At 74.9% G+C, this 57261-nt stretch carries 51 protein-coding genes and 1 tRNA gene (1 of these 52 only partly in view); 21 read left to right on the top strand and 31 right to left on the bottom strand.

All coding sequences use genetic code 11. The features are described from left to right. Positions 1-96 precede the first annotated feature (96 nt). From ACI79I_RS21015 to ACI79I_RS21050, 8 genes are all read right to left on the bottom strand, one after another. On the bottom strand, positions 97-885 hold the full coding sequence (locus ACI79I_RS21015; RefSeq protein ID WP_456994261.1) for a GolD/DthD family dehydrogenase: 789 nt from the start codon (positions 883-885) through the stop codon (positions 97-99). A 187-nt stretch (positions 886-1072) separates the two neighbouring features. Further along, entirely contained in the window at positions 1073-2146 is a 1074-nt protein-coding gene (locus ACI79I_RS21020) for a substrate-binding domain-containing protein (protein ID WP_456994262.1), read from the bottom strand. 51 nt (positions 2147-2197) lie between these two features. Next, positions 2198-3223 (bottom strand): ABC transporter permease, encoded by a 1026-nt coding sequence (locus ACI79I_RS21025; RefSeq protein ID WP_456994263.1) that lies wholly within the window; start codon positions 3221-3223, stop codon positions 2198-2200. After that, complete coding sequence (locus tag ACI79I_RS21030; protein ID WP_456994265.1) at positions 3220-4869, bottom strand: sugar ABC transporter ATP-binding protein; 1650 nt, start codon at positions 4867-4869, stop codon at positions 3220-3222. The genes ACI79I_RS21025 and ACI79I_RS21030 overlap by 4 nt, the downstream gene beginning before the upstream one ends. Beyond that, complete coding sequence (locus ACI79I_RS21035; RefSeq protein WP_456994266.1) at positions 4866-5915, bottom strand: NAD(P)-dependent alcohol dehydrogenase; 1050 nt, start codon at positions 5913-5915, stop codon at positions 4866-4868. Before ACI79I_RS21035 ends, ACI79I_RS21030 begins: the two co-directional genes overlap by 4 nt. Then, complete coding sequence (locus ACI79I_RS21040; protein WP_456994267.1) at positions 5912-6622, bottom strand: hypothetical protein; 711 nt, start codon at positions 6620-6622, stop codon at positions 5912-5914. The genes ACI79I_RS21035 and ACI79I_RS21040 overlap by 4 nt, the downstream gene beginning before the upstream one ends. Next, complete coding sequence (xylB, locus tag ACI79I_RS21045) at positions 6619-8118, bottom strand: xylulokinase (RefSeq protein ID WP_456994268.1); 1500 nt, start codon at positions 8116-8118, stop codon at positions 6619-6621. Before xylB ends, ACI79I_RS21040 begins: the two co-directional genes overlap by 4 nt. Then, positions 8115-8729: an SIS domain-containing protein gene (locus tag ACI79I_RS21050; RefSeq protein WP_456994269.1), complete on the bottom strand. Its 615-nt coding sequence runs from the start codon at positions 8727-8729 to the stop codon at positions 8115-8117. Before ACI79I_RS21050 ends, xylB begins: the two co-directional genes overlap by 4 nt. A 110-nt stretch (positions 8730-8839) precedes the next feature. Between ACI79I_RS21050 and ACI79I_RS21055 the strand changes: the two genes are divergently transcribed. The 4 genes from ACI79I_RS21055 (at position 8840) to ACI79I_RS21070 (ending at position 12885) form a co-directional block, all read left to right on the top strand. Then, a complete protein-coding gene (locus tag ACI79I_RS21055; protein ID WP_456994270.1) occupies positions 8840-9865 on the top strand; it encodes a sugar-binding transcriptional regulator in 1026 nt (341 codons plus the stop codon). Beyond that, positions 9862-11586, top strand: coding sequence for a dihydroxyacetone kinase family protein (locus tag ACI79I_RS21060; protein ID WP_456994271.1), 1725 nt, complete (start codon positions 9862-9864; stop codon positions 11584-11586). The genes ACI79I_RS21055 and ACI79I_RS21060 overlap by 4 nt, the downstream gene beginning before the upstream one ends. Before the next feature lie 77 nt (positions 11587-11663). Continuing rightward, entirely contained in the window at positions 11664-12176 is a 513-nt protein-coding gene (locus ACI79I_RS21065; protein WP_456994272.1) for a ribose-5-phosphate isomerase, read from the top strand. A gap of 175 nt (positions 12177-12351) precedes the next feature. After that, positions 12352-12885, top strand: coding sequence for a hypothetical protein (locus tag ACI79I_RS21070; RefSeq protein WP_456994273.1), 534 nt, complete (start codon positions 12352-12354; stop codon positions 12883-12885). Here the strand turns inward: ACI79I_RS21070 and ACI79I_RS21075 are convergent. Continuing rightward, positions 12816-13559 (bottom strand): response regulator, encoded by a 744-nt coding sequence (locus tag ACI79I_RS21075; RefSeq protein ID WP_456994274.1) that lies wholly within the window; start codon positions 13557-13559, stop codon positions 12816-12818. The two genes, ACI79I_RS21070 and ACI79I_RS21075, sit on opposite strands and share 70 nt — an antisense overlap. A gap of 152 nt (positions 13560-13711) precedes the next feature. On the opposite strand from ACI79I_RS21075, the gene ACI79I_RS21080 reads away from it, so the two are divergent. The 3 genes from ACI79I_RS21080 (at position 13712) to ACI79I_RS21090 (ending at position 17109) form a co-directional block, all read left to right on the top strand. Continuing rightward, positions 13712-15064, top strand: a complete 1353-nt coding sequence (locus tag ACI79I_RS21080) for a sensor histidine kinase (protein WP_456994275.1) — start codon at positions 13712-13714, stop codon at positions 15062-15064. Between the two features lie 111 nt (positions 15065-15175). Next, the gene (locus tag ACI79I_RS21085) at positions 15176-16333 is read left to right on the top strand and encodes an MFS transporter (protein WP_456994276.1); all 1158 of its coding nucleotides are present in this window, start codon (positions 15176-15178) and stop codon (positions 16331-16333) included. 203 nt (positions 16334-16536) lie between these two features. Beyond that, positions 16537-17109 carry an AMIN-like domain-containing (lipo)protein gene (locus tag ACI79I_RS21090; protein ID WP_456994277.1) on the top strand — a complete coding sequence of 191 codons (573 nt, stop codon included), beginning with the start codon at positions 16537-16539 and terminating at the stop codon, positions 17107-17109. 65 nt (positions 17110-17174) lie between these two features. Here the strand turns inward: ACI79I_RS21090 and ACI79I_RS21095 are convergent, their stop codons facing one another. Both ACI79I_RS21095 and mca read right to left on the bottom strand, forming a co-directional pair. Continuing rightward, positions 17175-17507 carry a hypothetical protein gene (locus tag ACI79I_RS21095; RefSeq protein ID WP_456994278.1) on the bottom strand — a complete coding sequence of 111 codons (333 nt, stop codon included), beginning with the start codon at positions 17505-17507 and terminating at the stop codon, positions 17175-17177. Then, entirely contained in the window at positions 17504-18391 is an 888-nt protein-coding gene (mca, locus tag ACI79I_RS21100; RefSeq protein WP_456994279.1) for a mycothiol conjugate amidase Mca, read from the bottom strand. Before mca ends, ACI79I_RS21095 begins: the two co-directional genes overlap by 4 nt. Before the next feature lie 217 nt (positions 18392-18608). On the opposite strand from mca, the gene greA reads away from it, so the two are divergent. Genes greA through ACI79I_RS21115 form a run of 3 tightly spaced genes read left to right on the top strand, consistent with a single transcriptional unit; the run spans position 18609 to position 19998 of the window. After that, positions 18609-19112, top strand: coding sequence for a transcription elongation factor GreA (greA, locus tag ACI79I_RS21105; RefSeq protein ID WP_456994280.1), 504 nt, complete (start codon positions 18609-18611; stop codon positions 19110-19112). Between the two features lie 14 nt (positions 19113-19126). Then, a complete protein-coding gene (locus ACI79I_RS21110; RefSeq protein ID WP_456994281.1) occupies positions 19127-19456 on the top strand; it encodes an RNHCP domain-containing protein in 330 nt (109 codons plus the stop codon). 59 nt (positions 19457-19515) lie between these two features. Further along, a complete protein-coding gene (locus ACI79I_RS21115) occupies positions 19516-19998 on the top strand; it encodes a nuclear transport factor 2 family protein (RefSeq protein ID WP_456994282.1) in 483 nt (160 codons plus the stop codon). Positions 19999-20019: 21 nt separating this feature from the next. On the opposite strand, the gene ACI79I_RS21120 is transcribed toward ACI79I_RS21115, so the two are convergent. Together ACI79I_RS21120 and ilvA are read right to left on the bottom strand one after the other, a co-directional pair. Further along, positions 20020-22131: a M3 family metallopeptidase gene (locus ACI79I_RS21120; protein ID WP_456994284.1), complete on the bottom strand. Its 2112-nt coding sequence runs from the start codon at positions 22129-22131 to the stop codon at positions 20020-20022. A 218-nt stretch (positions 22132-22349) separates the two neighbouring features. Continuing rightward, on the bottom strand, positions 22350-23573 hold the full coding sequence (gene ilvA / locus ACI79I_RS21125; protein ID WP_456994285.1) for a threonine ammonia-lyase: 1224 nt from the start codon (positions 23571-23573) through the stop codon (positions 22350-22352). A gap of 139 nt (positions 23574-23712) precedes the next feature. Between ilvA and ACI79I_RS21130 the strand changes: the two genes are divergently transcribed. The 3 genes from ACI79I_RS21130 (at position 23713) to ACI79I_RS21140 (ending at position 28112) form a co-directional block, all read left to right on the top strand. Then, entirely contained in the window at positions 23713-25203 is a 1491-nt protein-coding gene (locus tag ACI79I_RS21130; protein WP_456994286.1) for a sigma 54-interacting transcriptional regulator, read from the top strand. 2 nt (positions 25204-25205) lie between these two features. After that, positions 25206-27191, top strand: a complete 1986-nt coding sequence (locus tag ACI79I_RS21135; protein WP_456994287.1) for a VWA domain-containing protein — start codon at positions 25206-25208, stop codon at positions 27189-27191. Between the two features lie 99 nt (positions 27192-27290). Further along, positions 27291-28112, top strand: a complete 822-nt coding sequence (locus tag ACI79I_RS21140) for an alpha/beta fold hydrolase (protein ID WP_456994288.1) — start codon at positions 27291-27293, stop codon at positions 28110-28112. Here ACI79I_RS21140 and ACI79I_RS21145 read toward each other — a convergent pair. Next, positions 28078-29442, bottom strand: coding sequence for a DUF2252 domain-containing protein (locus ACI79I_RS21145; RefSeq protein ID WP_456994289.1), 1365 nt, complete (start codon positions 29440-29442; stop codon positions 28078-28080). The two genes, ACI79I_RS21140 and ACI79I_RS21145, sit on opposite strands and share 35 nt — an antisense overlap. Positions 29443-29510: 68 nt before the next feature. On the opposite strand from ACI79I_RS21145, the gene ACI79I_RS21150 reads away from it, so the two are divergent. Both ACI79I_RS21150 and ACI79I_RS21155 read left to right on the top strand, forming a co-directional pair. Continuing rightward, entirely contained in the window at positions 29511-30530 is a 1020-nt protein-coding gene (locus ACI79I_RS21150; RefSeq protein WP_456994290.1) for an SGNH/GDSL hydrolase family protein, read from the top strand. A 426-nt stretch (positions 30531-30956) separates the two neighbouring features. Further along, the gene (locus tag ACI79I_RS21155) at positions 30957-32177 is read left to right on the top strand and encodes an acetyl-CoA C-acetyltransferase (RefSeq protein ID WP_456994291.1); all 1221 of its coding nucleotides are present in this window, start codon (positions 30957-30959) and stop codon (positions 32175-32177) included. A 197-nt stretch (positions 32178-32374) separates the two neighbouring features. On the opposite strand, the gene ACI79I_RS21160 is transcribed toward ACI79I_RS21155, so the two are convergent. The 4 genes from ACI79I_RS21160 to ACI79I_RS21175 form a co-directional block, all read right to left on the bottom strand. Next, positions 32375-33220 (bottom strand): Bax inhibitor-1/YccA family protein, encoded by an 846-nt coding sequence (locus tag ACI79I_RS21160; protein WP_456994292.1) that lies wholly within the window; start codon positions 33218-33220, stop codon positions 32375-32377. Between the two features lie 130 nt (positions 33221-33350). After that, positions 33351-33424: transfer RNA gene (locus ACI79I_RS21165), tRNA-Leu, on the bottom strand. Positions 33425-33506: 82 nt separating this feature from the next. Next, entirely contained in the window at positions 33507-34889 is a 1383-nt protein-coding gene (locus ACI79I_RS21170; RefSeq protein WP_456994293.1) for an NAD(P)/FAD-dependent oxidoreductase, read from the bottom strand. Positions 34890-34907: 18 nt separating this feature from the next. Then, a complete protein-coding gene (locus ACI79I_RS21175) occupies positions 34908-35684 on the bottom strand; it encodes a uracil-DNA glycosylase (protein ID WP_456994294.1) in 777 nt (258 codons plus the stop codon). A 61-nt stretch (positions 35685-35745) separates the two neighbouring features. On the opposite strand from ACI79I_RS21175, the gene ACI79I_RS21180 reads away from it, so the two are divergent. Together ACI79I_RS21180 and ACI79I_RS21185 are read left to right on the top strand one after the other, a co-directional pair. Next, positions 35746-36048 (top strand): DUF4235 domain-containing protein, encoded by a 303-nt coding sequence (locus ACI79I_RS21180; RefSeq protein WP_456994295.1) that lies wholly within the window; start codon positions 35746-35748, stop codon positions 36046-36048. 137 nt (positions 36049-36185) lie between these two features. Further along, positions 36186-37427, top strand: a complete 1242-nt coding sequence (locus ACI79I_RS21185; RefSeq protein ID WP_456994296.1) for a GNAT family N-acetyltransferase — start codon at positions 36186-36188, stop codon at positions 37425-37427. A 41-nt stretch (positions 37428-37468) separates the two neighbouring features. Here ACI79I_RS21185 and ACI79I_RS21190 read toward each other — a convergent pair whose 3' ends face one another. Genes ACI79I_RS21190 through eno form a run of 4 tightly spaced genes read right to left on the bottom strand, consistent with a single transcriptional unit; the run spans position 37469 to position 40818 of the window. Then, positions 37469-38419, bottom strand: coding sequence for a Ppx/GppA phosphatase family protein (locus ACI79I_RS21190; RefSeq protein ID WP_456994297.1), 951 nt, complete (start codon positions 38417-38419; stop codon positions 37469-37471). After that, complete coding sequence (locus tag ACI79I_RS21195) at positions 38416-38943, bottom strand: DUF501 domain-containing protein (RefSeq protein WP_456994298.1); 528 nt, start codon at positions 38941-38943, stop codon at positions 38416-38418. The genes ACI79I_RS21190 and ACI79I_RS21195 overlap by 4 nt, the downstream gene beginning before the upstream one ends. Further along, a complete protein-coding gene (locus ACI79I_RS21200; protein WP_456994299.1) occupies positions 38940-39524 on the bottom strand; it encodes an FtsB family cell division protein in 585 nt (194 codons plus the stop codon). The genes ACI79I_RS21195 and ACI79I_RS21200 overlap by 4 nt, the downstream gene beginning before the upstream one ends. A gap of 13 nt (positions 39525-39537) precedes the next feature. Continuing rightward, positions 39538-40818, bottom strand: coding sequence for a phosphopyruvate hydratase (gene eno / locus ACI79I_RS21205; protein ID WP_456947433.1), 1281 nt, complete (start codon positions 40816-40818; stop codon positions 39538-39540). A 178-nt stretch (positions 40819-40996) separates the two neighbouring features. On the opposite strand from eno, the gene ACI79I_RS21210 reads away from it, so the two are divergent. Further along, the gene (locus tag ACI79I_RS21210) at positions 40997-41743 is read left to right on the top strand and encodes a hypothetical protein (protein ID WP_456994300.1); all 747 of its coding nucleotides are present in this window, start codon (positions 40997-40999) and stop codon (positions 41741-41743) included. A gap of 21 nt (positions 41744-41764) precedes the next feature. Here the strand turns inward: ACI79I_RS21210 and ACI79I_RS21215 are convergent, their stop codons facing one another. Beyond that, positions 41765-42685, bottom strand: a complete 921-nt coding sequence (locus ACI79I_RS21215; protein WP_456994301.1) for a MazG family protein — start codon at positions 42683-42685, stop codon at positions 41765-41767. Between the two features lie 4 nt (positions 42686-42689). Further along, entirely contained in the window at positions 42690-43694 is a 1005-nt protein-coding gene (locus ACI79I_RS21220) for a SurA N-terminal domain-containing protein (RefSeq protein WP_456994302.1), read from the bottom strand. A gap of 112 nt (positions 43695-43806) precedes the next feature. Between ACI79I_RS21220 and ACI79I_RS21225 the strand changes: the two genes are divergently transcribed. Beyond that, positions 43807-44484, top strand: coding sequence for a 4'-phosphopantetheinyl transferase family protein (locus tag ACI79I_RS21225; RefSeq protein ID WP_456994303.1), 678 nt, complete (start codon positions 43807-43809; stop codon positions 44482-44484). Beyond that, the gene (locus ACI79I_RS21230; protein ID WP_456994304.1) at positions 44481-47432 is read left to right on the top strand and encodes an acetoacetate--CoA ligase; all 2952 of its coding nucleotides are present in this window, start codon (positions 44481-44483) and stop codon (positions 47430-47432) included. The genes ACI79I_RS21225 and ACI79I_RS21230 overlap by 4 nt, the downstream gene beginning before the upstream one ends. Positions 47433-47475: 43 nt before the next feature. Here the strand turns inward: ACI79I_RS21230 and mfd are convergent, their stop codons facing one another. The 7 genes from mfd to ACI79I_RS21265 form a co-directional block, all read right to left on the bottom strand. Beyond that, complete coding sequence (gene mfd, locus ACI79I_RS21235; protein ID WP_456994305.1) at positions 47476-51018, bottom strand: transcription-repair coupling factor; 3543 nt, start codon at positions 51016-51018, stop codon at positions 47476-47478. Positions 51019-51138: 120 nt separating this feature from the next. After that, the gene (locus ACI79I_RS21240; protein ID WP_456994306.1) at positions 51139-51924 is read right to left on the bottom strand and encodes a hypothetical protein; all 786 of its coding nucleotides are present in this window, start codon (positions 51922-51924) and stop codon (positions 51139-51141) included. 92 nt (positions 51925-52016) lie between these two features. After that, positions 52017-52760, bottom strand: coding sequence for a polysaccharide deacetylase family protein (locus ACI79I_RS21245; RefSeq protein WP_456994307.1), 744 nt, complete (start codon positions 52758-52760; stop codon positions 52017-52019). After that, complete coding sequence (locus tag ACI79I_RS21250; protein WP_456994308.1) at positions 52757-53239, bottom strand: adenylyltransferase/cytidyltransferase family protein; 483 nt, start codon at positions 53237-53239, stop codon at positions 52757-52759. The genes ACI79I_RS21245 and ACI79I_RS21250 overlap by 4 nt, the downstream gene beginning before the upstream one ends. A gap of 137 nt (positions 53240-53376) precedes the next feature. Then, on the bottom strand, positions 53377-53970 hold the full coding sequence (locus tag ACI79I_RS21255; protein ID WP_456994309.1) for an arsenate reductase/protein-tyrosine-phosphatase family protein: 594 nt from the start codon (positions 53968-53970) through the stop codon (positions 53377-53379). Positions 53971-53972: 2 nt separating this feature from the next. Continuing rightward, positions 53973-55439 (bottom strand): polysaccharide biosynthesis tyrosine autokinase, encoded by a 1467-nt coding sequence (locus ACI79I_RS21260; protein WP_456994310.1) that lies wholly within the window; start codon positions 55437-55439, stop codon positions 53973-53975. 70 nt (positions 55440-55509) lie between these two features. After that, complete coding sequence (locus ACI79I_RS21265; protein WP_456994311.1) at positions 55510-56841, bottom strand: hypothetical protein; 1332 nt, start codon at positions 56839-56841, stop codon at positions 55510-55512. A 320-nt stretch (positions 56842-57161) separates the two neighbouring features. On the opposite strand from ACI79I_RS21265, the gene ACI79I_RS21270 reads away from it, so the two are divergent. Next, positions 57162-57261, top strand: partial view of a glycosyltransferase family 2 protein gene (locus tag ACI79I_RS21270; RefSeq protein WP_456994312.1) — the 5' portion only. Its footprint extends 896 nt past the window's final position; only the first 100 of its 996 coding nucleotides appear in the window; the start codon lies at positions 57162-57164; the stop codon falls past the right edge of the window.

Raw genomic sequence — 57261 nt, forward strand, 5'->3', positions numbered from 1 at the left:
CGGCACCAGGCCCAGCGGTGGGCCCGGTGCCGCACGGGGAGGACGACGCGTGGAGGGTCCGGCGCCCCGACCAGCAGACGGGCGCGGCGGGTGGACTCAGCGGATCGTGTAGCCGCCGTCGACGACCAGGTCGGCGCCGTTGACCATGTCCGACGCGCCGGAGGCCAGGAACACGGCGGCTGCGGCGATCTCACGGGGCAGGGCGAACCGCCCGGTCGGGATCTCCCGCTTGGCGGCTTCGCCCTTCTCGCCGGACCACACGGTGCGGCCCATGTCGGTGAGCACCACGGTCGGGGAGATGGTGTTCACCGTGACGCCCCGACCGGCCCACTCCATGGCCAGGACCTTGGTCAGCCCCACCACGCCCGCCTTGGACGCACAGTAGGCGGCGTGCTCGGGCAGCGCGACGGACGCCGCCTGGGACGCCATGTTGATGATCTTCCCGCGGCCGGCAGCCAGCATGTGCCGGCCCACGGCCCGGCTGACCAGGAAGGTGCCCGTGAGGTTCACGGCCATGGTGCGCTGCCAGGTGGCCGTGCTGAGCTCCTCGGCGGGAGCCAGGTCCGCGATCCCCGCGGAGTTGACCAGGACGTCGATGCGTCCGGCTGCGGCCATCACCTGCTCCACCGCCGCGGCCACGGACGCCTCGTCGGTGACGTCGGCCTCCAGGGCGAGGGCGTCGGCGGTCGGGTCCAGGGACTCCACGCGTCGGCGGGCCGCGTCCAGCGACAGGTCGAGCACCACCGGACGGGCTCCCCGTTCGGCGAAGACCTCGGCGATGGCGCCGCCGATGCCCGAGGCGCCTCCGGTGATCAGGGCGACACGCCCGTCGAGGCGGAAGGACAGGTCCACGTCCTCGTCGGTCAGGGGAGCAGGGGCAGCCACGGGTCTTCTCCTCGGGTCGGGGTGGGGAGTGCGGTCGGGCACGGGGTCCGCCGGTGACGGCGGCCAGGACCGGTCCGGCGGCGGGCCGACCACGAGGGCCCGACCCGGCCGGGCGGGCCGGCACCCCGGGCGGGGTGCCGGCCCGAGGGGCCGGACGCGGCGGGCACGCCCACGACCGGCCCCTGGATCACTTCTCCTGGCCGGGCAGGCCCTCGTAGGCGATGTTCCCGGTCTGCAGGTTCTCCTCGGTCATCTGCGGCAGCTGCTCGAGGAACGCCTCACGCTCGGTGACCACGTTCTTGATGGCGTCATCGACGTTGTCCTGCGTGATCTTCGGCATGACGTAGACCGGCTCGGTGTTCACTTCCTCACCCCGGGCGATCTTGGCCGCCACAGCGAGGCCGGCGGACAGCTCCACCGTGCCGTTCTGCAGCATCGTGCCGATGAACTCACCGCTCTTGACGGCGTTCAGCCCGTCCTCGATGCCGTCGATGCCGACGATCGGGACGTCGGTCCGGCCGGCCTCCTTGAGCGCCTGGAGGGCACCGAGGCCCATGTCGTCGTTCTGCGAGACGACGCCGTTGATGTCCTGGCCGAACGCGGAGATCCAGTTCTTCATCCTGTTGACGGCCTCGTCACGCTGCCAGTTGGCAGTGTCCTGGGCGAGCACCTTGATGTCCGGGTACTTGGCCAGGACGTTCTCGATGCCCTCCTGCCGGTCCAGCTGACCGGACTGGCCCAGCGGGCCCTGCAGGATGACGATGTTGCCCCTCCCGCCGAGCCTGTCGGCCATCATCTGCATCTCCTGCTCCCCGGCGGCCACGTCGTCGGGCTGCACGTTCCCGGCCACGTCGGGGTTGTTCAGCGCGGCGTTGACCGGGATCACCGGGATGCCGGCGGCCTTGGCCGCCGCCACCTGCGGGCCCAGCGAGTCCGCCTGGACGGGGACGACGACGATCGCGTCGACGCCGGCCTGGACGTACTGGTCGAGCTGGGACGCCTGGGTGTTGACGTCGAGGTTGGCCGAGTTCCACAGCAGCTCGATGTCGTTGGCCGCCGCGTAGGCCTCCATGCCCTCCTTGCCCGCGGTGATGAACGAGGACATGTTGTAGACGCTGACGCCGATCCGCAGCGGCTGGGCGCCGCCGGCGTCACCGCCGCCACCACCCCCGGCACTGGGGTCCCCGGCGCCGCAGGCGGCGAGGGGTACGGCGACGGCCGTGAGGGCGAGGCCCACGAGGGTCTTCCGGAATCGCAACACGATTCTCCTTCGGATGTGCGGGTGGTTGGTACGGGTGGGACGGACCGGTCGCTAGACCCGGCGTCGGGAGGTCCACACGTCGACCGCGACGGCGGCGACGATCAGGACGCCCGAGATCACGCTCTGCCAGTAGGCAGGGACGATGAGGATGTCCAGGCCGTTGTTGAGGGTCTGGATGAGGATCAGGCCGAGCGCGGTCCCCCAGACCGTGCCGCGGCCACCCATGAGGCTGGCCCCGCCGATCACGACGGCGGCGATGGCGTCCAGCTCGTAACCGGCGCCCAGCGTGGGGGGGCCGGAGATGACGCGGGAGGCCAGCATGACGCCGGACAGGCCGGCCAGCAGCCCGCTGATGGCGTAGACGCTGAACAGCACCCGGCGGGCGTTGACGCCGGCGATCTCGGCCGCGACCCGGTTGCCGCCGACGGCGTACACGCGCATCCCGTAGGAGGTGCTGCGCATGATGATCCCGGCGGCGATGATCCCGACGATCATGACGATGACGGGGATCTGGAGGCCGAACACCGTGGTGTTCGCGATCTTGCCGAACTCCGCGGGCAGGCCGTTGATCGGGGCGCCGCCGCCGATGACGTACGCGACCCCGGACCCCGCGGTCAACATCCCCAGGGTGACGATGAACGGTGGCACGTCCACCCGGGCGACGAGCAGGCCGTTGATGGAACCGGCCAGCAGGCCGACCGCCATCGCCGACACCACGGTCAGCCACACCTGGCCGGGGTTCGCCGCGGCCACCGCTGCCGACGTCATGCCGGCGACGGCGATGACACTGCCGACCGACAGGTCGATCCCGCCGGTCAGGATGACCAGGGTCTGCCCCAGCGCGATGAGCGCGAAGGGAGCCGCCGCGACGAGGATCGTCTGCAGGTTGTCCAGCGTGCTGAAGCGAGCACTGCGGTAGCTGAAGTAGGCGATGACCAGGGCCAGGACGATCAGCATCGAGCGCCGGGCCAACTGGTCCTTGAACCACTCGGCGGTCCAGCGCCGACCGGCGTCGTGCGCCGGTGTGTTCTCCGCGGCTGGGACGCTGCTCGCAGGGGTCTGCGTGCTCGCGGTCATGACTGGGGGTCCTTCCCGGAGGAGTCGGAGGTGGGCGCGGTGCCCTGGGAGTTCGGTGCCGTCTCCGGCGTGGTCGAGCGATCGCCCAGCCCGGAGGCCAGCCGGAACATCACGTCCTGGACGTCGGGCCGGGAGAGGGCCTCGCGGTCCAGCTCGCCCACCACGGCACCCTCGCGCATGACCAGCGCGCGGTGGGCGAGCCCGAGCACCTCCGGCATGTCGGAGGAGGCCATGACGACGGCCATGCCCGCCTCGGCCAGCTCGGTGATGATCCGGTAGATCTCCGAGCGGGCGCCGATGTCGACGCCCCGGGTCGGCTCGTCGAGCAGCAGCACGTCGACGTGCTCGGTGAGCCAGCGCGCCAGGACGACCTTCTGCTGGTTGCCTCCGGAGAGGGTGCCGACCTCCTGGCCGAGCCCGCGGCTGCGCAGCCGGACGGACTTCATCGCCTCACCGACGGCACCGGCGCGGGCGCGTTGCTTGAGCCACCCCGCGACGTCGAAGGACCCCAGCCGAGGCAGCGAACCGTTGTCCAGGACGCTCATCCCGAGCACGGCACCGGCCCGCTTGCGGTCCTCGGGGACCAGCGCCATGCCGGCGGCGATGGAGGCCGACGGGCTGTGCCGCTTCACCCGCCGGCCGGCGACGCTGATCTCGCCCGACAGGGTCGAGCGCACCCCGAAGATGCCCTCGATCAGTTCGGTCCGGCCGGCCCCCACGAGGCCGGCCAGTCCCAGCACCTCACCGCGGCGGACGCTCAGTGACACCGGCCCCGGGGCGCCGCTGACGTGCAGGTCGCGGACCTCCAGCCCCACCTCCGAGCCGGGTGGACGCACCTCGGGGAACAGGTCCTCCAGGTCACGGCCGATCATCGCGGTGACGATGTCGTCGTCGTGCACCTCGCTCATCGCGGCGTCCAGGACCAGGCCACCGTCCCGCAGGACGACGACGCGGTCGGCCAGCGCTCGCATCTCGCCCATCTTGTGGGTGGTGAAGGCCATGGCCACGCCCTGGTCACGCAGCCGGCGGACGACCTCGTAGAGGCCCTCGACCTCCTTCTCGTCGATCGCCGAGGTCGGCTCGTCCAGCAGCAGGACCCGGGCGCCGCGGCTGGAGTTCTTCACGATCTCGACGATCTGCTGCAGCCCGACGGGGAGGGTGCCCATCCGGGCGGCGGGGTCGATGTCCACGCCGAACACCTCGAGCATGGACCGGGCCTTCGTGATCATGGCCCGGCGGTCCAGGGTCCCCAGCCGCGTCTTGATCTCGTGCCCGACGAACAGGTTCTCGTACACGGTCATGTGGTCGATCGCAGCCAGTTCCTGCGGGACGATCGCGACGCCCAGGCGGTGCGCGGCACGGATGTCACCGGCGTGGAGCTCGTGTCCGCCGACGAAGACCGACCCCTCGTCGGCGCGGTACTGCCCGGAGGCGATCTTCATCAGGGTGGACTTGCCGGCCCCGTTCTCGCCGGCGAGGGCCGTGACGGTACCCAGCGGCAGGGACAGCGACACGCCCTTGAGCACCGGGACACCGCCGAAGGACTTGACCAGACCGCGGCACTCCAGCGCCACGGCGTCCGGGTCCGCCAGCGTGGCCGTCGCGCCCGCGGCGGTCGCCCCTGACGAGGCTGCCGGGCGGCTCATGCCGGCACCACGATCGACTTGAGGCTGCCGGGGTCGCGGTCGGACTCCAGGGCCTGCTGGACGTGGTCCAGGTCGAACCGGCCGGTGACCAGCGAGTCGACGTCGACCTGGCCGGAGGACACCAGGTGGATCGCCAGCGGCCAGGTGTTCGTGTAGCGGAAGATGCCGGTCACGGTGATCTCGCGGTCCTGGATGACCGAGACGGGCAGTGCGAGCTCGCTGTTGCCCAGTCCGACCAGCACCACGGTGCCGGCGGGGCGCACCGACCGGATGCCCGCGGTGATCGCCGGGGCCGCGCCGCTGGCGTCGATGAACGCGTCCACACCGAGGTCGAGCTCGACGAGGTCCTCGCTGGTCGGGTCGACGACGGAGGTGGCTCCGTACTCCAGCGCCCGCTCCCGCCGCGGCCCCACGGGGTCGGAGACGATGACCTCCCGGGCCCCGAAGGCCCGAGCCGTCTGGGCGGAGATGATGCCGATGGGGCCGGCGCCGGCGATGAGCACCGTGTCGCCCGGGCTGATGGCGGCCTTGCGCATGGAGGCGATGCCCACGGACAGCGGCTCCAGCAGCGCGCCGGCGTCGTCGGAGAGGGTGTCGGGCAGCGTGTGCGCGAACATCGACGGCGCGGTGATGAACTGGGTGAAGGCGCCGTCGACCGGCGGCGTGGCGTAGAAGCGCATGTTCGGGCAGAGGTTGTAGCGGCCCTCGACGCACTGCCTGCAGACGTGGCACGGCCGCTGCGGTTCGATCGCCACCCGCTGCCCCACCCGCGCGGGATCGACTCCCTCGCCGACGGCCACGATGCGGCCGGCCACCTCGTGCCCGAGCACCAGCGGGGCGTCGACGACGAAGTCCCCGGCGCGCATGTGCCGGTAGTAGTGCACGTCCGAGCCGCAGACCCCCACCGCGGAGACCTCGACGAGCACCTCCCCGAGCGGGACGGCCGGCACCGGACGTTCCTCGACGACCACGGTGTTGGCGGCGACGAGCACGCTCGCCCGCATGGACTCCGGGATCTGTTCTGCGACCGCGTTCACTGCGCTCATCGGGCTCCTTCCAGAGGGACAGGGACAGGGATGCCGACGGGGTCCGTGGGCTGCAGGAGAGCACGTCCGGAGACCAGGTGCACGGCGCCGGCGGCGAGGCAGGCCGCGGTGTGCTCCGGGCGGACGCCGCCGTCGACCCCCACCGGCAGGTGAGCGGCGAGTTGCCGCACGGTGTCCAGCCGGGAGAGGTCGGCGGCCTCGCGGGTGCCGGGCTGGATCAGCATGACCAGCGCACCGTCCACCGCACCGGCCAGGCCACGGACGACGTCGACGGCGACGGTCGGCGCCACCTCGGTCCAGACCTCGCCGCCGGAACCCCGGATCCGGTGTGCTGCCGGGCTCCCGGCGGCACACCACCCGGGCGGCAGGACGAGCCGCTGGGGTCGCGCCGCGAGCAGCCGTTCCAGCAGGTCGTCCGGGGCCGGGGCGGCGGGGCCGGAGGCGCGCTCGATGACGTGCACCTCCACGCGGGCCGCCGGCAGGGCGGCGCGCACGGCCGCGAGGGTCTCGACCGCCACGCCGCCGACGGCCCGTCCACCCGCGGTGAGGACGTCGACGTGCACCCAGTGGCCCCGTGCGTGCAGCAGCGTGGCACCCGCCGGCCGGGACTCCGGCGGCAGCGCGTACAGGCTGCCGGCAGTGCTGGTGCCCGGCGGCGTGTCCCACTCCTGGACCACGACGCCGCGGCTGGTGATCGGGGCGGTCATCGCGCTGCCACCGGCGTGTGCGCGGCGGGCGGGACGACCGCCGAGGAGGCGGCGACCGCCGCGTACAGCGGGCGCGGGTCGCGTGTCGTGGCCCGCGGCACGGCGCGGACCTGCGCGTCCGGCCGCCAGGCGTCGCGGACCTCGGTGACGTCGGCGCCGGTGGCCACCGCGGCGGCCTGCACGCACGCACCCCGGGCGGTGGCCTCGCCGGCGTCGCCCTCGTCGGCGACCTCGACCGGGCGGCCGGTGAGGTCGGCCAGCAGTTGGGTGTAGGCCGCGGACCGCGCCCCACCCCCGGCGGCCAGCACCCGGCCGTCGACGTCGACCCCGCAGGCCCGCAGGTGTTCCTGCCCTTCCACGAGGCCGAGCAGGACCCCCTCGAACGCCGCCCGGGCGAGGTCCTCGCGTGTGGTGGCGGAGGTGATGCCGGCGAGGACACCGTGGGCCTCCGGGCGGTCCGGCTTCCGCTCCCCGTCGAGGTAGGCGACCAGCACCGGTCCCGTCGCGGCCGGCGCCGCCAGCGCCAGCCGGGACAGCTCGGCGTGGCCCACGCCCAACAGCCGCGCGAAGGCGTCGGTGACCCGTGCGGCGTTCAGCGTCGACACCAGCGGGAGCCAGCCGCCGGTCATGTCGGCGACGCCGTCGACCAGGCCGCTGGCGTCGTGCACCGGATGCGGTGAGGAGGCGGCCACGACGCCGGAGGTCCCCAGCACGTACAGCACGTCGCCACTGCGCATCCCCAGCCCGAGCGCGGCCGCGTGCTGGTCGCCACCACCGGCGCCGACGAGGGTGGTCGAGGCCAGGCCGAGCTGCTCGGCCACCTCGGGCAGCACCGTCCCCGCCGGCTGGGAGGGCTCCAGGACCTCGGGCAGCAGGTCCGGCCAGTCGGCCCGGGGGGCGACCTCCGCGAGGACCTCGAGGGCGTACTCGCCGCGGACGGCGTCGTAGTACGCCGTTCCGGACGCCTCGGAGCGATCGGTGACGTAGCGGCCGGTGAGCCGGTGGGTGAGGTGGTCGTGCGGGAGCAGCACCCGGCGCAGCGCCGCGAAGTGGTGTGGTTCCTCGGCGGCCAGCCAGGCCAACTTGCCCACGGTGAAGGCCGCGGTGGGCACCGAGCCGACGCGACGGGCCCATGTCCCGTCGTCGATGACCGACCGCAGCCGCCGCAGGTGGGGCGTCGATGTCGTGTCGTTCCACAGTTTGGCCGGCCGCAGCACGCGGTCGGCACCGTCGAGGGCGACCAGCCCGTGGCACTGCCCGGCGACCGAGAGGGCCGCGACGTCCCTGCCCCGCGACCCGGCGGACGCCAGGGCCGAGCGGATGGCCGTCGAGGCGGCGGTCCACCAGTCCTCCGGGTCCTGCTCGCTGCACGGCGGGAAGGCAGGGGGGTGCGGCGCTGCGCCCGTGCCGAGCAGGGCCCCGGTCTCGACGTCGCGCACCTCGGCCTTGCAGGACTGCGTCGAGGAGTCGACGCCGACGACCACACGCGGGCTCATCCGCCGGTCCTCTCGCGCACCTGGGCCAGACCCACGACGCCGGCCGGGTGTGCGGCCACCACGTCGCTGAGGGTGTGTCCCCGCAGCTCCATCAGGACCGCGGTCAGCGCGTCCCCCCAGGCCGAGGCGACCAGGGTGCTGCCGGTGGCGACCAGGCCCCCGAGGTCCGCGTCGGCGGGCTCGGTGCGCAACGCGACCACGGTGCCGGCCGCCCGGGCGAACGGGGAATCCGGGGCCTCGGTGACGGCCACGACGTGGACCCCCCGCGTGCCCAGGAGCGTGACGAGGGCGGTGATGTCCTCGGAGCGACCGCCCTTGGAGAACGCGATGACGACGTCGTCCGGGGTGACCGCGCCGACTCCACCGTGCAGGGCGTCCAGCACCGGGAGGGAGAACGCCGGGGTGCCGCACACGGAGAGCAGGTGCGCCAGCCGGGCGGCGACGTTCCCCGACGTCCCCGCGCCGATGGTGACGACCTTGCCGCGCAAGCCGGCCACCCGCGCCACGACCGCGTGGAACGAGGGCCCGAGCTGGTCGGCGAGGCTGCGCAGCGCATCCGCCTGGCGGAGGAGCAGAGCTCGCGCCCGCCCCTCCACGTCGACCTCACCCACGAACCGACCTGCCTGTCTCCGCAGCGTTGCGACGGGGTGAGTTTCCCCACCCCTTGCTCACAGGTCAAGTCCCGTGCTCAGATGTGCACAACGGCGACCGGGGAGGTGCGATGGGGCCCGACGAGCTGGCCGAGATCGTCACCGTGGCGCGCCGGCACTACCTGGACGGCGTCTCGAGGGTCGACATCGCCCGGGAGCGCGGTCTGTCGCGCTTCAAGGTGGGCCGGCTGCTGCAGCGCGCCCTGGAGACCGGGATCGTCCGCATCGAGATCCACTCGCCCATCGACCTGGACCTGGACCTGTCCCGGCGCGTGGCCGACCGTCACGGGCTGCGTCGCGCGCTGGTCGTCGTCACCCCCGACGACCGGGAGGTGTCGGGCTCGATCGGACGCACCGCCGGCGAACTGCTGCGCGAGATCGTCACCACCGCCGACGTGCTGGGGGTGGGCGGGGGCCGGAGCCTGCGGGCGATGACCGCCCACCTGCGGGAGATGGCCCGCTGCGACGTCGTGCAACTCACCGGCATGGTCGGCGTGGTCGGGGAGACGTCCACGGACATCACGCGCGCGGTGGGCGAGGTCAACGGCGGCCAGGTCTTCCCCATCTTCGCCCCGATCATCGCTCCCGACGCCCGCACCGCGACCGCGCTGAGGTCGCAGGAGTCGGTCCGCTCGGCGGTGACCCGCTACCCCGACGTCAGCAAGGCGGTGGTCTCGATCGGCGGGTGGACCGCGGAGACCTCACGGGTCTACTCCTTCCTGTCCCAGCCCGAGCGCGAGGCGCTCACGGCGGCGGGGGTGGTCGGCGAGGTCTGCACGCTGCCGGTCGACGCGTCCGGGCACGTGGTGCCCTCGCTCGACGACCGGCGGATCGGGGTCAGCGAGGCCGAGCTCCGGGGCATCGACGACGTCATCGGCGTGGCCGGCGGCACGGACAAGACCGAGGCGATCCGCGCAGTCCTGCGGGCCGGCCTCGTCTCCTCGCTGGTCACCGACGTCCACGTCGCCCGCCGCCTCCTCGCCGACGACCCGGCTGAGCGGACCACCTCCGCCTCGGGCGCCGGCCCCGACGGCGCCCGCCGCCGCACCGAGGCACGTCCCGTCGACCTCCGGCTCGCACCAGGGAGAACCCGATGACCCGCTTGTACAACGACCCGGCGACCTTCACCGAGGAGGCGCTGGAGGGCTTCCTCGACGTGCACGCCGACCGCGTGGTCGGCGTGCCCGGCGGTGTGGTGCGCGCGCAGGCCACCCGTCCGGGGAAGGTCGCCGTGGTGGTGGGAGGCGGCTCGGGGCACTACCCGGCGTTCTGCGGGGTGGTCGGACCGGGCTTCGCCGACGGCGCCGTGGTCGGCAACGTGTTCACCTCCCCCTCGGCGGCCGACGCGGCCTCGGTGGGCCGCGCCGCCAACGGAGGGGCCGGGGTCCTGTTCTCGACCGGCAACTACGCCGGTGACGTCATGAACTTCACCCTCGCCGTGCAGCGCCTCGAATCGGAGGGGATCCCGGCGCGGTACGTGGCCGTCACCGACGACGTGGCCAGCGCCCCGTCGTCCGAGCAGGCCAAGCGTCGCGGGATCGCCGGCGACTTCACGGTCTTCAAGACCTCCTCGGCCGCAGCCGAGGAGGGTGCCTCGCTCGACGAGGTCGAGCGGGTGGCGCGCCACGCCAACGAGCGCACCCGCACGCTCGGTGTGGCCTTCGACGGGTGCACCATGCCCGGTGCCGACTCCCCGCTGTTCACGGTGCCCGCCGGCAAGATGGGCCTGGGGCTGGGCATCCACGGCGAGCCCGGCGTCCGCGACGAGGACATGCCCAGCGCCGCTGAACTGGCGAGGGTCCTGGTGGAGGGTCTGCTGGCCGAGGCCCCCAGCGGCGCCGGCACCCGGGTCGCGGCCATCCTCAACGGGCTGGGGAACACCAAGTACGAGGAGCTCTTCATCGTCTGGGCCTCGGTGGCCCGCCTGCTGCGCGAGGCGGGGCTGCAGGTGGTCGAGCCCGAGGTGGGCGAGCTGGTGACCAGCCTCGACATGGCCGGCTGCTCGCTGACCCTGATGTGGCTGGACGAGGAGCTGGAGCGGCTCTGGACCGCGCCGGCTGACAGCCCCGCCTACCGCAAGGGCGCCACGGGGGGCGGCGCGGCCGGTCCGGTCCGCTCGCCGGAGGAGACCGCGCGGGCCGCGCAACCCCAGGTGTCCGGCAGCGACACCACGCCGGAGGACGCCCGGGCCGCCGGCGAGGCCGTGCTCTCAGCGCTCCGGGCGCTGGCTGACGTCGTGGCGGGCGCGGAGGAGGAACTGGGCCGGATCGACGCCGTCGCCGGGGACGGTGACCACGGCCGGGGGATGGTCCGGGGCAGCGTCGCCGCGCTGCAGGCGGGGCAGGAGGCGCTCGCCCGAGGCGCGGGCAGCACGGGGGTCCTGTGCGCCGCCGGGGAGGCCTGGGCCTCCCGCGCCGGCGGCACCTCGGGCGTCCTGTGGGGCGAGCTGCTCAACTCCGTGGGCCGCCGCCTGGGCGACACCACCGACCCCCAGGCGCTCGCCGCCGGCATCCAGGAGGGGTTCGAGGCCCTCATGCGTCTGGGCGGGGCCAAGCCCGGCGACAAGACGATGCTCGACGTCCTGCAGCCCTTCAGCCAGGCACTGGGGGCGGGTGTCGCCGGCGGCCTGCCGCTCGCGGCGGCCTGGGCCGCCGCAGCCGATCGGGCCGAGGAGGCCGCCCGGGCGACCGCGGACATGGTGCCCAAGGTCGGGCGCGCCCGCCCGCTGGCGGAGCGCAGCAAGGGCACCCCCGACGCGGGCGCCACCTCCATGGCGATGATCGTCCGAGCGATCCACGGCGTTCTCGTGGAGCGCTGAACCGGCCTCCCGGACCCGGCGCCACGCGGGCGTCGCGGGTCGGCGAGGACGACGGAACTCGAGAGATGGGAAGACGGATGGTGGAGCCGATCAGGGTCGTCGTCGGCAGTGACGACGCCGGGTACCAGTACAAGGAGGCCCTCAAGAGGGACCTCGAGGGTGACCCCCGGGTCTCCGAGGTCACCGATGTGGGTGTCGGCGATGCCGACACGACGGCGTACCCGCACGTGGCCGTGACCGCCGCCCGCATGATCGCCGACGGCCGGGCGGACCGTGCCCTGCTGGTGTGCGGTACCGGTCTGGGCGTGGCGATCAGCGCCAACAAGGTGCCGGGGATCCGGGCGGTGACCGCGCACGACAGCTACTCGGTGGAGCGGGCGATCCTGTCCAACGACGCCCAGGTCCTGTGCTTCGGGCAGCGGGTCGTGGGCCTGGAGCTCGCCCGCCGGCTGGCCCGCGAGTGGCTGGGGTACCGCTTCGACACCTCCAGCGCCTCCGCCGAGAAGGTCGCCGCGATCGGCGAGTACGAGTCGGGCGTGGCCGACGCCAAGCGGACCATCGACGAGGACGCCGCGCTCGCCTGCGACTGAACCACGCGGTGGTGGGTGCCCGCCGCCGGCGCAGGCGGATTCCTCGCCGTCCCGTGATCCGCCGCCGGCGTGTCGGGGCATACCGTCGACAGCGCACCGGCCGCCCCCCGAGGGCGGGGACGTGGGTGGCCTCGCCGGCGCTGCCGGTCCTGCGACGAGCGACGGGATGGCGACGATGGACCTTCGCCTCGTGGTCGGTGGCCTGCTCACCCGGGACGCCGTGCTGGGCACCCTGTTGCTGAACTACGCCGAACGGCTCGAACGCGGGCGGCCCGGCCCCGGCGGGGACAGCTTCATCGTCCCGAGCTGGGAGGACCGGGCGCCGGGCGCGCCGCACGAGACCCGGGTGCTGACCGTCGCGGCGCACACCTGCCGCGAGGACCCCCGTGCCGGCGAGCACCTCGACGCCGTCCTCGAGCTCGTGCACGCGGTGCTGACCGGCGAGGAGGCCCGCGGCTCGATCACCGCCCGCGCCCACGGGAGCTCCGCGGACCTGCAGACCGGGGTCGACACCGTCGCCAAGGTCGGCACCTGGGAGATCACCCTGACCCCGTCCCGGGACGCGGGCGCGCCGCAGCCACGGCTGCTCGCCCTGCCCGACCTGCGCGGACACACACCGCTGCCGGGGAGCGGCCGGCGTCAGCCGCTGGCCGGCCCGGGCGCGGAGGGGCTGCCGCCGGCCTCGGGAGCCGGGGGCTCCAGCCGGTAACCGTGCCCGCGCACCGTGACGATCTCCGGGATCCGGTGCCCGGACCCGGCACCCTCCTGGATCTTGCGGCGCAGCGCAGCGACGTGGACGTCGAGGGTCTTGGTGGAACCGAACCAGTTCTCGTCCCACACGTCCCGCATCAGCTGCTCCCGGCTGTGCGCCACCTCGGGCTGGGCGGCCAGCCGCGCCAGCAGGTCGAACTCCTTCGGGCGCAGGCGGAGCTCCCGCCCTCCCAGCGTGACCCGGTGGCGCGGCACGTCGACGACCAGGTCGCCCACGGTGCGCACCGTCGGCTCGACCGAGGTGGCGGTGCCGCGGCGCAGGTGCGCGCGGACCCGGGCGTGCAGTTCGGCCAGGCGGACCGGCTTGACCAGGTAGTCGTCGGCGCCCGCCTCCAGGCCCACGACGACGTCCATCTCCGCCGAACGGGCGGTGAGCATGACCAGCACGCAGCCGGGCTGCAGGCGCCGGAGCCGCCGGCACACCTCCACGCCGTCGAGGTCGGGCAGCCCGAGGTCGAGCAGCACCAGGTCGACCGGCCCCGCCGCGGCCCGGTCCAGGGCAGCGCTCCCCGACTGCGCCCAGACGACGTCGTAGGCGTGGCTGCGCATGCTGGCCGCCAGCACCTCACCGATCGTCGGGTCGTCCTCGACCAGCAGGATCCGGCCGACCATGGCGACATGGTGGCAGCCCGGGCGGCGCCGCGGGGAGGCGCGATCGATGGCCTGGGCGGCACGCGGGTGCGGTGACATCGCCGCCCCGGCACGGCATCCTGGCGCCCACCGACCGTGGTGCCCGACGGCGACGGCGGAAGGGGACGACGCCCGTGCGCACCCGCATCATCGGAGTCGCCCTGCTGGCCTCCGTCCTCGCCATCTGCCTGTTCGGGGTGCCCCTGGGCGTGGGCGTGCTCCAGTACGCGCTCCAGCACGAGCGCGGCCACCTGGTGCAGGTGGCCAGCGACGTGGCGATCGAGGTGTCCGCCGACGTGGACGACCACTTCGTCGACCCCGATGACCTCACCGAACTCGACGACGACGGTCACCACCGGTCCGCTGCCGTGTACGACGACGACGGCGACCTCCTGGCCGGGTCCGTGCCGATCGACGACCCCGACCTGGTGGAGGAGACGCTCGACGGCGACGTGAGCACCGGGACCGAGGGGGACGTCCTCGTCGCCGCCGTCCCCGTGACGCACTCCGAAGACGTGATCGGTGCCGTGGTCGTCACCGGGTCCCGCGGCGCCGTGCTGGACAACGTCGTCCTCGTCTGGGCGGGGATGGCCGGGCTCGCGGTCGCCGCGGTGGCCATCGCCTGGCTCGTCGGCCGCCGCCAGGCGCGCCGGCTGGCCGGCCCCCTGGAGGACCTCGAGGACCGGGCCCGTCGGCTCGGGGACGGCGACTTCAGCGTCCGCAGCCGCCGGGGCGGGATCGAGGAGATCGACTCGGTGGGAGCGGCACTGGACACCACCGCCGCCCGCCTCGACGACATGCTCGCCCGGGAACGCGCGTTCTCGGCCGACGCCTCCCACCAGCTGCGGACCCCCCTGTCCGGCCTGCGGCTGCGCCTGGAGGCGGCGCTGGAGGAGCCCGACGACGACCTGCGGCAGGCCATCGCCGCGAGCCTGGCCGACGCCGACCGCCTCGAGGCGACCATCGAGGAACTGCTCGCCCTCGCCCACGCCGACCAGGGCGGGCAGGCCGCCCCCATCGACGTCGGCGCCCTCGTCGGCGAGCTCTCACCGGAGTGGGGAGCCCGGCTGGCGCTGCACGGCCGGGACCTCGAGGTCCACGTCGAACCCGGCACCCCGGACGCGTGGGCGTCGACCGCGGCGGTGCGGCAGGTGCTCGCCGTGCTGCTCGACAACGCCACCACGCACGGCGGCGGAACGGTCACCGTCGCCGTCCGCGAGGCCGCGGGCGCCGTGGCGATCGACGTCTGCGACGAGGGCCCCGGGCTGCCGGCGGCCGACGCCGGGCTGTTCACCCGGCGGGCCGACCGACGTGACGGGCACGGCATCGGACTGGCGCTGGCGCGCCGGCTCGCCGAGTCCGCGCAGGGGCGACTGGAGCTGCAGCGCGCCTCGCCACCGGTGTTCACCCTCCTCCTCCCGCCGGTGGGGGGAGACACCGCGACCGGGCGGGAGGTGGACGCCACGGTCCGGCCCGCCGCCGGCTGAACTTGCTCCCGGGCGGCCGGTGCTGGACAGTCCTGGCCCGATGCCGTCGCACGCCTCGAGGAGCCGGGTGACCCGAGGTCGCCGCCCCGGTCCCCCTCGCTCCCCCCACTGATGGCCGGCCCCTCGTCGCGGCCGGTCCGGCTGCTCCAGGTCAACGCGTTCGTCAGCATCCTCGACCGCTTCGCGATGCCGCCGATGCTCCTCGCGATCGCCGCCGACCTCGACGTCCCGCTGTCGGCGGTGGTCCAGGCGGCCGGCGCCTACTTCCTGGCCTACGGGCTCAGCCAGCCGGTCTGGGGACTCGTGTCGGACTCCCTGGGCCTGGTCCGCACCATGCGGCTGGCACTGGTGGTCGCCGGCCTCGCCGCGTTCGCCGCCGCCGGGGCGGGGACGCCGCTGGCGCTGGGCCTGGCCCGCGGCGTGGGCGGCGCGTTCTTCGGCGCGGCCTACCCGGCCGGGATCATCTACGTCGGCGACACCGTGCCCGCCGACCGGCGCCAGCGGGAGCTGACCCGGCTCATGGTCGGGGTGGCGTTCGGCACCGCGCTCGCCTCGGCGGGTGCCGGGGCCGTCGCCCAGCTGTCCTCCTGGCGCGCGGTCTTCCTCACCACGGGAGCCGCGGCGCTGGTGCTGTGCGTGGCACTGCGCCGCCTGCCCGAACCACCGCGCACCCGGACCCACCGTGGTCCGCTGACCCCGCTGCTCACGGTCGCACGGTCCCGGTCGGCGAGGTTCGTGCTGGGCCTGGCCTTCGTCGAGGGCGGCGTGGTCCTCGGCGCCCTCACCCTCCTCCCGGCCGCGGTCGAGGCGGCCGGTGCGCCGCCGGCCCTCGCCGGCGGTGTGACCGCCGTCTACGGCGTCGCGGTGTTCGTCTTCGCGGCGGTGGTGGGCCGGCTCTCCCGTCGCGTGCACCCGTCGCGGCTGATCGCCGTCGGCGCCGCCTCGGCGGTCGCCGCCTGCCTGCTGCTGGCCTCGTCGCGGACGGCGGTCGCCGCGATCGCCGTGACGCTGCTGCTCGGCCTCACGTGGGCGGCCATGCACTCGTCGCTGCAGACCTGGGCGACCGAGGTGCTGCCCGCGGCCCGGGCCACCGTGGTGTCGCTGTTCGCGGGGGCGCTGTTCTGCGGCAGCGCGCTGGCGGCGGTCGCCGTCGCGGACCTGGCCGACGCCGGCCGCTACCGGACCATCTACCTGCTGGCCGGACTCGTCGCCGTCCCCCTCGGGCTCGTGGCCGTCTGGGGCCGGGCCCGGTGGCGGCGGCCGGCCTGAGGCGCGACCAGCACGGGTCACGCTGAGCACACTCTGCCCGACGGTGCGAGCAGGCGCGCCGTAGTGTTGTGGAACTGTGCCGGTGGAGGTCGCTGACCTTCGGCGATCGGGGACGACGAAGGCCCTGGCGACCCGGCGGCGAGTCGGCTGATCCTGACCACGCCGCCCGGAGTGGTGCGGCACACATCTCCAGGAGGCTCGCCATGAACCGGTCCCGCGCTCGGGTCCTCGTCTTCCTCGTCTCGGCCCTGGCCGCCGTGGGGCTGATCGCCCCGGCCACGGCCTCCGCCAGCCCGTACTGCGACATCACCTGGGGCTCGAAGGCCCGGTCGGTGAACGCCGCGGAGCCGGGCGACGACCTCGTGTCCGACATCCGCGCCGGGCGGCACGCCTGCTACGACCGGGTCGTCATCGACGTGGCCGAGGTGTCGGGCTTCGACGCCTGGTCGGTCCGCTACGTGCCGGCGGTCCGGCAGGCCGGCAGCGGCAACGTCGTCCCGCTGCGGGGCGGCGCGGCGCTGCAGGTGACGCTGGGCGCGGCCGCCTACGACGAGAACGGCGACCCGACCTACTCGCCGGCCAACCCGCGTGAGGTGGTCGACGTCCGCGGCTACACGACCCTCCGCCAGGTGCGGTGGCTGGACTCCTTCGAGGGCCAGACGAACGTGGGCATCGGGACGCGCGCCCGGCTGCCGTTCCGCGCCTTCGTCATCGAGGGTTCCTCGGCCGGCGTCGACCGGCTGGTCATCGACGTCGCGCACCGCTGGGAGCAGTGAGCGCACCCGCCGTCCCCGGTCCGCCCGGGGCCGGCGGCGTCACCCCCCGGCGACGGCCGGTCCGGTCAGCCCTGGGCTCCGGGCCGGCCGTCGCCGTCCCGGCGGGGCGGCTCGATGGCCAGGGGCGCCCGGCGCAGGGTGTCGAGCAGTTCCTGTCCCGGCTCCTTGCGCTCCTCGAGCAGTTCCGCCGGGGTGTCGGGGACGACGACCCGCGGGCCCTCGTCGGCGGGGTCGTCGAAGCTGCGCGGCAACCGCGCGAGGTGCCGGCTCATCGACTTCACCAGCAGCGCGGTGGCGATGAGCAGCAGCACGATGAGCAGCAGGCCGAGCGGGCCGGACTTGCCGACGTCCTCGGGCAACTGCTCGCCCGCGGCGGCCAGGACGGTCGCGGCGGTCATCGGACGGTCACCTCGCTGCGCACCCCGGCGAACAGGTCGTCCTCGGGGACCGTGGAGTCGACGACGGAGCGGGCCAGCTCGTAGTCCTCGGTCGGCCACACCTGCTGCTGGACCTCCAGCGGGCAGGCGAACCACCGCCCGTTCGGGTCGATCTGCGTGGCGTGGGCGATCAGCGCGGCGTCCCGGGTGGCGAAGTGGTCGGCGCAGTGCACCTTGGTGGTGACCCGGTGGGACATGTCCCGGTCGGGGTCCCAGTTCTCCAGCCACTCGGTGTACGGGGACTCCTGGCCGGAGGCGAGGATCGCCTCGTGCAGGGCCCGCGTCCGGGGCAGCGTGAAGCTCATGTGGTAGTAGAGCTTCAGCGGCTGCCAGGGCTCACCGAGCTCCGGGTAGCGGTCGGGGTCACCGGCGGCCTCGAAGGCGTGCACCGAGACCTCGTGGGTCTTGATGTGGTCGGGGTGCGGGTAGCCGCCGCGCTCGTCGTAGGTCGTGATGACGTGCGGCTTGAACCGGCGGATCAGCTCCACCAGCGGCGCCGCGGCCTCCTCGGTCGGCACCAGCGCGAAGCAGCCCTCGGGCAGCGGCGGCAGCGGGTCGCCCTCCGGCAGGCCCGAGTCGACGAAGCCGAGGAACTCCTGCTCGATCCCGAGGATCTCCCGCGCCCGGGCCATCTCCTCCCTGCGGATCTCGGGCAGGCGCTCCCAGACCTCGGGCCGGTCCAGCGCCGGGTTGAGCACCGAGCCGCGCTCACCTCCGGTGCAGGTCGCCACCAGGACGCGGACACCTTCCGCGACGTACTTCGCCATCGTCGCGGCGCCCTTGCTCGACTCGTCGTCGGGGTGGGCGTGCACGGCGAGCAGGCGCAACGGGTCTGCTTCGGTCACCCGGTCATTGTCCCCCGGGAGTACGACGGCCCGCCGCCCGCACCGGCGCCCGATCGGGTGGACGTGCTGCTCGTCACCCTCCGAGCCGCTACCGTTCCGCATCCCGGCGGGCGTGATCAGCGGAACACGACCGCGTCCCGCCGGTGTTACGTTGGTCGTTCTGAACGCGGCCGTTCCCCGGGCGGGGGGCGGCCACCGACTTTTCAGGAGCAATGCCGTGTCCACCCCCACTGACGAGCAGGACCAGGGCGTCTGGCTGACCCAGGAGGCCCACGACCGGCTCAAGGCCGAGCTCGACCAGCTGGTGGCGGGCCGCCCGGCCATGGCCGCCGAGATCAACGCCCGCCGCGAGGAGGGCGACCTCCGGGAGAACGGCGGCTACCACGCCGCCAAGGACGAGCAGGGCAAGCAGGAGGCCCGCATCCGCCAGCTGGAGGACCTGCTGCGCAAGGCGCGGGTCGGGGACGCCCCGACGACGGCCACCCACGCGGCGACCGGCACCGTCATCACCATCCGCTTCCAGGGCGACGACGAGACCGAGAAGTTCCTCCTCGGCTCCCGGGAGATCGCCGGCACCACCGGGCTGCAGGTCTACTCCCCCGAGTCGGCCCTCGGGTCGGCGATCATGGGTGCCGAGCCGGGTGCGACGGTCACCTACACCGCACCGAACGGCCGGGACATCACCGTCGACGTGGTCGCGGTCGAGCCGTTCGTCCCCTGAGCGGCCCGGTCCGCGTGACCCGCGGCACCCGCTCCCGCCGGGCGGAGAACACCGGGTTCACCTGCGTGCACTGCGCCGCGGCGGTGCCGGCGAACACCGACGGCCACTACCGCAACCACTGCCCGACCTGCCTGTGGTCGCTGCACGTCGACGACCTCCCCGGCGACCGCGCCAGCGAGTGCCGGGCGCCGATGGAGCCGATCGGGCTGGTGGAGAAGTCGGGCAAGGGCTGGCAGGTGGTCCACCGCTGCACGGCGTGCGGCCACCGCCAGCCCAACCGGCTCGTGCGCGAGGGCGACGGCCCCGACGACCTGGACGTCGTCCTCGGCCTGCCCTGGCTGTGAACGCCTGAGGGGACTCCCGAGGTCCTGGCCGGTTCCCACCGCGGTGGGAACCGGCCAGGATGGCGGTCTTCCGTGGCACCGGCCGTCGGGGCGCCCTGGCGGCCACACCGTGCGAGGAGGGCCGGGCGGTGGAGGACAACCGGGCGGTCGTGGCCGACGCCTTCACGGCGTGGTCGCGCGGCGAGCGACACGTGTCGGGCATCTTCGCCGCCGAGATGACCTGGGAGATCGTCGGCCGGTCCCGCGCGGCCGGGACCTACGGCAGCGCGCAGCAGTTCAGCGACGAGGTGCTGCACCCGTTCGCCGCGCGCTTCCGGCCGGATGCGCCGTTCCGGCCGGTCGACGTCCGGGGGGTCCACGCCGACGGTGACACGGTCATCGTCGTGTGGGACGGCGAGGGCACCACCACGGCGGGGACGGTCTACCGCAACACCTACGCCTGGTTCCTGACCCTGCGCGACGGCCGCGTCGTCCACGGCACGGCCTTCTACGACAGCATCGCCTTCGACGAGCTGTGGGACGGCGTCCGGCCGGCGACCTGAGCGCCTCGGACGGCTGCGCTCTCAGCGGGGCTCCTGCCCCTCCCCGGCGTCCGGGCCCCCGGCCGCGGCGGGGAGCAGCCCACGGCGGCGCAGCAGCGGCGTCGGGTCGGCGTCCCGGCCGCGGACGGCGCGGAAGGCCTCCAGCGGGTCCACCGACCCGCCGACCGACAGCAGCCGCTCGCGGAAGACGTCGCCGTTCTCCCGCCGCAGACCGCCGTTCTCCCGGAACCACTCCACCGTGTCGGCGTCGAGCACCTCCGACCAGATGTAGGAGTAGTACCCGGCCGCGTACCCACCCGCGAAGACGTGCTGGAAGTACGTGGTCCGGTAGCGCGGCGGGACCAGCTCGTAGGCGACGCCGGCCGCGTCCAGGGCCGCCCGCTCGAACTCCTGGGGGTCGCCGACCTCCGTCTCCGTCGTGATCCGGTGCCAGGCCTGGTCCAGCAGCGTCGCCGCGAGGTACTCCAGCGTCGCGAACCCCTCGCCCCACAGCCGGGCCGCCTCGATCGCCTCGACCACGCTGGCCGGGAGCGGCTCCCCGGTCTCGACGTGCCGGGCGTAGGTGCCGAGGACCTCCGGCTCGAGGGCCCACATCTCGTTGACCTGGCTCGGGAACTCCACGAAGTCGCGCGGCACGCTGGTGCCGGAGAACCGCGGGTAGGTGACCGCGGAGCTCAGCCCGTGCAGCGCGTGGCCGAACTCGTGGAAGAGCGTGTCGACCTCGTCGAGGGTCAGCAGCGTCGGCTGCCCGTCGGCACCGCGCGTGACGTTGAGGTTGTTGACCACCACCGGCTTGGCGTCCAGCAGCCGTGACTGGGTGACGAAGGAGCTCATCCAGGCCCCGCCGCGCTTGCCCTCCCGCGCGAAGTAGTCGCCGAGGTAGAGGCCGACGGTCTCCCCCGTCGCGTCGGTGACCGCCCAGACCCGGACGTCGGGGTGGTAGCCGACGAGGTCGGGGCGCGGGGTGAAGCGGTACCCGTAGAGCAGCTCGGCGGCGCGGAAGACTCCGTCGACCAGCACCCGCTCCAGCTCGAACCAGGGCCGCAGTGCGGCGGTGTCGACGGCGTAGCGCTCGGCCCGCACCCGCTCGCTGTAGAACGCCCAGTCCCACGGCGCGAGGTCGGTCACCCCGTCGCGGGCGGCGACCTCGGCGAGGGCGGCCGCCTCGGCCCGGGCGTTGGCCAGCGACGGCCCGACCATGGAGGCCAGCATCGCGTCGACCGCCGCGGTGGTCCGCGCGGTCGAGTCGGCCAGCACCAGGTCGGCGTGGGTGGCGAAGCCGAGCAGCCGGGCGCGCTCGGCTCGCAGCCGGGCGATCCGCACCGCCACCGGACCGTTGTCGTGCTCCCCGTCGGAGGCGCGGCCGACCGAGGCCTCGAAGACGCGGCGACGCAGCGCGCGGTCGCGCAGCTTGGCCAGCACCGGTTGGCCGGTGGGCAGCAGCAGCGGCAGCAGGAAGCCGTCGACCCCGCGGTCGGCGGCCGCCCGCGAGGCGGCGGCCACCTCCGCCTCGCCGAGCCCGTCGAGCTCCGCGGCGTCGGCCACCACCACCGCTGCGGCCTCGGTGGCCACCTGCAGGTTCTGGCCGAACGTCGTCGACAGGGCCGACAGCTCGCCGTTGAGCTCCGAGAGCCGGGCCCGGCCCGCGTCGTCGAGCCGGGCTCCGGAGAGGACGAAGTCCAGGTGGTAGCGCTCCACGAGCCGGACGGCCTCGGCGTCCAGCCCGGCCCCGTGCCGCGCGGCGTGGACGGCGTCGATCCGCGCGAACAGCTCGGGGTCCAGCCGCAACGCGTCGGCGTGCGCGGACTCCAGCGGCGCGAGCTCGCGCTCGATCTCGCGCAGCCGGTCGGAGGAGACCGACGAGGCGAGGTTGTGGAACACCGCCCCGGCGCGGCGGTAGAGCCGGCCGGAGCGCTCCAGGGCGACCACGGTGTTCTCGAACGTCGGCGGCTCGGGGGAACCGACGATGGCCGCCACCTCCGCGCGCTGCTCGGCCATCCCGGCGAGCACGGCCTCGCGGCAGTGCTCCAGCGTGGTCGCCTCGAACGGCGGCAGCTGCAGCGGCAACGGGGACGGCTCGAGCAGCGGGTTGTCGGCGGAGGGGACGGCGGGCACGGGATCGACGGCGCTCATCACCGCCCACTGTGTCACTGCGGCCGGCTGCCGTCCCGGCCACCACCGAGCCGCACCGACGGCGGTACGAGCGCGGTGGTCGCACCGGAGCGCTCGACCACCCCCTCGACGACCACCGCGTCGCTCACGAGGGGCACGGTGCACGACCCTGCTCCGTGCGCCGCGTCCCGCCGGATGCGGCGCACGGGGTGTGGACGGCGGCGGCCGGAACTCGTCGGTCAGCCGGTGGTGACCGCGTAGCCGGCGCGCTCCAGCCGGCCGAGGACCTCCTCGGCGTGCTCGGGTCCGCGGGTCTCCAGGACGACGAAGACCTCCACCTCGCCGAGGTCCAACCGGGTCGCCGTGCGCTCGTGCTCGACCTCCAGCACGTTGGCGCCGGCGTCGGCCAGCTCGCCGAGCACCGCCGCCAGTGACCCCGGGCGGTCGGGCACCCGCAGCCGCAGCCGCAGGTACCGGCCGGCCGCCGCCATGCCGTGCTGGACGACCTTGAGCAGCAGGACCGGGTCGATGTTCCCGCCGGAGACCACGGCGACCACCGGTGGGCGGAAGGCCGCAGGGTCGGCCAGCACGGCCGCGACTGCCGCGGCCCCGGCCGGTTCGACCACCAGCTTGGCCCGCTCCAGGCAGAACAGCAGCGCGCGGGAGAGGTCCTCCTCGCTGACCGTGCGCACCTCGTCGACCAGGTCGCGGACGTGGGCGAAGGTCAGCTGCCCCGGCGCCCCCACGGCGATGCCGTCGGCCATGGTGGCCATCCCGCCCAGCGCCACCGGCCGGCCGGCGGCCAGCGACCCGGGGAACGCGGCCGCCGCCTCCGCCTGGACGGCGACCACCCGCACCTCCGGACGACGGGCCTCCACCGCCGCGGCGATCCCCGAGACCAGCCCGCCCCCACCGGTGCAGACGACGACGGTCGCGACGTCGGGGCACTGGTCGAGCACCTCGAGGCCCACGGTGCCCTGGCCGGCGATCACGTCGGGGTGGTCGAACGGGTGGATGAACACCGCTCCGGTGCGCTGCGCGTGCTCGGCCGCCGCGGCGAGGGCCTCGGTCAGCGTGGCCCCGCCCAGCCGGGCGTCGGCGCCGTACCCGCGGGTGGCGGCCACCTTGGGCAGCGGGGCGCTCTCGGGCATGAAGACCGTGGACCGGATGCCGAGCAGCTGCGCGGCCAGCGCGACGCCCTGCGCGTGGTTGCCCGCGCTGGCGGCGACGACCCCGCGGGCCCGTTCGTCGGCGCTCAGGCGGGCCAGCCGGGCGTACGCGCCGCGGATCTTGAACGAGCCGGTGCGCTGCAGGTTCTCGCACTTGAGCCACACCGGCCCGCCGGTGCGCTCGGCCAGCGCGCGGGAGTGCTCCAGCGGCGTCCGCCGGACGACGCCGTCGAGGAGGGCGGCCGCCGCCTCGACCTCCGCCCCGCTGACCAGGGGCACCTCCGCAGCGCTCACGGGCCGATCCTCGCAGGCGACGAGATCGACGTCCTCCCCCCGAGGGGAGGCTCCTCGGCAGCGGGCCACGGGCGGGTCCTCGCAGGCGGGAGCCGCCGACGGGTGCCCCCACCGGCGGCGGCGTCGTACCGTGGCTGGGGTGACGGACCCGGGCACCACAGCCTCCGCTCCCCCCGCTCCCACGACCCTGGGCGCGCTCCGCGACAGCGGGGCCACCTTCCGGCCGGTGAAGGCCGAACTCCGCGCCAACCTGCTCGCCCGCCTGGGGGCCGGCGAGCCGAGCCTGCCCGGCATGGTGGGCTTCGAGGACACCGTCGTCCCCGAGGTGGAGCGCGCCCTCATCGCCGGCCACGACCTGGTCCTGCTCGGCGAGCGGGGGCAGGGCAAGACGCGGCTGATCCGCACCCTGGTGGGCCTGCTCGACGAGTGGACGCCGGTGCTGGCCGGCAGTGAGCTCAACGAGCACCCGCTGCACCCGATCAGCGTCTGGGCGCACCGGCAGATCGCCGAGCACGGCGACGCCACCCCGGTCGGCTGGCTGCACCGCAGCGAGCGGTTCGGCGAGAAGCTGGCCACGCCGGACACGAGCGTCGGCGACCTCATCGGCGACGTCGACCCGATCAAGGTCGCCGAGGGCCGGACCCTGGGCGACCCCGAGACGGTCCACTACGGCCTGGTGCCGCGCACCAACCGCGGCATCTTCAGCGTCAACGAGCTGCCCGACCTCGCCGAGCGCATCCAGGTGGCGCTGCTCAACGTGCTGGAGGAGCGGGACATCCAGATCCGCGGGTACCGCGTGCGCCTGCCGCTGGACCTGCTGCTGGTCGCCAGCGCCAACCCCGAGGACTACACCAACCGCGGGCGGATCATCACCCCGCTCAAGGACCGCTTCGGCGCGGAGGTGCGCACCCACTACCCGATCGAGCTGGCCGACGAGATCCGGCTGCTGCACCAGGAGGCGCACACCAGCTGGCTCAGCGTGGCGGGTGCGGGGCAGTCGGGCACCTCGGCCGGCGACGGGCACTTCGACTCCCCCGTCATCCCCGAGCACCTGGCCGAGATCGTCGCCCGGTTCACCCGGCTGGTGCGCGAGTCCAACCACGTCGACCAGCGCTCCGGGGTCAGCGCCCGGTTCGCGATCGCCGGGTTGGAGACCGTCGCCGCCTCCGCCGTCCGCCGGGCCGCCGTCGCCGGGGAGACCCGGCCGGTGGCGCGGGTGGTGGACCTGCCCAGCGTCGTCCCGGCCAGCCGCGGGAAGGTCGAGTTCGCCGACGCCGGCACCGACCCGGACGACGAGCGGGAGCTGGAGATCCTCGAGCACCTGCTGCGCCAGGCGACCGCCCAGACCTTCCGTGCCCGCTGCGCCGGGCTGGACCTCACCGGGCTGCAGGAGCACTTCACCGGCGGGGAGACCGTCGAGTCCGGCGAGCTGGTGCCCGCCGCGGCGCTGCTGGGCCAGCTCGGCACCATCCCGAAGCTGGCCGAACTGCTGGGCCGGCTGGGCGTACCGGAGGGCGAGCAGTCCGCCGAGCAGGCCGCCGCCGCGGTGGAGTTCGCCCTGGAGGGGCTCTACCTCACCCGGCGCCTGGCCAAGGACACCGACGGTTCCCGCACGGTGTACGGGGCCTGACCATGCCCTCGCGGCGCGGACGCGGCCACCGCTACTCCCGTTGGCACGGCGGGCCCGACCCGCTGGCCCCGCCCTACGACCTGGGCAGCGCCGTCGACGAGATCGGCGACTCGGTGCTCGGCGGCAGCGGGGTCCGCGAGGCCCTGCGCGAGCTGCTGCGCCGCGGCATGGACGGACGCCGCGGCATGGACGAGCTGCGCCGGTCGGTGCGCGACCGGCTCCGCCAGGCGCGCCAGGCCGGCCGGATGGACGGCACCCTGCAGGAGGTCCGCGAGCTGCTGGACCGGGCGCTGGAGGCCGAGCGGCGCGAGCTGTTCCCCGACCCGGACGACGGCGCGCGGCTGGCCGAGGCCGAGCTCGACGCGCTGCCGGAGGACACCGCCGGCGCCGTCCGGGCGCTGAAGGACTACGGCTGGCGGTCGGACGAGGCCCGGCAGGCCTACGAGCAGATCCAGGACCTGCTGCGCCGCGAGGTGCTCGACAGCTCCTTCGCCTCCATGAAGCAGGCACTGCAGAACGCCACCGAGCAGGACATGCAGGCCGTCAAGGACATGGTCGCCGACCTCTCGCAGCTCATCGACGCGCACAACCGCGGCGAGGACACCGACGAGCAGTTCGCCGACTTCATGGACAAGCACGGTCAGTTCTTCCCCGACGACCCGCAGTCGATCGACGAGCTCATCGACTCCCTCGCCCGCCGGGCCGCCGCGCAGGAGCGGATGATGGCCGGCCTGTCGGCCGACCAGCGCGCCGAGCTGTCCGAGCTGATGGCGCAGACCATGGCCGACATGGGCCTGGCCAGCGAGATGGCCCACCTGCAGGACGCCCTCCGCCAGGCCCGCCCCGACCTGCCATGGGGACAGCGCGGTCAGGTGCCCGACGGCGAGCAGGGCCTGGGCCTGGGCGACGCGACCAGCGCGGTCGCCGAGCTCGCCGACCTCGAGGCGCTGTCCAACCAGCTCTCGCAGGGCTATGCCGGCGCCTCGCTGGCCGACGTCGACGAGGAACTGCTGGAGCGGGCGCTGGGCCGGCCGGCCGTCGACGACCTGGCCGCGCTGCGCCAGCTGGAGCGGGAGCTCGAGCGGCAGGGCTACCTCAACCGCTCCGACGGCAGGCTGGAGCTCTCCCCCAAGGCGGTCCGCCGGCTGGGGGCCACCGCGCTGCGGCGGGTGTTCGCCAAGCTCGACGCCACCGGCCGCGGCGAGCACGACGTCGCCGACGCCGGCGCCGCCGGTGAGCTGACGGGGAGCAGCCGGGAGTGGCGGTTCGGCGACGAGCAGCCGCTGGACGTCGTCCGGACGGTGAAGAACGCCGTCCTGCGCACCGCGCACGAGCCCCGGCGCGAGGGCGAGCGGCAGGTGCGGATCGCCGTCGAGGACTTCGAGGTCGTGGAGACCGAGCGGCGCACCGGTGCCGCCGTCGCGCTGCTGGTCGACCTCTCCTACTCGATGGCGCTGCGCGGCACGTGGGGCGCGGCCAAGTCGACGGCGATGGCACTGCACTCGCTGGTGACCACCCGCTTCCCGCAGGACGCCATCCAGATCATCGGGTTCTCCTCCACCGCGCAGGTGCTGCGGCCGGAGACCCTCGCCGAGCTGTCGGTGGACACGCTGCAGGGCACCAACCTGCAGCACGGGCTGATCCTGGCCCGCCGGTTCCTCGCCCGGCACCGGGACGCCGAGCCGGTGGTCCTGGTGGTCACCGACGGGGAGCCGACCGCGCACCTGGAGGACGACGGGACGCCGTTCTTCTGCTGGCCGCCGATGCCCGAGACGATCGCCCGCACCGTCGCCGAGGTGGAGCGGGTGGCCCGGTCGGGGGCGACGATGAACGTCTTCGCGCTCGACCCCGAGCCGGGGCTGGTGCACTTCGTCCACGACATCACCCAGCGGGCCGGTGGCCGGGTGTTCACGCCCGACAGCGAGCGGCTCGGCGAGTACGTGGTCGCCGACTACCTCCGCACCCGGAGGGGTCGTCGGGCCCGCTGAGACAGGACGCCGGGAGGTCCGGCCCTCCCCACCCTCGCGGGCTCGGGACGGCACCGGACGGCGGCGCTGACTCCCGCCGTCCCGCGGGGTCGTACCGGCATGACCGAGTACGTCCAGACCGAGGACGGCGTCCGGATCGCCTACGACCGCGAGGGCGCCGGCCAGCCACTGGTCCTCGTCGGCGGTGCCGGGCAGTTCCGCGCCGTCGACCCCGACACCCGCGCGCTGACCACCGAGCTGGCCGCCCGCGGCTTCGACGTCGTCCACCACGACCGCCCCGGCCGCGGCGACAGCGGCAGGGAGCCGCCGTTCCGGCTGGCCGGGGAGGTCGCCGCCATCCGTGCCCTGCTCGGCGTGGTCGGTGGGCGGGCGTGGCTGTACGCCAGCTCCTCCGGCGGCGCGATCGCCCTCGCCGCGGCGGCCGAGCTGCCGGGCGTGGAGCGCCTGGTGCTGTGGGAGGTGCCCCTCGACGACGAGGAGGGCACCGACGGCGCGGACCACCTGGCCGCCGTCCGGGCGCTGGTGGCCGCCGACGACCGGGAGGGCCTGTGGCGGCTGTGGACCGAGGGCATGCCCCCGGAGTGGTTCGAGTCGATGCGTTACGGACCGCAGTGGCCGCTGTTCGAGCGGATGGCACCCACCCTCGAGGCCGACGCCGAGGCGCTGGCGTGGACGCAGTCCGCACCGCGGCGGCAGCTGTGGGCCTCGGTCACCGCCCCCACGGTGGTGCTGCTCGGCGCCTCGACCTTCCCGTTCATGTCGGCCGCCGCCGAGTCGATCGTCGCGGCCCTCCCCTCCGCCGAGCGCGCCGAGATCCCCGGCAGCGGTCACCGCTGGCGCGCGGCCGACCTCGCCACCTGCATCGCCGGGTACCTGCCCGGACGGGTCAACGGCGTACCGGCTGCGCACCGCTCGAGCTGATGCCGGGGATGTCCCCGGCGCGGAAGGCGTCGACGAACAACCGGTGGTCCTCCTGGGTGCGCCGGGCGTAGGCCGCGGCGAACGCGGTCAGGTCCCGGACGAACTCCTCGCGCCGGTCCCCGACCATCGCGGTGATCGCCTCCTCGGTCTGGAACGCCACCAGCGTGTGGTCGCTGTCCACGTCGCCCACGCAGTGCACCTTCGCCGTCGCCCGGCCCAGCTGGGTCATCACCGGCGCGATCTCCTCGGGCTCGGTGAGGTCCTCCCAGTCCAGGTCGACCTCGTAGGGCGAGAGCTCCTGGACGACGAACCCGACGCCGTCGATCTCGGTGTGCCCGAGGAACTGCGAGGCGTTGGCCTGCAGCGCCCGCTGGCTGACCGCCGTCCGGTGGCCCTCGTGCTCGAAGTACCCGCGGATCCCGGGGTCCCGGACGATCCGGCTGGGCGCCGGCACGTTCCCCTGCTTCAGCGAGAGGACGACGTCGTTCTCCAGCGCCTGGTCGTAGCCCTCGATGAGCACGTTGTAGGCGGGCAGGCCGGCGCTGCCGATGCCGAAGCCGCCGGTCGCGATCACGTCCTTGACGTCGTAGGCCACGTCGCGCCGCCGGCGCGGTGGGTACACCGTCTCCCGCCACCGGTCGAGGGCGGCCAGCACCCGGTCGCGCTCGGCGTCGCCCAGCCGGCGGTTGCGCGGGCCCTCCGCGAAGCGCCGCTCGAAGTTCTCGACGACGGTCATCCGGTCCAGCAGCGCCTGCCGCGTGCGGGCGGTGGTCCGGAGGATGGCCTCGTGCACCGCCCCCTCGGTGTTCTCCCGGACCAGCGCGAAGGAGCGGTCGTCCTCGAGGCGGGTGAACGCGGCGACCTGGTCGAGGTAGGCGTGCAGGTACCGGCCGAGCAGGTCGGCGATGACGTCGTCCCCCAGCGCCTTGCGCCAGGCCAGCAGCGCGAAGCTGGCGACGAACCGGCGGAGGTCCCAGCTGACGTGGCCCAGGTAGGCCTCGTCGAAGTCGTTGACGTCGAAGACGATCCGCCCGGCGCCGTCCATGTAGGTCCCGAAGTTCTCAGCGTGCAGGTCGCCCTGGATCCACACCCGGCTGGTGCGCTCGTCGCACCAGCGGTCCTCCAGCCGGGCCATGTCGGCGTAGAAGAGGCAGGCGCTGCCCCGGTAGAACGCGAACGGGTCGGCCGCCATTTTGCGGAACTTGGTCCGGAAGGCGTCGGCGTCCGCGGTCATCAGCTCGGAGAACGCGTCGACCAGCACGTCGACGATCTGCCGCGACCGGTCGCCGTCCGGACGGCCACCGCTGCCCCCTGCGAGGGAATCCGCCATGGGGGGACCGTAGGGGGCGGTTAGCCTGCGGGACAGGTGCTTCACGCAACTGGAGGACGGGGACGGCGGTGACTCGAGCGAGCGCGGCATGGCGACTGGCCACCGGTGCCGCCTACGGCGGCGGTGGCGTGGGCCTGGCCGGGGCCGGGCTGGTCGCGCTGCTGCGGGCGCAGGCGCGCGCCGCCCGACGGCGGGTCGAGGCTCGGACGGCCAAGGCCGACCCGCCCTCGGGCGACGGCATCTACGGCCGCGGCCGCGGCAAGCCGATCGTCCTCGCCGTCCTCGGTGACTCCAGCGCCGTGGGCCTGGGCGTGGAGCGGGCCGCCGAGACCCCTGGCGTGCTGCTCGCCGCCGCACTGGCGGAGCTGGCGGAGCGACCCGTGCGGCTGGTCCGGCTCGCGGTCTCGGGCGCGGAGTCCCACGAGCTCGAGGAGCAGGTCGACAAGGCCCTCGTCGAGCACCCCGACGTCGTGCTGATCATGATCGGGGCCAACGACGTCACCAGCCGCACCCGGCCCTCGGTCTCGGTGCGGCACCTGCGCGATGCCGTCCGCCGGCTGGTCGAGGCGGGCGCGGAGGTCGTCGTCGGCACCTGCCCGGACCTGGGCACGATCCGGCCGATCGGCCAGCCGCTGCGGTTGCTGGCCCGCCGCTGGAGCCGGCAGCTGGCCGCCGCGCAGACCATCGCCGTGGTCGAGGCCGGCGGGCGGACGGTGTCCCTCGGCTCCGTCCTGGGCCCGCGGTTCGCCGAGGACCGCGGCCTGTTCAGCGTCGACGAGTTCCACCCGAGCGCGGCCGGGTACGCCGCCGCGGCCGCGGTGCTGCTGCCCTCGATCGCCGACGCGCTCGGCGTCTGGCCCGCCTCGGCCGACAGGGGGCTGCGCAACCTGCGCCGCGACACCGTCCGCCCCGTCGCCCGTGCCGCCGCGCGCGCCGCCGGCCGCACCGGCACGGAGGTGCAGGCGACCGCGGTCCGGGGCTCGGAGACCGGTCCACGCGGTCCGTGGGCGCGGCTGCGCCGCCGCCGGCCCCCGGACCTGCCGACGCCCGAGCAGGCCGAACGCGCCGCCGAGTCGCCCACCGCCTGACGACAGCGGCGGGAGCATCGCAGCGAGCGCCAGCGAGCGAGGAGCGGACCGCCGCGCGGAGTCAGGCGAGACAGACACCGCCTGACGACAGCGGCGGGAGCATCGCAGCGAGCGCGGCCGCCGACAGGGAGTGAGCATCGCAGCGAGCGCCAGCGAGCGAGGAGCGGAGCGACCGCGGAGGCGGCCGGGGGGCGCAGCGAGCGAGGAGCGGAGCGACCGCGGAGGCGGCCGGGGGACGCAGCGAGCGAGGAGCGGAGCGACCGCGGAGGCGACCAGGGGCGCAGCGAGCGAGGAGCGGACCGGCCGCGCGGAGTCAGGCAGGAGACACCGCGCGACTGCCACCGCACCCGCATTACCGGGGAGTAGGTTCGGCACCGACCCGACGTCCGGCGTCCCCCGTCGGATCCGCCTCACCGTGGAGGACCCATGCCCGAAGCCGTCATCGTCGCCACCACCCGCTCCCCCATCGGGCGAGCGTTCAAGGGGTCGCTCAAGGACCTGCGGCCCGACGACCTCACCGCCACCATCGTGCGCGCGGCGCTGGACGAGGTGCCCGCGCTCGACCCGACCGACATCGACGACCTGATCCTCGGCTGCGGCCTGCCCGGCGGCGAGCAGGGCTACAACATGGCCCGCGTGGTGAGCGTCCTGCTCGGCATGGACCACCTGCCCGGCACGACCGTCACCCGCTACTGCTCGTCCTCGCTGCAGACCACCCGCATGGCGATGCACGCGATCAAGGCCGGCGAGGGCGACGTGTTCATCTCCGCCGGTGTGGAGATGGTGTCCCGCTTCGCCAAGGGCAGCAGCGACGGGCTGCCGGACACCAAGAACCCGGTGTTCGACGACGCGGAGGCCCGGGTGGCCAAGACCGCCGAGAGCGGCGCCGACTCGTGGACCGACCCCCGTGACAACGGCGAGCTGCCCGACATCTACATCGCCATGGGCCAGACCGCCGAGAACCTGGCGCTGCTCAAGGGCGTCTCCCGCGAGGAGATGGACGAGTTCGCCGTCCGCAGCCAGAACCTGGCCGAGCAGGCCATCGCCGAGGGCTTCTGGGCGCGCGAGATCACCCCGGTCACCACGCCCGACGGCACCGTCGTCAGCACCGACGACGGCCCGAGGCCGGGCACCACGCTCGAGGGGATCGCCGGGCTGAAGCCCGTCTTCCGGCCCGACGGGCGGGTCACCGCCGGCAACGCCTGTCCGCTGAACGACGGCGCCGCCGCGGTCGTCGTCATGAGCGACACCAAGGCCCGGGACCTCGGCCTGACCCCGCTGGCGCGGATCGTCTCGACCGCGGTGACCGGGCTGTCGCCGGAGATCATGGGCTACGGCCCGGTCGACGCCTCCAAGCTGGCCCTGCAGCGGGCGGGCATGAGCATCGGCGACATCGACCTCGTGGAGATCAACGAGGCGTTCGCCGCACAGGTCATCCCCAGCTACCGCGACCTGGGCATCGACCTCGACCGGCTCAACGTGCACGGCGGCGCGATCGCCGTCGGCCACCCCTTCGGCATGACCGGCGCCCGCATCACCGGCACGCTCATCAACGGCCTGCAGACCAAGGACAAGACATTCGGCCTGGAGACGATGTGCGTCGGTGGCGGCATGGGCATGGCGATGGTCCTCGAGCGCCTGAGCTGAGGCAGGACCCCGTCCCGCCCCACCCTGGGCACGCGCTCAGGGCGGGGACCGGGACGGGGCCGTGGCGCGGGCCCTGCAGGGGCCCGGGACGGCCAGTGGCCCGGCCCCCTCGCGGGGACCGGGCCACTGTCGTGTGATGGCCCCACTGCAGGGGCCCACGCCGAGCGTGCGAGGCGTGGGGGCAGCGGGGCCCTCTCTCAGTCGTTCTGCAGGTAGGACAGCAGCCGCAGGATCTCCAGGTACAGCCAGACGACCGTCACCAGCAGGCCGAAGGCGATGTACCAGGCGAACTTGGCAGGGGCGCCGCGGCGGATCGCCTCATCGGCCATGTCGAAGTCCAGCAGCAGCGAGAAGGCCGCCACACCGATCACGATGACGCTGAACAGGATGGCGATCGGGCCACCGCTGCGGAGGCCGAGGGCGTCACCGCCGACGAACAGGCTGACGACCAGGTTGACCAGGATCAGCGCCAGGACGCCGAACATGGCGCCGACGATCCAGCGGGTCAGCTTCGGGGTGACCCGGATGGCGCCGGTCTTGTAGACGATCAGCATGCCGGCGAAGACACCGAAGGTGCCGATGACCGCCTGCATGACGATGCCGGGGTAGAGGTTGTTGAACGCCTCGCTGATGGCACCGAGCGCGACGCCGTAGAGGGCGCCGTAGGCCAGGGTCGCGCCGGCGTTGGCGATCTGCTTGAACGAGATCACCAGGCCGAGCACGAAGGCCACCAGGACGGCGGGCAGGGCCAGGCCGAAGGCCAGCTCCTGCGGGAGCAGCGCCCAGGTGACGGCGGCCGAGACCACGGTGACGAGGAACGACAGGCCCGTCTTCTGGACGACGTCGTCCATCGTCATGTAGCGGGTGGTCGACGGCGCGTACGGCGACCGGGCGTACGGCGACGGCGCGGCGTACGGGTCCTGCGTCGGGGCGCCGTACTGGGGAGCGCCGTACTGCGGTGCACCCCACTGGCCGTACTGCTGGCCGTTGCCGGCAGCGGCGTTCGCGAAGCCCCGGCCGAAGACCGGGTTGTGGCTGGGCATCGTCATCTCCTCGAGGTGACCGAGCGGTTCGTGGGGTCAACGGTCCTGCACCCCACTCGTCCAGGTCAACGCCTGAACGTCCCCGTGCGTTCCTGCGAGTTCCCTGGACACCCGGACGAGGGGGTCGGCGTGCCCCCGGTCGGACTCGAACCGACACTCGGACCCTTTTAAGGGGCCTGCCTCTGCCGATTGGGCTACGGGGGCCTGCGGTGTCGAACGCTAGCCCCGCCGGGCCGCGCGCACCGCGAGCAGGGCCCCGGTCCCCCGGAGGGGGTGGCAGGGGTGGTCAGCTCGCCCGGGCGGAGCCGGACTGGGCGCGGTCGGCCGCCGACGGCGGGGGCAGCTGACCGGCCCGGCCGGTGTTGGCGGCCGCGACGAACTCCCGCCGCGGGTCCTGCAACTGGCCCAGGGAGATGACCTCCCGCCGGAACACCGCGGCGAGGGTCCAGTCCGCGACCACCCGTGCCTTGCGGTTGAACGTGGGGACCCGGCTGACGTGGTAGGTGCGGTGCATGAACCACGCCGGCCAGCCCTTGAGCTTCACGCCGTAGACCTGCGCGACACCCTTGTGCAGGCCGAGACTGGCCACCGAGCCCGCGTACGCGTGCCGGTAGGGCACCGGCTCCTCCCCGCGCAGGGTCAGCACCACGTTGTCGGCGAGCCGCTTGGCCTGCCGGACGGCGTGCTGCGCGTTGGGCGCCGTGGTGGCGCCGGGGTCGTCCTTGGTGAGGTCCGGGACGGCGGCCAGGTCGCCGGCCGACCAGGCGTCGGGGACCCCCTGCACCTGCAGGGTGGCCTCGCACACCACCCGGCCGCGCTGGTCCAGCGGCAGGTCGGTCTCGCCCAGCATCGGGTTGGGCTTGGTGCCCGCCGTCCACACCAGGGTGTCGCTGGCGAACTCCTCGCCGTCGGAGAGCCGCACCCGGCAGCCGTCGGAGATCGACTCCAGCCGGGTGTTGAGCCGCACGTCCATCCCCCGGGCGGTCAGCTGCTTGACCGTCCAGGCGGCCATGTCGAGGTCGACCTCGGGGAGGATCCGCCCCATCGCCTCGACCAGCACCCACCGCATGTCGGCCGGTGACAGCCGCGGGTAGTAGCGCTCGACCGCGTAGCGGGCCATGTCCTCGAGCTCGGCGAAGGCCTCGACGCCGGCGTACCCCCCGCCGACGAAGGTGAAGGTCAGCGCGCGGCGGCGGACCTCCGGGTCGTCGGTGGAGCTGGCCGCGTCGAGCCGGGCGAGGACGTGGTTGCGCAGGTAGATGGCCTCACCGACGTTCTTGAACCCGATGCCGTGCTCGGCCAGGCCCGGGATGGGCAGCGTGCGCGCCACCGAGCCCGCCGCCATGACCAGCACGTCGTAGGACAGCTCGAAGGGCTCGCCCTCGATGGGTGTGACGCGGGCGCGCTTCTCGGCGTGGCTGAGGCCGGTGACCGCACCGGTGATCACCCTGCAGCGCGGCAGGGTGCGGCGCAGCGGCACCACGACGTGCCGCGGCTCCACCGAGCCGGCCGCGGCCTCCGGGAGGAACGGTTGGTAGGTCATGTGCGGCTGCGGGTCGACGACGACGATCTCCGCCCGCCCCCGGGACAGCCGCTTCTGCAGCCGGAGGGCGGTGTAGAGGCCGACGTAACCGCCGCCGACGACCAGGACCACGGGTCGCTGCGCCATGGCAGGAGCCTAGGGCCGTCACCCGGTTCCCGGCACCGTCGCGGCGAGTTCGGTGGCCCGGGACAGCACCGCGTCGAGCATCGGCTCGGTGAGCTTGCCGGTGAAGGTGTTCTGCTGGCTGACGTGGTAGCTGCCCAGCAGGGTCAGCGGCCCGCGCGGCCCCTCCAGAGTCACCTCGGCCCCGTGCCCGAACGCCGGCCGCGGGCGGGGCAGCCGGTAGCCCGCCTCGGCCAGCACCGGCCACAGCGCCGTCCAGCCGAAGCCCCCGAGGACGACGACGACCCGCAGCCGCGGCAGCAGCGCCAGCTCCCGGGCCAGCCACGGCGAGCAGGTGTCCCGCTCCTCCGGCGTCGGGGCGTTGGCCGGCGGCGCGCAGCGCACGGCGGCGGCCACCCGGACGTCGGTGAGCGCCAGCCCGTCCCCGACGTGGGTGGACGTCGGCTGGTTGGCCAGCCCGGCCCGCCAGAGTGCGGCGAAGATCCAGTCACCGCTGCGGTCCCCCGTGAACACCCGCCCGGTGCGGTTGCCCCCGTGCGCGGCCGGCGCGAGCCCGACCACGGCGATGCGGGCGTCGGCCGGGCCGAGCCCCGGGACCGGCCGGCCCCAGTACTGCTGGTCGCGGAAGGAGGCCCGCTTGACGCGGGCCACCTCCTCCCGCCAGGCCACCAGCCGCGGGCACGCCCGGCAGCCGGACAGGCGGCTGTCGAGGACGGCGAGGTCGCGGCTGCCCCGAGCGGACCGGACGACCCCGGCGGGGCTGCGGGTCACCGGGAAGCCGGCGGCGTCGGTTGCCACCCCGCCAGGGAACCACCCCGCCGCGGGGGCGCCGGAACCGGCTCCGGTGCATGATCACGTCGTGGCACGGAGCATGAAGGAGAAGGCACCGGCGAGCTGGAAGCTGCTCTCGGCCGGGTTCGCGGTGCCCGCGGGCATCGCCGTCCGGAAGCTGACCGACGCCGCCTGGTACGGCGTGCGCGGCACCACGCCGCCGAAGAACCCGGCCGCCCCGGGGGTCAGCTGGGGCGAGGCGCTGGCGTGGGCCGCCGTCTCCGGCGTGGCCGTGGCGGCCGGGCGACTGGTCGCGGCCCGGGGGGCGGCGGCCAGCTACGAGAAGCTCACCGGCAAGCTGCCGCCGGGGATCAACCAGGGCACGACCTGACCCGCGTCGACCGCGGCGAGCGGCCCGGTCTCCCCCTTTCGGGGCGCGCCAGCACCCCGCCCTCCACCTAGCCTCGAACGCGGTCGGCGACCAGGACGGACGACGTGCCGGCGCCGACGGGTGAGGAGTGTGGACGGGTGGACGCAACGGTGTCGCTCCCCGGGCGGGGTCCCCGTGCCCGTGTCCCGGTCGCGGAGGACGGGGCCACCGGCCGGGTGATCCCGCTGCCGGTGCCCCCGGCGCCGGACCGGCGCACCACGGTCGTCCGCCAGCACGCCGACTTCGACGCGCTGGCGGGTGCGTGGGACGACCTCTGGGCCCGCTGCCCGTCGGCCACGCCGTTCCAGACCCACGCGTGGACCAGCGCCTGGGCGCGCGCCTACGTCCCGGCCGGGCAGCTCGTCGTGGTCACCGTGTGGGAGGACGGCGTCCTGGTCGCGGCCGCGGCACTGCACCGGGTCCGCCGGGGGCTGGTGCACCTGCTGGCCCCGCTGGGCGGGGACCTCTCCGACCACACCGACGTCCTGGTGGACCCCGAGGTGCCCGACGCCGGGCCCCGGCTGGTCCAGGCGCTGCTGCAGGTGCCCGGGTGGCGCCTGGTCGACCTGCCCGAGGTGCTCCCGGACGCCGAGGCGGCGCGCTGGGCGCAGGCCTGGCCCGGCCGGGTCCGTCGGACGACCGGATCGGTGCACCTGCACCTGCCGGCGCTGCCGGTGGCCGACGTCCTGGCCCGCGTCCCGGCACGGACGGCGGGGACCCTCCGCCGCAAGCTGCGCAAGGTCGAGAAGCTCGGGATCGAGCGGACGGAGGTGGCGCCCGCGTCCGTCGCGCGGGCCGTCCGGGACCTGGTCAGGCTCCACGGGGCGCAGTGGGCCGGCCGTCGCGGCAACCCCGAGCACCTCACCGACCGGTTCCGGCAGCACCTCGTCGACGCGCTCGCACCGATGATCGAGCGCGGCCAGGCGGTGTTCGTCGAGTACCGCCTGGACGGCGAGCTGGTGGCCAGCGAGGTCGACCTGGTGGGCTCCGAGCAGCTGGCCTACTACCTGGCCGGCATCTCCCCGGCGCTGCGCCAGCACATCGACACCGCCGTCCTCCTGGTCAGCGGCGCCCTCGAGCGCGCGACCCGGCTGGAGAAGGCCGAGTACTCGTTCCTCCGTGGTGAGGAGGACTACAAGCTCCGCTGGCGCCCCGCCGAGGTGACGAGCACGCGGCTCCTGCTCGCCCGCCCGGGACTGCTGGGCTCGGCCGGGTACTTCACGGCGACCGCCGTCATCGGCGGCGCCCTGGCGCTGGCCCGGCGCGCGCTGCGGGGCCGGGCACGCGACCTCGCCCGCACGGTCATGCACGGCCTGCGGGTGCTCCGGGCGCGGACGTAGAGCACCGGCCCGCTCGACCGGCACCCGCCGCCGCGCGCCGGTCAGCCGCGGGCGAGCCCCAGCGCGATGCCGTCGAGGATGTCGTGCTCGCTGACGACGACGTCGTCGAGGGCGAAGGCGTCCATGACCACCCGCAGGACCAGCGAGCCCGCGCCGATGACGTCGACCCGGCCGGGGTGCATGACCGCCTCGGCCGCCCGCCGCTGCCGCGTGGCCGTCAGCAGCCCCGCGGTCACCGCGCGGACGGCGGAGACGGGGATCCGCGAGCCGTGGATGGCGACCGGGTCGTAGGCGGGCAGCCCGAGGGCGAGGGCCGCGACCGTCGTCACCGAGCCGGCCAGCCCCACGAGCGTCGCCGCCTCGCCGACCGGCACCGTGGCGGCCACCTCGGTCAGGGCCGCGCGGATGTCGGCCTCCGCGCGCTGGATCTCGTCGGCCGTGGGCGGGTCGCCGTGCAGGTGCCGCTCGGTCAGCCGGACGCAGCCGACGTCGACCGAGCGGGCCGCCCGGACCCCGCCGGCGTCCCCGAGGACGAACTCCGTGGACCCGCCGCCGATGTCGACGACCAGGTACGGCGCCTTCGGTGCCGGCTGGCCGTGCGCGGCGACCGCGGCGTCCAGCGACGCGGTGGCGCCCAGGAACGACAGCCGCGCCTCCTCGTCGCCGGCCACGACATCGGGCAGCCGGCCCAGCGTCGCGACCACCATGTCCTCGAAGTCGGCGCGGTTGGCGGCGTCCCGGCTGGCGCTGGTGGCCACCATGCGGACCGCCGTCGCGCCGAGCTCGCGGGCCTGCACGGCGTACTCGGCGAGCACGACGCGGGTGCGCTCGATCGCCTCCGGTGCCAGCCGCCCGGTGGCGTCGACGCCCTGGCCGAGCCGGACGACCTCCATGCGGCGCAGCAGGTCGGTGTGCGGCCCCTCCGGCGGGACGTCGGCCACCAGCAGGCGGATCGAGTTGGTGCCGCAGTCGATCGCCGCCACGCGGGTCATCTCTCGTCCTCCCGGGCGCAGGGGCCGGTGGCCCACCACTCCCCCATCTCGGCCACCGCGCGGTCACCGATCGGGTTCACCCCGGGCCCGGCGGCGAGCGCGTGCCCGGCGAGGGCGTGCAGGCACTTGACGCGGTCGGGCATGCCGCCGGCGGTGTTGCGGGTCGGCAGCACGCCCAGGGCGTCGCGCTCGGCCAGGTAGGCCTCGTGCGCGGCCCGGTACCCCGCGGCCAGCTCGGGGTCGGTGCCCAGGTCGGCCTGCCACTCCTTCATCCGGCCGGTGGACTCCAGCCGGCTGGCCGCGGCGTTGGCCCGAGGGCAGGTCAGGTAGTAGAGCGTGGGGAACGGGGTGCCGTCCTCCAGCCGCGGGGAGGTCTGGACGACGTCGGGCTGCCCGCAGGGACAGCGGTGCGCCACGGCACGCAGGGCCCGGGGCGGCCGGCCGAGCTGCCGGGCGACGATCTCGCGGTCCTCCGGCCCGACCGGCTCCCGGACGCGGTCCCCGGGAGCGCGCGACTCGTTCACCCGCCCGGCTCCTCGTCCCCGTCGGCGACGGCGACCGACTGCAGCAGCGCGTCGTACCAGGGCAGCTCGGCGTCCGACTCCTCGGGGACGGTCCCGGCGTCGCCCTCCACGGCGTCGCCGTCGACCACCACCACCAGCCGGTCGCCGGGCAGCACGTAGGTCAGCCGTTCGCGCGCCTGCCGGATCTGGTAGTCGGGGTCGGCCTGGCGCTCCAGCTGCGCCTGCAGGTCCTCCGCCCGCTGGTCGAGGGCGGTGCCCTCGGCGGCCAGCCGGGCGAGCTCGGCGCGGCCGGCGAGGAACTGGCGGATCGGCCCGGCCAGGGTCAGCGCGAGCAGCAGCACCAGCCCGCCGAGCACCACCGCCCGGCCGGTGAACAGCGGGCGGCGGGGCGCGCCGGAGCCGGCCGCCGTCCGCGGGGTCCGGCGTCCGGGCCGGCGGGCCTCCGGCCGGCTGCCCGCACCGGACCGGTTGCCGGCCGGGACCGGGCGGGAGGCGGCCGTCGACAGCGGGCGACCGGTGGAACGACGCCGGGCGGGCGGGACCGGCCCCGCCCCGCCCCGGCGGCTCCGCGCACCGCTCATCGGCCGGGGGACCTCATCGGCCGGACAGCCGCGGGAACGCGGCCGCGCCCGCGTAGCGGGCGGCCTCGTCGAGCTCCTCCTCGATGCGCAGCAGCTGGTTGTACTTCGCCACCCGCTCACTGCGCGCCGGAGCGCCGGTCTTGATCTGCCCGCAGTCGGTGGCGACGGCGAGGTCGGCGATGGTGGTGTCCTCGGTCTCGCCGGAGCGGTGGCTCATCATGCAGCGGTAGCCGCTGCGGTGGGCGAGGGAGACCGCGTCGAGGGTCTCGGTGAGCGTGCCGATCTGGTTGACCTTCACCAGCAGCGCGTTGCCCGCACCGCGCGCGATGCCGTCGGCCAGCCGGGCCGGGTTGGTGACGAACAGGTCGTCGCCGACCAGCTGCACCCGGTCGCCGAGCGCCGCGGTGAGCGCGATCCAGCCGTCCCAGTCCTCCTCGGACAGCGGGTCCTCGATCGAGACGATCGGATAGGCCTCCACCAGCTCGCGGTAGTAGTCGGTGAGGTACTCCGCCGACCGGGTCGAGCCCTCGAAGTCGTAGCCGCCCTCGCCGTGGAACTCGGTCGCCGCCACGTCGAGGGCGAAGGCGATGTCCTCGCCCACGGTGTAACCGGCCTTCTCCACCGCCGCGCCGATCAGGTCGAGCGCGTCGCGGTTGCTGGGCAGGTCGGGGGCGAAACCGCCCTCGTCCCCGAGGCCGGTGGACAGCCCCCGGCCCTTCAGCACGGCCTTGAGCGCGTGGTAGGTCTCGGTGCCCATGGCCAGGGCCTCGGTGAAGGTCGCCGCGCCGATGGGGGCGATCATGAACTCCTGCACGTCGACGTTGCTGTCGGCGTGGGCGCCACCGTTGAGGATGTTCATCATCGGCACCGGCAGCAGGTGCGCCGAGGGGCCGCCGACGTAGCGGAACAGCGGCAGCCCGGCCGACTCCGCGGCCGCCTTGGCCACCGCGAGGCTCACGCCGAGGATCGCGTTGGCCCCGAGGCGCTCCTTGTTCGGCGTCCCGTCCAGGTCGAGCAGCCGCTGGTCGATCAGCCGCTGCTCGCTGGCGTCGTAGCCGACGAGCTCGGGGCCGATGACGTCGAGCACGTTGTCGACGGCCTTGCCGACCCCCTTGCCGCCGTAGCGCTCACCACCGTCGCGCAGCTCCACCGCCTCGAACGCGCCGGTGGAGGCGCCACTGGGGACCGCGGCCCGGGTGATCGTCCCGTCGTCGAGGGCGACCTCGACCTCCACGGTGGGGTTTCCGCGCGAGTCGAGGATCTCCCGCGCGCCTACGGCGTCGATGCTGGGCACGGGGGCAGCCTAGCCAGCCCGGTCGCCGGGCCGTGACCGCGACGCCGGACGCGGACGAGCGACCGGCACCCCTCGTCCGGGGGAGGTCCTCCCCCGGTCCCCTTGTCCGCCCCCGTCCGGCGCCGGTCTGCTGGCTCCTCGACGGATGCCCTCGTCGGGCCGGTGCGGAGGAGCAGGGATGACCTCGGGGTTCTCGGAGCTGTGGGCGGCGCGGCCGCGCGTGCGGACGTTGTTCAGCTGGCCGCTCCTGGCCGGCCTGCTGCTGGTCGACCTGGCGTTCGTCGTGGTCTCGGTCGTGTACGAGGAGCGGTTCGGCCTGGACCTGCTCGACCCGTCCCCGTGGCTGCTGGAGGCCGACGGCGGCCACTCCGAGACGTGGGGCTACGTCCTGCAGGCCGCACTCGCCGTCTCGCTGGGGACCCTGGCCGTGCTCTCCCGGCGACCGGTCTGGGTCGGCTGGGCGCTGCTGTTCGCCGCGGCCCTGGCCGACGACAAGCTGCGGCTGCACGAGAACAAGGGCGCCTGGTTGGCCGACCGGCTCACCGCGCACCTCTGGTTCCCCTCCGACGGCTTCCTGGGCCTGCGGGCCAACGACCTCGGCGAGATCCTCGTCTGGGGGCTGCTGTCGGTCGTGCCGCTCGCGGTGGTGGTCCTCTTCCTCCGCAGCAGCGACCGCTGGACCCGACGGGCGAACCTCGGGCTGGCCGTCCTGGTCGCGGCCTACGTCTTCTTCGGCGGCGTGGTCGACCAGCTGCACGTCCTGTTCCTCGACACCCCGCTCGCCGGGAGCATGGGGACGATCGAGGACGGCGGCGAGCTGGTGGTGCTCAGCCTGACGGTGTCCTACGTCGCGACGCTTCTGCGTCGGGTGGTCCGGGAGCGCCGGACGGCCCCCGCCGCCGAGCCGGCCCCCGCGCTGGTCTGACCCGGGAGGACGGCGCCGGGCTCAGCGCCCGGCGCCGTCCCGGGCCTCCGCGGCCGCGTCGAGCTCGCCGGCATAGCGGCGGACCGCCTCCCGCAGCGCGTCCTCGACGTCCCAGCCGCGGGCGGCCGCACCGCTGACGACGGCCAGCAGGCGCTCCCCCAGCTCCTCGGGGCTGCGGGTGGACAGCTCCGCCGGCTCGGGCACCGGCAGGCCGGCCCGCCCGGCCCGGCGCACCAGGGCCGCGCCCCAGGACGCCGCGGGCTGGGACCGGGAGACGCCCTCGGTCGGCGACCGGCGCTGCTTCTCGGCCTTCTTGATCTCGTCCCACCCGGCCTCGACCTGGGCGACGTCCCGTGGCCCGGCGTCCCCGAACACGTGCGGGTGCCGCCGCACCAGCTTGTCGACCAGCTCACCGGCGACGTCGTCGACGGTGAACCGCCGGCCGGGCTCGGCCTCGGCGGCCACCCGGGCGTGGAACACCACCTGGAGCAGCACGTCCCCGAGTTCCTCGCGCATCGCGCCCGGGTCGTCGTCGACGATCGCGTCGTAGGCCTCGTGCGCCTCCTCGAGCAGGTACCCGCGCAGCGAGGCGTGGGTCTGCTCGGCGTCCCACGGGCAGCCGCCGGGTGAGCGCAGCCGGTCCATGACGGCGACGACGTCGAGCAGCCGGGCCCCCGGTGGGAGGGGCGCGCCGTCGACGACCTCGGCGGCACCGACGTCCTCCCCGGTCACGAGGGCCACGACCTCGTCGGGACGGGCGGCCGCCGCGGCGGCGTCCGGCACGTCGTCCACCGCCCACCCCGCGGCCCGCAGGGCCTCGGCGGTGGCGGCGGCACCGGGCAGCGCCACGACCGGGAGCCCTCCGGAGACCGCCCGCCATCCGTCGGGGCCGAGCAGGCCGGGGAGGGTCGGGCGGACGGTGACGGCGAGCGCGACGGGCACCCGGTCAGTCTCCGGCAGCGGCCGGACCGGTGCCCTCCCCGGCCCCCGTGTCGGTGCCGAGGACCTCGACCACGCCGCTGTCGTCCGGGACGACCTGGCCCTCGTCGAGGACGCCGAAGCGCGGGTTGACGGTGATGTCGAGGCCGTCCCGGACCTCGGCGACCAGCTGCTGCGCGGCGTCGTCGACCTCGGCCTGCGCGGCCTGCTCCAGCTGCGGCCGGACCTCCTCGAACGACGGGGTGACCGGCTCCCCGACGAAGACGACGAGGACGCCGGGGACCTCGCTCACGGTGGTGGTGAAGGCGGTGTTGGGAGCGGCCGCGCCGACCTGGTCGGCGATGGCGGTCGGCACCTCGTCCCGGCCCCGCGGCTGCAGCTGGGGGAGGGTGGTGCTGCCGGGGTACTGCCCGGCGACCGTCGGGTACGCGGCCGGGTCGGCCTGCAGCGTGGCCACGGCCGCGTCGGCGGCGGCCTGGTCGGGCACCGTCACGTAGCCGAGCTGGACCCGGGACAGCCCGGGCAGCTGCTCCTCGTAGTCGGCCCGCAACTGCTCCTCCGAGAGCCCCGCGTCGACCCCCTGCTCGGCCAGGATCTGCTGACGCACCAGCTGCTGCCGGACGGTCTCGAAGACGTCGGCCCGGCCGACCCCCTGGGCGGCGGCCTGCGCGTAGATCGCGGCGGGGTCCTGGTCGCCGATGAGCTCGTCGAGCCGCGCCTGCACGTCGGCATCGGTGAGGGTCACGCCGTACCTCTCGGCCGCCGTCGCGTAGACCTCGGACTGCACCATCCGGGTGAGCACCAGCCGGGTGAACTCGTCCTCCCGGCCCTGGGTCGCCGCGGCCAGGTCGGGGTCCTCCAGGCGCTCGTCGACCGCCGCCTGCAGCTCGGCCACGGTCACCTGCTCGTCCCCGACGTAGGCCGCGACGTTGGGCGACGTCCGGCAGCCGGCGACCCCGGCCAGCGCGGCCAGGCCGAGGGCCAGGGTCGTGGTCAGGCGACGTGTGCGCACGCCTTGCGAGGGTGCCACACCGGTTGTCAGGGACGGCGCAGGCACCGCCTCCCCGGCGGCGTCCCCCCGACGAGGGATGCGCCGCCCACGCCCGTGCGGCCAGCATCGCGGGGTGTCGCTGCCCGTGCCGCCCGTGCGCTCCTGGCCGGCGTCTGCCTGCGGGGACGTCGTCGTCCGGCTCGTGGACCTGGCGGCGGACGACGACGCGGTGTCGCGCTCGGCCGCGTCCCTGTCCCGGGAGGAGCTCGCCCGCGCCCGCCGCGGCACCCCTCCGGTCCACCGGCGCCGGGTGCTGCTGCGCGCCGCCCTCCGCGCGGTGCTCGCCGAGGAGCTCGGCACGGCCCCGGACCGGGTGCCCCTGACCACGACCGCGGCCGGACGCCCCCGGCTGGCCCTCGACGGCACCGGCCTGGACGCGAACTGCTCGGCGAGCGGCGCGCTGGGGCTGGTCGCGGTCGGGCGGGGCCGGCGGGTGGGCGTCGACGTGGAGCGGGTGGCGCCGTGGCACCCCGGGGTGCTCGACGAGGGGTGGCTCTGCGCGAGCGAGCGGCGGGCGCTCACCCTCCTGTCGCCCGCGGCCCGCGCGGTCGCCGCCACCCGCGCCTGGACGCAGAAGGAAGCCGTCCTCAAGGCCCGCGGGACCGGGCTGCGCGACGACCCCGCGGCGACGGTCACCGTCATCGGCCGGGCGGACGGCGTCGTCGCCGGCTGGCCGGTGTCCCCCGTGCCCGTGCCCGACGGCTGGGTGGCCAGCCTCGCCTCCGCCCCGGAACAGGAGACCTCCTCATGACCCTCGCCCCCGCCGCCCCGGGACGGTCGGCCGACCGCGGCGCGTCCCAGCTGGCGGAGTTCCGCGCGCGCTGCGAGGAGGTCGCCGGCGTCCCGCTCGACGCCCCCGGCGCGCTGCACGCGTTCTCCGTGGCCGAGCCGGAGCCGTTCTGGCGCACGCTGCTGGACTGGTCGCAGCTGCCGTGGTCGGGCTCGGCCGACGTCGTCCGCACCGGGGACGACGTGCGGACCGCCCGGTTCTTCCCCGGCGTCTGTCTCAACTACGCCGAGGCGCTGCTGCGGCCGCTGCCGGGCGCGGGTGACGACGCCCCCGCCGTGACCGCCGTGCACGCCGACCGCCCGGCCGACACCCTCACCCGCGGCCAGCTGCGCGCGGAGGTCGAGGTCACCGCGGCGGCGCTGGCCGGGGCGGGCCTGCGGGCCGGTGACCGGCTGGTGCTCGTCGCGCCGCACGCCGCCCGCACGATCGTCGTGGCGCTGGCCGCGGCCGCCCTGGGCGCGGCGGTCTCGACGGCTGCGCCGGACATGGGCGCCCCGGCCCTGCTGGGCCGCTTCGAGCAGGTCGAGCCGGCGCTCCTCGTCGTCGACCGCACCGTCATGGGCGAGGGGACGGCGGCCGCGCTGCTGGCCGGGCTGCCGACCGTGCGCCGGCTCGTCGTCCTCGACAAGCTCCCGCTGCCCGAGGGGGCGCTGCCCGCGGACCGGCTCGACGACCTGGTCGCCGGGGCCGGGCCGTCGCCTGAGTGGGAGCGGCGGCCGTTCGACACCCCGCTGTTCGTGATGTTCTCCTCCGGCACCACCGGCCCGCCCAAGGCGATGGTGCACGGCGCGGGCGGCACGCTGCTCGAGCACGTCAAGGAACACCGCCTGCACGGCGACCTGACGCCCGCCGACACGCTGTACTTCCACACCACGACCGCCTGGATGATGTGGAACTGGCAGCTGTCGGCGCTGGCGGTGGGCGCGCACGTCGTCACCTACGACGGTCCGGTGACCGGCCCCCGGACGCTGTGGGACCTGGTCGCCGGGCACGGGGTCACCGTCTTCGGCACCAGCCCGGCCTACCTGCAGCTGTGCCAGGACGCGGGGTGGTCCCCCGCCGCCGAGCACGACCTCTCCCGCGTGCGGGCGGTGCTCTCCACCGGCGCGGTGCTGCACGACTGGCAGTTCGACTGGGTGGCCGAGCACGTCGGGCCGGTGCCGCTGCAGTCGATCTCCGGGGGCACCGACATCATCGGCTGCTTCGTCCTCGGCAGCCCCGAGGAGCCGGTGCGGCGGGGTCGCTGCCAGACCCGCAGCCTGGGCCTGGACGTGGCGGCGGTCGACGAGGACGGCACCGAGGTCGTGGGCGCGGTCGGCGAGCTCGTCTGCCGCAACCCGTTCCCCTCGCGGCCGGTGGGTTTCCTCCGCGACCCCGACGGCGCCCGCTTCCGCGCCTCCTACTTCGCCGACCACCCGGGCATGTGGACCCACGGCGACCTCGTCGAGTTCGACGCCGACGGCTCGGCCCGGCTGCACGGCCGCTCCGACGGCGTCCTCAACATCGACGGCGTCCGCATCGGGCCCAGCGAGATCTACACCGTGCTGCGCGACCTGCCCGAGGTCGCCGACGCGATGGCCGTCGAGCAGCGCGACCCCGACCGCCCCGGTGCCACCCGGATGGTGCTGCTGGTCGTGCTGCGCGAGGGGGCCGCGCTCGACGGCGGGCTGGACCGGACCATCCGGCGCAGGCTCCGCGAGCAGGCCTCCGCGGCGCACGTGCCGGCGCTCGTGGTCGCCGTCCCGGAGCTGCCGCTGACGCACAACGGCAAACGCTCCGAGCGCGCCGCCCGCGACGCGGTGAACGGCGATCCCGTGGCCAACGCCAGCGCGCTGCGCTCGCCGGCCTGCCTGGACGCGATCCGGGCGGCCGTCGCCGCGGCCGGCACCGCCCCGGACGCCCCCGCGGCCGAGGACGGCGACCCGCTGCTGCGCGCCGTCACCGGGCTGTGGAGCGAGGTGCTGCGGACCGGCGGCATCGGGCCCGACGACGACTTCGCCGACCTCGGCGGCACCTCCCGCCAGGTGCTCAGCCTGCTGCGGCGGGTCCGGCTGGACCTGGGGGCCGACGTGCCGCTGCAGGTGTTCGCCGAGCAGCCCACGCCGCGGGGCCTGGCCCGTGCGGTGGCCGCCGCCGGGTCGCCCGAGGACGGCGGCGTGGCGGTGCTGCGCCCCGGGACCGGCCGGCCGGTCTTCTTCGTGGCCGACGCGTGGGGACAGCTGAACCTCTACGCCGGGCTGGTCCGCCGGCTGGCCACCGACCGGCCGGTGCTGGGGCTGCAACCGCGGCTGACCGGCCCGGGCGGGGAGCACCTGGCGATCGAGCAGGTCGCCGCGCACGCGCTCGACCAGGTGCGGGGGGTCCAGCCGGACGGGCCCTACAGCCTCGTCGGCTACTCGTTCGGCGGCCTGGTGGCCTCGGCGATGGCGACGTCCCTGGAGGGCGACGGGGAGACGGTCGCGTGGCTCGGGCTGCTCGACGTCCGCCCGCCGCAGGCGGCGCTGAGCCGGTGGGAGGTCACCTCCCGGCGCTGGGCGGCGCGGCTGCGCACGCTGCTGTCCCGCCGCGTGCTGGGCGCGGTGCGCGACCGGCTGCGCCCGTCCCCGGCCGCCCCGACGCGGTCACCGGCGGCCGTCGCCGACGCGGAGCTGGCGTTCTTCACCCGGTCGGAGGCGGTCGGGGAGGCCTACCGGCCGGGGCCGGTCGCCGGCCCGGTGACCTACTACCTGGCCGAGGGCTCCCGGGACACCGTCCGCGGCACGCTGGGCGCCTGGCGGCGGGTGGCCCGGGACCTCACCGTGGTCGACGTCCCCGGGTACCACGGCGACGTCGACGACGACCGGGTCGGGATGCTCAGCGAGCAGCACGTGGGCACCCTGGCCGCCCGGGTGTCGGCGACCCTGCGCTGAGCGGAGTGCCACGGGCGCAGTTCCCGCGCCCGTGGCACTCCGCTCAGCTGGCGGCCGCGACCGGGTGCTCGAGGACCGAGGCCAGCAGCGAGTGCAGGTTCTCCAGCAGCGCGACGTCGCGCAGCGGGGTCCGGCGGTCCGGGCCGACCGGCACCTTGAGCGAGATGGTGTCGACGGCGGACTTGTAGGTCGCGCCGTCGGCCAGCCGGGCCAGCCGCATCTGCTGGGACTCCCGCAGCGGGACCGGCGAGATCCGGATCGCCCGGCCCTGCAGCGACACCTCGGTGATCCCCCACGCCCGCACCGCGGCCCGGAAGCGGGCGACGGCCAGCAGGTTGAGCACCGGCGCGGGCGGGGCGCCGTAGCGGTCGGTGAGCTCGTCGAGCACGGCCTGCGCCTGCTCGTCGGACTGCACCGAGGCCACCTTGCGGTAGGCCTCCATCCGCAGCCGCTCGCCGGGCACGTAGTCGTGCGGCAGGTGCGCGTCGACCGGGAGGTCCACCCGGACGTCGGCCGGCTCGGCCGGGGCCTCCTCGCCGGACAGCTGCGCCCGGTAGTCGGTGACCGCCTCGCCGACCAGCCGGACGTAGAGGTCGAAGCCGACCCCGGCGATGTGCCCGGACTGCTCGCCGCCGAGCAGGTTCCCCGACCCGCGGATCTCCAGGTCCTTCATCGCCACCGCCATGCCGGCACCCAGGTCGGTGTTGTGGGCGATGGTGGTCAGCCGGTCCACCGAGGTCTCGGTCAGCGGCCGCGAGGGGTCGTAGGTGAAGTACGCGTAGGCCCGCTCCCGCCCCCGGCCGACGCGGCCGCGGATCTGGTGCAGCTGGGACAGGCCGAAGGTGTCGGCGCGGTCGACGATCAGCGTGTTGGCGTTGGGGATGTCCAGGCCGGACTCGACGATCGTCGTCGCGACCAGGACGTCGTACTCCTTCTCCCAGAAGCCCACCATGATCCGCTCGAGCTCGTGCTCCTTCATCTGCCCGTGGCCGACGGCGACGCGGGCCTCGGGCACCAGGTTGCGGATCTTCGCCGCGGCCTTGTCGATCGACTGCACCCGGTTGTGGATGACGAAGACCTGGCCGTCGCGCAGCAGCTCTCGCCGGATCGCCGCGGCCATCTGCTTGTCGTCCCACGCGCCGACGTAGGTCAGCACCGGGTGCCGCTCCTCCGGCGGGGTGAGGATCGTCGACATCTCGCGGATGCCGGTCAGCGACATCTCCAGGGTGCGCGGGATCGGGGTGGCCGACATCGACAGGACGTCGACCGCCGTCCGCATGGTCTTCAGGTACTCCTTGTGCTCGACGCCGAAGCGCTGCTCCTCGTCGACGATGACCAGGCCGAGGTCCTTCCAGCGGGTCGTCGGCTGCAGCAGCCGGTGGGTGCCGACGAGCACGTCCACCTCGCCGCGGGCCAGCTCCTCGAGGATCTGCCGGGTCTCGGCGTCGGACTGGAAGCGGGAGAGCACCTGCACCTTCACCGGGAACTGGGCGAACCGCTCGGAGAAGGTCTTGAAGTGTTGGTTGGCCAGCAGCGTCGTCGGCACCAGGACGGCGACCTGCTTGCCGTCCTGCACGGCCTTGAACGCCGCCCGGACGGCGATCTCGGTCTTCCCGTAGCCGACGTCGCCGCAGATGATCCGGTCCATCGGGACCGGGTTCTGCATGTCCGCCTTGACCTCGTCGATCGCGGCGAGCTGGTCGGGGGTCTCCTGGAACGGGAAGGCGTCCTCGAGCTCGCGCTGCCACACGGTGTCCGGCCCGAAGGCGTGGCCCTTGGTGGCCATGCGCGCGGAGTAGAGCCGGATCAGCTCCGCGGCGATCTGCTTGACCGCCCGCCGGGCCTGGCCCTTGGTCTTCTGCCAGTCCGCGCCGCCGAGCTTGGACAGCGCCGGCGCCTCCCCGCCGACGTAGCGCGTCAGCTGGTCGAGGGCGTCGGTGGGCACGAACAGCCGGTCCGGCGGCTGGTTCCGTTTCGACGGCGCGTACTCGACGATCAGGTAGTCCCGCTGCCCGCCGTTGACGGTGCGGCTGACCATCTCGATGTAACGGCCGATGCCGTGGTGCTCGTGCACGACGAGGTCGCCGGGCTGCAACTGCACCAGGTCGACGGCGTTGCGGCGGCGGGCCGGCATCTTCACCGCGTCACGCATCGTCGTCCCGCGCGAGCCGGTGAGGTCGTGCTCGGTGAGCAGCGCCAGGCCCACGCCGGGGAAGGCGAAGCCGGCCTCCAGGTTGCCCTGGGTGACGAGGGTCAGCCGCGGCTCGGGCGCCCCGGCGATGTCGGGGACCAGCCGGGTGCCGAGGTCGGCCTCGGTGAACTGGTCGGCGGCGCGCTGCGCGGGGCCGGGCCCGGCGAAGGTGACGACGACCCGCCACCCCTCGCGGTGCCAGCCGCGCATCGTGTCGATAGCCTTGGGCACGTCGCCGGCGAAGCGCTCCACCGTCGTGGCGTCGAGGGTGACGTGCGTGTCGTCGTCCTCGCTGACCAGGGTGAACGCGCCGGTGCGCCACCACGGCAGGCCGCGGCCGCGAGCGGCGGACTCGACGTCGGCGAGGTCCCGGAAGGACGACGCCCCGAGGTCGAGCGGTGCCTCCCCGGCCTCGGCGGCGGTGGCCCAGGACGCGGCGAGGAACTCCTCGGCGGTGCGCACCAGGTCGGCGGCCCGGCTGCGCACGCGCTCGGGGTCGCAGACCAGGACGTGGGTGCCGCGCGGCACCAGGTCGGTGAGCAGCTGGAGGTCGCCCTCGATGAGCGCGGGGGTCAGCGACTCCATGCCCTCGACGGCGATCCCCTCGGCGAGCTTGCCGAGGATCTCCAGCAGACCGGGGTGCTCGACGGCCAGGGCCGCGGCCCGCGCACGCACCGCGTCGGTGAGCAGCAGCTCGCGGCACGGCGGGGCCCACAGCCGCTCGGGACGCTCGTCGAGGGAGCGCTGGTCGGCGGCGGAGAAGTACCGCAGCTCGTCGACCTCGTCGCCCCAGAACTCCACGCGGACCGGGTGCGGTTCGGTGGGCGGGAAGACGTCGAGCAGGCCGCCGCGGACGGCGAACTCGCCCCGCTTCTCCACCAGCTCCACGCGGGTGTAGGCGGCGTCGGCCAGCGCGCGGGCGACGTCGTCGAGCTCGGCGGTGTCGCCCGGCCGCAGCTCGACCGGCACGAGGTCGCCCAGGCCGGGCGCCAGCGGCTGCAGCACGCTGCGCACCGGCGCGACCAGCACGTCGATGGCACCGCCCACGCCGGGGTGCGTGAGGTCGCGGAGCACCGCCAGCCGGCGGCCGACGGTGTCCGCGCGGGGGGACAGCCGCTCGTGCGGCAGCGTCTCCCAGGCCGGGAACACCTCGGTGCGCCGGTCGGGCAGGAAGCAGCGCAGCTGGTCGGCGACGGCGTCGGCGTCCCGCTCCCCCGCGGTCACGACGAGCACCGGGACCCCGGCGCCGCCGTCGCCCGCGGCCAGGGCCGCCGCCACCAGCGGCTGCACGGACGGCGGTGCGGTGACCGCCAGCTCCGCGGTCCCGGCCGCGGCGACGACGCGGGCCATGCCGGGATCGGTGAGGACGACGTCGAGCACGCCGCGCAAGGTCACGAGACCGTCTCCTACAGAGTCCGGGCCACGCACGTCGCGCCGGGTGCGCGGGGGGCCGGGAACCCAGGTTAGTCCGCGGGCCGGGAGGGTGCCGCCGCGCACGGGCAGCGGCCGGCGCGGTCAGCCGGCGGCGGCGTCGAAGAACTCGAGCAGGGCGGGCAGGTCGAAGTTGGACGGGTCGCCGTGCTCCCCCTCGGTGGCGACGACGGTCGCGCTGCCGCCGTCGGCGACCACCTGCGCGGCGCAGACGTCGGCGTTGCGGTCCTTCTCGACCACGGTGTCGTCCTCGGACGCCCAGAAGAGTGCGGGCACGCCGCCGCCGAGAGCCACCGGGGAGAGTTCCTCGAGGGCGTCGGCCACCGCGGGCCCGTGCGCGGCGTCGATCGAGTCGGCGTAGTCGTCGTAGACCGAGCCTAGGTCGCACAGCGGGTAGATGGCGGCGTAGGCGCGCAGCCCCTCGATGCGCCGGTCCTCGACCAGGCGCGCGCCGGCCAGCCCGCCCATCGACTCGGCCACGAGGTACACGTCCGTGGGGTGCACGAGGTCGCTCACGGCGGCGGCGAGGGCAGCGTGGGCGTCCACGCTCGCCGCGCTCCCCCAGGCGTCCCCCTCGGCGTCGCTGGCGGCCACCACGTACCCGGCGGCCACCAGCCCGTCGGTGAGCTCCCCGAACGCCTCGCCGTTGAGCAGGGCGGTGGCGCGGGCCTCGTAGCCGTGGGCGTAGACGACCAGCCGGCCGTTGGGCTGCTCCGGGCGGACGACGATCGCGGCCTGGCCGCCGACCTCGACCTCGTGGACGCCGGGGCCCAGGTCGGGCAGCGGCTCCGGGGACGACGACGGGCGGGGGGTCCCCGAGGCCACGGGACCGGCGGCCGGACCGCCGCAGCCGCCTCCCAGGAGGAGCACCGCGAGCAACCCGAGCGCACGCCGCCGCCCGGTGCGGCGCGCGGCTCCCCGGGAGCCCGCGGCCGACGGGGACACCCGCCCGACCACGCCGGTCAGACGCCGCGCATGCGCACGGCGTGCCGGGCGAGCTTGGCCAGCACGTGCGGAGCGCGGTCGCCGGGAGCGACGTAGAACCGCGGCAGGGTGAAGCGGTCGCCGGGCAGGTGGTCCCCGGTCACGCAGGCGTGGTCGTAGCCCGCCGCGCGGACCGCGTCGGCGGCGGCCGCGTCGAAGTAGCCCCACGGGTAGCAGAACCCCGGCACCTCCGCCTGGAGCACGTCCTCCAGCACGCGGCGGCTGCCGGCGACCTCACGCTCCAGGGTCGCCGCGTCGGCACCGCGCAGGTCGGCGTGGGTGAGGGTGTGGCTGCCCACCTCGTGCCCGGCCGCGACCACCGACCGGACCCCGTCGGCGTCCAGCAGGTCCAGCCGCGGTCCGTCGTCCCACGCGTTCTGCCCGCCGAGCAGCCCGGCCACCACGTAGAGGGTGGCGGTCATGCCGTGCCGGGCGAGGACGGGGACGGCGTGCTCGACGAAGTCGGCGTACCCGTCGTCGAAGGTCAGCCCCACCAGCCCGGCCGCGGCCCCCCGCTGCTGGGCGTCGAGCAGCTCGGCCAGCGAGACGCCCCGCAGGCCCAGCCGGCGCAGCAGCCGCAGGTGCCGGTCGAGCCGGTCGGGGGTGACCCGGACCCGGTGCGGGTCGGGCCGGCCGGCCGGGCAGATCGAGTGGTACATCAGCACGGGCGGGATGCGCAGCCGCCGCCGGTCGGCGGCCATGCGCTCGGCCGGGACGGTCACCGGCGGCCGTCCCCGGCCAGGACGGCGCCACGGGCCACCCGGGGCTCGCGCGCCGCGCCGCCCTCGAGGGCGACCAGGGCCCGGCGCAGTGCCGTGCTGGACGTGTGCACCGTGTACGGGAAGTAGCGGACCTCCACGCCGACCGCGGCGAAGTCCCGCTCCAGCCGGTCGCCCTTCTCCGTGCCGCGCCAGTCGTCGCCCTTGAAGATGACGTCGAAGCCGACCTCGCGCCAGGTGTCGATCTTGTCCGGGACCACCTCGGCGTGGACCTCGTCGACGATGCGCAGGCTGCGGACGATCTCCATCCGCTCGGCCAGCGGGATCACCGGGGCCCGGCCCTTGGTCAGGACGAGCATCTCGTCGGAGACCACCCCGGCGATGAGGTGGTCGCACTGCTCGGCGGCGTGCCGCAGCAGGTTGAGGTGGCCGATGTGGAACAGGTCGTACGCGCCCGGCGCGTACCCGATCACTCGAGACATGCGTGCTTCTCCCCCGTGGCAGGACGTGCTGCCTTGTCCCGTCCAGTGGACCAGAGACGACTACGGACAGTCATCGCCCGGAGGGGTCATCCACCCGAAAGTGCGTAGCTGACCTGGCGGGCTGTCCCCGCCTCCGATCACGCAGTGCGAGCAGGACGCGGGACGACGACGTCGAGGAGCGCGTCGACGGCGCCCTCGATCCGGGTGAACGCGCGGGCGAAGACCTCGTCGGGACGCCCGTGGGGGTCCTCCACGTCGTCGTCCCGGGGACCCGTGCGCAGTGCCCGCAGCCGCGGCGCCGCGGCGACCAGGGCGGCCAGCCGGTCGGCCGGGTGCCGCTGGTCGAGCGCGGCGCCGCCCAGCCGGGCCAGGTCGGCGAACTCCCGCAGGGCGAAGGTGCGCCGGACGGCCGCCGGGGCCCGGGTCACCACCGCCGACCGCTGCTCGGTCGTCATGGTCAGCACCAGGCCCGCGGAGCGCACCCCGAGCGGCTCCAGCTGGCGGGCGGCGAAGCCCTCCGGGTCGACGCCGCGTGCGGCCAGCAGCCGGGCCATCGGGGCCGCGACGGGCTCCCCGGTCAGGGCGGCGAGCCCGGCGCTGGCCACCGCGACGCCCGCGCCCTCCCCCAGGCCGGCCCGGAGCAGCAGCTCCGCGGCCGGCGAGCGGCAGATGTTGCCCGTGCAGACCACCAGCACCGGGAACGGCGGGCGAGCCGCCTGCGCGGCGACCATGCTCAGCCGACGGGCTGCTTGCCGGCCCGGGCGACGGCGCCCGGCTCGACGGGGACGGTGTCCCGGCCGGCCGCGGTGGCCTGCCCACCGGCGCCGACGGCGGCGTCCCGGGAGTACCCGTAGGTGTCCTTGCCGCGGTCGAGCTGGTTGAGCACCACCCCGAGGACCCGCGCGTCGACCTGGGACAGGTTGCGCAGGCTCTCCGCCAGCTGGTGGCGGCGCACCTTCGTCGCGTTGGCCAGCACTATCGTGCCGTCGACCAGGGTCGAGAGGATGGTGCCGTCGGCGACCGGCAGCAGCGGCGGGCAGTCGATGACGACGTGGTCGTAGGAGGCCCGCAGCTGGTCGAGCAGCCGGTGCATCGCCGGCGAGGCCAGCAGCTCGGTGGGGTTGGGGGGCAGGACGCCGGACGTCAGCACCTCCAGGCCCGTGCGGCCCCACTCCTGGACGACGTCGGACACCTCGGCCTGGCCGAGCAGCACGGTGGTCAGGCCGGCCGACCCCTCGAGCCCGAGCCGGGTCGCCACCGAGGGGCGGCGCAGGTCGGCGTCGACCAGCAGCACCCGGGCGGAGGTCTCGGCCAGCGCGACGGCGAGGTTCACGGCGACGGTCGACTTGCCCTCCGCGGCCAGCGACGAGGTGACCGCCAGCACGCCGCGGGAGGTGCGGGCGCCGTCGCCGAGCTCGCCCCGGCGGCCGACGTCGAGGAACTGGAGGTTCGTCCGCAACTGGCGGTACTCCTCCGCCTGCGGGCTGTGCGGCGCGGCCTCCACCGCGACGCGCCGCTGGCGGCCGCCGTCCACACCGAGGTTGCCGATGACCGGCCGGTTGGTGAGGGCGGCGACCTCGGTGGCGGTGCGCACCCGGGTGTCGAGCGCGTCCCGGCCGAGTGCGGCGAGGACGCCGAGGCCGAGCCCGAGGACGATCCCGGCCGCCAGGTTCAGCAGCACGTCGGGCGAGGAGGTCTTCCGCGGCGTCTCCGCCGGCGCGACCACGGTGGCCTCGATGGCCGGCCGCACCGCGTCGGTGCCGGTCGGCGAGAGGTCCTCCACGACGGTGATCACCTGGTCGGCGACCGCGTTGGCGATGCGGGCCGCCTGTCCCGCGTCGGTGTCGGTGACCTCGATCTCGAGCAGGACGGTGTCGCTGGGCGCGGTGACGTCCACCTGCCCGGCCAGTGAGGAGGTGGTCTCGGCGAGGTCGAGCCGGTCGATGACCGGCTGCAGCACCGACGGCGTCTCCACGAGGCTCGCGTAGGACGTCATCTGCGCGCGGGTGGCGTTGCCCCCCTGCTGCAGGTCGTCGACGCTCTCGGCCGCCCCGACCGAGAAGAACAGGGTGGCCTGGGCCGTGTAGGTCGGCGTCGCCAGCCAGGTGGCCAGCCCGCTCCCGGCCACGCAGATCAGGAAGACGGCGACGACGATCCGGGCGCGGCGTCCCAGAACGGTCAGGAATGTGCGCAGAGCCACGATGTTCCTCTCGCGGTGGCCAACACCACCAGCAGCGATGTGCGTCCAGGAAAGGTAAGCGAGAAATGTGTCAACCGACTGGCACCCTCACCATTTCGGGTGAGGGCCCCACCTCGGGTTGCGGACCGTTGCGCGCCGGCTCGGCCCCCTTCCGCGCGACCGACTGGCTGTAGACGGCCAGCCCGGCGACGAACCACAGGAAGGTGGCGTACTGGGTGATGAGCGCGACGCTCACGAAGGAGGGGATCTGCGCGACGACCGCGATCGTCGGCGCGGTCGCCCGGCCGCTGAGCACGTAGCCGCACGCGACCAGCAGCAGGACGGTGACCAGGACCAGCGGCACCCACCCGTAGCGCAAGCCCAGCAGCAGCAGCGCGTTGTCGATGGACCGGAAGGCGCCGAAGAACCGCTCCCCCGAGGCCAGCCCGTAGGCGCTGCTGGAGCGGCCGAACAGCTCGATGTCGGGGACGAGTTCCAGCAGCGCCCAGCGGTAGCCGGCACTGTCGGTGGCCTCCGACCCCGCCGCGGAGAACACCCCGGACAGCAGGGACGCGAAGCCCGCGCCGACGACGACGAGCCCGGCGGTGACGACCACCCGCACCCGCGTCGACAGGCCACTGCGCAGGAACGCCACGCACAGCGCGATCCCGAACACGGCGGTGGCCAGCCCCACCCGGCTGAACGTCACGGCCGCGGCGGCGACCATGAGCACCGCCATCGGCACGCGCACCGCGGCGCGGAACGGCGCGGCCAGGGTCAGTGGGACGGCCAGGGCCAGGCTCGCGCCGAGCGCGATGGAGTGACCGAAGGCGCCCTCGGCCCGGGCCCGCCCGCCGCGCTCCTGGATCGGTGCCCAGTCGACGTGGAGCCTGCCCTGCCCGGGGATCTGCACGAACGGGTTCCAGCCGGTCGCGAACTCCACCAGCGCGAGGACCGCGACGAGCGTGAACGCCACCGCGACCGCGCCGTACACCCAGTGCAGGCCGATCCGCTGGCCGACCAGCCGGCCGACGAGGAACGCCCCCGTCCACTGCGCCACCAGCACGAAGACGTCGCTGATGCTCGTGGCGCCGGTGGCGATCGGGACCAGCCCGGCGAGGACGAACAGCACGACCACGCCGTCGGCCAGCGTCAGCCGGCCGGCCAGTCGCGCACCGCCCCGGGGGCGGAGGGACACCAGGACGGCGAGGACGACGAGGGTGACCAGCACCTCGGGTTCCCACTCGAGCACGATCGAGACCCCGGCCCACACCGGCACCAGGCACAGCACGAGCAGCCAGACGGCGAAGGCCAGTCGCGGGGCGTGCCGCATGGCGACCACGCCGAGGGCACCGACCGCCGCCACGGCGCCGGCGAGCAGGACGGTGTCCACCGCCTGGCCCGGCAGGGCGAGCACGTCCATGGTCCCCCGATCTGCGCGCGACTGCTGCCCCCTCGGCACGCCGCGGAGAACGGTTCTCCGGAAAGTGCGAGAAGGGGACCTGCGCACGTTCCCACGGACCGGCCCGACACCGCTCCCCCCGAATGCGGACATCACCCGAAAGGACCTGTCCGACCCCTCGGGAGAACGGCAGGACCATAAAGTGGGCTCCGCGCGGGGAACCGGCCGGAATGGTGTGGCCGAATCGGCCGGCGACGGAGATCGGCCGCGCTTCAAGTTCTCCTGCCGGGACGTCGATGTACCCGGTGCGACACCGGTCGCGCCTGGGCGAGGGGGAGAACGTGTCCGAAGTCGACATCGGGGCGACCACGGTCGTGGCCGTGCTCACCTACCGGCGGACCGAGCTCCTGCCCCCGCTCCTCGACGAGCTGGTCACGCAGG

It is taken from the genome of Geodermatophilus sp. SYSU D01105 (genome assembly GCF_054050095.1).

Coding starts and splice junctions, on each gene's coding strand:
- ACI79I_RS21230 (WP_456994304.1), top strand. CDS start 44,481: ATGACCCTCGCCCCCGCCGCCCCGGGACGGTCGGCCGACCGCGGCGCG.
- ACI79I_RS21160 (WP_456994292.1), bottom strand. CDS start 33,220: ATGCCCAGCCACAACCCGGTCTTCGGCCGGGGCTTCGCGAACGCCGCT.
- ACI79I_RS21210 (WP_456994300.1), top strand. CDS start 40,997: ATGACCTCGGGGTTCTCGGAGCTGTGGGCGGCGCGGCCGCGCGTGCGG.
- ACI79I_RS21135 (WP_456994287.1), top strand. CDS start 25,206: ATGCCCTCGCGGCGCGGACGCGGCCACCGCTACTCCCGTTGGCACGGC.
- ACI79I_RS21035 (WP_456994266.1), bottom strand. CDS start 5,915: ATGAGCGCAGTGAACGCGGTCGCAGAACAGATCCCGGAGTCCATGCGG.
- ACI79I_RS21115 (WP_456994282.1), top strand. CDS start 19,516: ATGGCGGTCTTCCGTGGCACCGGCCGTCGGGGCGCCCTGGCGGCCACA.
- ACI79I_RS21060 (WP_456994271.1), top strand. CDS start 9,862: ATGACCCGCTTGTACAACGACCCGGCGACCTTCACCGAGGAGGCGCTG.
- ACI79I_RS21170 (WP_456994293.1), bottom strand. CDS start 34,889: ATGGCGCAGCGACCCGTGGTCCTGGTCGTCGGCGGCGGTTACGTCGGC.
- ACI79I_RS21075 (WP_456994274.1), bottom strand. CDS start 13,559: ATGGTCGGCCGGATCCTGCTGGTCGAGGACGACCCGACGATCGGTGAG.
- ACI79I_RS21255 (WP_456994309.1), bottom strand. CDS start 53,970: ATGGTCGCCGCGCAGGCGGCTCGCCCGCCGTTCCCGGTGCTGGTGGTC.
- ACI79I_RS21140 (WP_456994288.1), top strand. CDS start 27,291: ATGACCGAGTACGTCCAGACCGAGGACGGCGTCCGGATCGCCTACGAC.
- ACI79I_RS21155 (WP_456994291.1), top strand. CDS start 30,957: ATGCCCGAAGCCGTCATCGTCGCCACCACCCGCTCCCCCATCGGGCGA.
- ACI79I_RS21095 (WP_456994278.1), bottom strand. CDS start 17,507: ATGACCGCCGCGACCGTCCTGGCCGCCGCGGGCGAGCAGTTGCCCGAG.
- ACI79I_RS21065 (WP_456994272.1), top strand. CDS start 11,664: ATGGTGGAGCCGATCAGGGTCGTCGTCGGCAGTGACGACGCCGGGTAC.
- ACI79I_RS21085 (WP_456994276.1), top strand. CDS start 15,176: ATGGCCGGCCCCTCGTCGCGGCCGGTCCGGCTGCTCCAGGTCAACGCG.
- ACI79I_RS21200 (WP_456994299.1), bottom strand. CDS start 39,524: ATGAGCGGTGCGCGGAGCCGCCGGGGCGGGGCGGGGCCGGTCCCGCCC.
- ACI79I_RS21265 (WP_456994311.1), bottom strand. CDS start 56,841: ATGGACGTGCTCGCCCTGCCGGGCCAGGCGGTGGACACCGTCCTGCTC.
- ACI79I_RS21190 (WP_456994297.1), bottom strand. CDS start 38,419: ATGACCCGCGTGGCGGCGATCGACTGCGGCACCAACTCGATCCGCCTG.
- ACI79I_RS21090 (WP_456994277.1), top strand. CDS start 16,537: ATGAACCGGTCCCGCGCTCGGGTCCTCGTCTTCCTCGTCTCGGCCCTG.
- ACI79I_RS21070 (WP_456994273.1), top strand. CDS start 12,352: ATGGACCTTCGCCTCGTGGTCGGTGGCCTGCTCACCCGGGACGCCGTG.
- ACI79I_RS21145 (WP_456994289.1), bottom strand. CDS start 29,442: ATGGCGGATTCCCTCGCAGGGGGCAGCGGTGGCCGTCCGGACGGCGAC.
- ACI79I_RS21040 (WP_456994267.1), bottom strand. CDS start 6,622: ATGACCGCCCCGATCACCAGCCGCGGCGTCGTGGTCCAGGAGTGGGAC.
- ACI79I_RS21120 (WP_456994284.1), bottom strand. CDS start 22,131: ATGAGCGCCGTCGATCCCGTGCCCGCCGTCCCCTCCGCCGACAACCCG.
- ACI79I_RS21030 (WP_456994265.1), bottom strand. CDS start 4,869: ATGAGCCGCCCGGCAGCCTCGTCAGGGGCGACCGCCGCGGGCGCGACG.
- ACI79I_RS21055 (WP_456994270.1), top strand. CDS start 8,840: ATGGGGCCCGACGAGCTGGCCGAGATCGTCACCGTGGCGCGCCGGCAC.
- xylB (WP_456994268.1), bottom strand. CDS start 8,118: ATGAGCCCGCGTGTGGTCGTCGGCGTCGACTCCTCGACGCAGTCCTGC.
- ACI79I_RS21250 (WP_456994308.1), bottom strand. CDS start 53,239: ATGTCTCGAGTGATCGGGTACGCGCCGGGCGCGTACGACCTGTTCCAC.
- ACI79I_RS21025 (WP_456994263.1), bottom strand. CDS start 3,223: ATGACCGCGAGCACGCAGACCCCTGCGAGCAGCGTCCCAGCCGCGGAG.